Annotated in this window: 48 protein-coding genes and 1 pseudogene (2 of these 49 cut by a window edge); 15 read left to right on the top strand and 34 right to left on the bottom strand. The window is 59.8% G+C overall.

Annotated elements, in window-relative coordinates; all coding sequences use genetic code 11:
* From hflC to ACL2XJ_RS17740, 3 genes are all read right to left on the bottom strand, one after another.
* Nucleotides 1–643, bottom strand: the 5' portion of a protein-coding gene (gene hflC / locus ACL2XJ_RS17750) for a protease modulator HflC (RefSeq protein WP_413723966.1). It extends 383 nt beyond the left edge of the window; 643 of the gene's 1026 nt are visible here — the first part of the coding sequence; it begins with the start codon at nucleotides 641–643; its stop codon lies beyond the left edge, outside the window.
* Between the two features lie 23 nt (nucleotides 644–666).
* Nucleotides 667–2784 carry an SPFH domain-containing protein gene (locus ACL2XJ_RS17745; RefSeq protein WP_413723965.1) on the bottom strand — a complete coding sequence of 706 codons (2118 nt, stop codon included), beginning with the start codon at nucleotides 2782–2784 and terminating at the stop codon, nucleotides 667–669.
* Nucleotides 2785–3128: 344 nt separating this feature from the next.
* Entirely contained in the window at nucleotides 3129–3545 is a 417-nt protein-coding gene (locus tag ACL2XJ_RS17740; protein ID WP_413723964.1) for a hypothetical protein, read from the bottom strand.
* A 164-nt stretch (nucleotides 3546–3709) separates the two neighbouring features.
* On the opposite strand from ACL2XJ_RS17740, the gene ACL2XJ_RS17735 reads away from it, so the two are divergent.
* Nucleotides 3710–3877: a helix-turn-helix domain-containing protein gene (locus ACL2XJ_RS17735; RefSeq protein WP_413723963.1), complete on the top strand. Its 168-nt coding sequence runs from the start codon at nucleotides 3710–3712 to the stop codon at nucleotides 3875–3877.
* Here the strand turns inward: ACL2XJ_RS17735 and ACL2XJ_RS17730 are convergent.
* The 5 genes from ACL2XJ_RS17730 to ACL2XJ_RS17710 are packed head-to-tail and all read right to left on the bottom strand — an operon-like array spanning nucleotide 3872 to nucleotide 9270.
* Nucleotides 3872–4777, bottom strand: a complete 906-nt coding sequence (locus ACL2XJ_RS17730) for an NAD(P)-dependent oxidoreductase (RefSeq protein WP_413723962.1) — start codon at nucleotides 4775–4777, stop codon at nucleotides 3872–3874. The genes ACL2XJ_RS17735 and ACL2XJ_RS17730 overlap by 6 nt on opposite strands.
* A gap of 24 nt (nucleotides 4778–4801) precedes the next feature.
* The gene (locus ACL2XJ_RS17725; protein WP_413723961.1) at nucleotides 4802–5575 is read right to left on the bottom strand and encodes an SDR family NAD(P)-dependent oxidoreductase; all 774 of its coding nucleotides are present in this window, start codon (nucleotides 5573–5575) and stop codon (nucleotides 4802–4804) included.
* Nucleotides 5576–5605: 30 nt separating this feature from the next.
* Nucleotides 5606–6799 (bottom strand): four-carbon acid sugar kinase family protein, encoded by a 1194-nt coding sequence (locus tag ACL2XJ_RS17720; protein ID WP_413723960.1) that lies wholly within the window; start codon nucleotides 6797–6799, stop codon nucleotides 5606–5608.
* A gap of 18 nt (nucleotides 6800–6817) precedes the next feature.
* Nucleotides 6818–7822, bottom strand: a complete 1005-nt coding sequence (pdxA, locus tag ACL2XJ_RS17715; RefSeq protein WP_413723959.1) for a 4-hydroxythreonine-4-phosphate dehydrogenase PdxA — start codon at nucleotides 7820–7822, stop codon at nucleotides 6818–6820.
* Nucleotides 7819–9270 carry an FAD-binding oxidoreductase gene (locus ACL2XJ_RS17710; protein WP_413723958.1) on the bottom strand — a complete coding sequence of 484 codons (1452 nt, stop codon included), beginning with the start codon at nucleotides 9268–9270 and terminating at the stop codon, nucleotides 7819–7821. The genes pdxA and ACL2XJ_RS17710 overlap by 4 nt, the downstream gene beginning before the upstream one ends.
* Before the next feature lie 131 nt (nucleotides 9271–9401).
* Here ACL2XJ_RS17710 and ACL2XJ_RS17705 point away from each other — a divergent pair, with 131 nt between their 5' ends.
* Nucleotides 9402–10736, top strand: coding sequence for an MFS transporter (locus tag ACL2XJ_RS17705; protein ID WP_413723957.1), 1335 nt, complete (start codon nucleotides 9402–9404; stop codon nucleotides 10734–10736).
* Nucleotides 10720–11685, top strand: coding sequence for a YhfZ family protein (locus ACL2XJ_RS17700; RefSeq protein ID WP_413723956.1), 966 nt, complete (start codon nucleotides 10720–10722; stop codon nucleotides 11683–11685). The genes ACL2XJ_RS17705 and ACL2XJ_RS17700 overlap by 17 nt, the downstream gene beginning before the upstream one ends.
* Nucleotides 11686–11776: 91 nt before the next feature.
* On the opposite strand, the gene ACL2XJ_RS17695 is transcribed toward ACL2XJ_RS17700, so the two are convergent.
* Nucleotides 11777–13189 carry an MFS transporter gene (locus ACL2XJ_RS17695; RefSeq protein WP_413723955.1) on the bottom strand — a complete coding sequence of 471 codons (1413 nt, stop codon included), beginning with the start codon at nucleotides 13187–13189 and terminating at the stop codon, nucleotides 11777–11779.
* 301 nt (nucleotides 13190–13490) lie between these two features.
* Here ACL2XJ_RS17695 and ACL2XJ_RS17690 point away from each other — a divergent pair, with 301 nt between their 5' ends.
* Nucleotides 13491–14507: a zinc-dependent alcohol dehydrogenase family protein gene (locus ACL2XJ_RS17690; protein ID WP_413723954.1), complete on the top strand. Its 1017-nt coding sequence runs from the start codon at nucleotides 13491–13493 to the stop codon at nucleotides 14505–14507.
* A gap of 120 nt (nucleotides 14508–14627) precedes the next feature.
* Here the strand turns inward: ACL2XJ_RS17690 and ACL2XJ_RS17685 are convergent, their stop codons facing one another.
* Nucleotides 14628–15323 carry an alpha/beta fold hydrolase gene (locus ACL2XJ_RS17685; RefSeq protein WP_132922322.1) on the bottom strand — a complete coding sequence of 232 codons (696 nt, stop codon included), beginning with the start codon at nucleotides 15321–15323 and terminating at the stop codon, nucleotides 14628–14630.
* A gap of 532 nt (nucleotides 15324–15855) precedes the next feature.
* On the opposite strand from ACL2XJ_RS17685, the gene ACL2XJ_RS17680 reads away from it, so the two are divergent.
* Nucleotides 15856–17850, top strand: coding sequence for an LTA synthase family protein (locus ACL2XJ_RS17680; protein ID WP_413723953.1), 1995 nt, complete (start codon nucleotides 15856–15858; stop codon nucleotides 17848–17850).
* A gap of 10 nt (nucleotides 17851–17860) precedes the next feature.
* Here ACL2XJ_RS17680 and ACL2XJ_RS17675 read toward each other — a convergent pair whose 3' ends face one another.
* The 5 genes from ACL2XJ_RS17675 to ACL2XJ_RS17655 form a co-directional block, all read right to left on the bottom strand.
* The gene (locus ACL2XJ_RS17675; protein ID WP_132922324.1) at nucleotides 17861–18973 is read right to left on the bottom strand and encodes a GGDEF domain-containing protein; all 1113 of its coding nucleotides are present in this window, start codon (nucleotides 18971–18973) and stop codon (nucleotides 17861–17863) included.
* Nucleotides 18974–19611: 638 nt separating this feature from the next.
* Nucleotides 19612–20904 (bottom strand): rhodanese-like domain-containing protein, encoded by a 1293-nt coding sequence (locus ACL2XJ_RS17670; protein WP_413723952.1) that lies wholly within the window; start codon nucleotides 20902–20904, stop codon nucleotides 19612–19614.
* Between the two features lie 58 nt (nucleotides 20905–20962).
* Nucleotides 20963–22735, bottom strand: a complete 1773-nt coding sequence (locus ACL2XJ_RS17665) for a class I adenylate-forming enzyme family protein (RefSeq protein WP_413723951.1) — start codon at nucleotides 22733–22735, stop codon at nucleotides 20963–20965.
* On the bottom strand, nucleotides 22732–24186 hold the full coding sequence (gene sauS / locus ACL2XJ_RS17660) for an acylating sulfoacetaldehyde dehydrogenase (protein ID WP_413723950.1): 1455 nt from the start codon (nucleotides 24184–24186) through the stop codon (nucleotides 22732–22734). The genes ACL2XJ_RS17665 and sauS overlap by 4 nt, the downstream gene beginning before the upstream one ends.
* On the bottom strand, nucleotides 24183–25154 hold the full coding sequence (locus ACL2XJ_RS17655) for an aliphatic sulfonate ABC transporter substrate-binding protein (RefSeq protein WP_413723949.1): 972 nt from the start codon (nucleotides 25152–25154) through the stop codon (nucleotides 24183–24185). The genes sauS and ACL2XJ_RS17655 overlap by 4 nt, the downstream gene beginning before the upstream one ends.
* 389 nt (nucleotides 25155–25543) lie before the next feature.
* Here ACL2XJ_RS17655 and ACL2XJ_RS17650 point away from each other — a divergent pair, with 389 nt between their 5' ends.
* From ACL2XJ_RS17650 to ACL2XJ_RS17620, 7 genes are all read left to right on the top strand, one after another.
* Nucleotides 25544–26482 (top strand): sulfonate ABC transporter substrate-binding protein, encoded by a 939-nt coding sequence (locus tag ACL2XJ_RS17650; RefSeq protein ID WP_132922328.1) that lies wholly within the window; start codon nucleotides 25544–25546, stop codon nucleotides 26480–26482.
* A 38-nt stretch (nucleotides 26483–26520) separates the two neighbouring features.
* The gene (gene ssuC, locus ACL2XJ_RS17645) at nucleotides 26521–27312 is read left to right on the top strand and encodes an aliphatic sulfonate ABC transporter permease SsuC (protein WP_207917805.1); all 792 of its coding nucleotides are present in this window, start codon (nucleotides 26521–26523) and stop codon (nucleotides 27310–27312) included.
* On the top strand, nucleotides 27309–28103 hold the full coding sequence (ssuB, locus tag ACL2XJ_RS17640) for an aliphatic sulfonates ABC transporter ATP-binding protein (RefSeq protein WP_413723948.1): 795 nt from the start codon (nucleotides 27309–27311) through the stop codon (nucleotides 28101–28103). The genes ssuC and ssuB overlap by 4 nt, the downstream gene beginning before the upstream one ends.
* Nucleotides 28104–28197: 94 nt before the next feature.
* Nucleotides 28198–30669 (top strand): glycyl radical protein, encoded by a 2472-nt coding sequence (locus ACL2XJ_RS17635; RefSeq protein ID WP_413723947.1) that lies wholly within the window; start codon nucleotides 28198–28200, stop codon nucleotides 30667–30669.
* Nucleotides 30656–31699 (top strand): glycyl-radical enzyme activating protein, encoded by a 1044-nt coding sequence (locus ACL2XJ_RS17630; RefSeq protein WP_413723946.1) that lies wholly within the window; start codon nucleotides 30656–30658, stop codon nucleotides 31697–31699. The genes ACL2XJ_RS17635 and ACL2XJ_RS17630 overlap by 14 nt, the downstream gene beginning before the upstream one ends.
* A 116-nt stretch (nucleotides 31700–31815) precedes the next feature.
* Nucleotides 31816–32958 carry an FMNH2-dependent alkanesulfonate monooxygenase gene (ssuD, locus tag ACL2XJ_RS17625; RefSeq protein WP_132922333.1) on the top strand — a complete coding sequence of 381 codons (1143 nt, stop codon included), beginning with the start codon at nucleotides 31816–31818 and terminating at the stop codon, nucleotides 32956–32958.
* Between the two features lie 58 nt (nucleotides 32959–33016).
* Nucleotides 33017–34357: an aminotransferase class III-fold pyridoxal phosphate-dependent enzyme gene (locus ACL2XJ_RS17620; RefSeq protein WP_413723945.1), complete on the top strand. Its 1341-nt coding sequence runs from the start codon at nucleotides 33017–33019 to the stop codon at nucleotides 34355–34357.
* Nucleotides 34358–34445: 88 nt separating this feature from the next.
* On the opposite strand, the gene tauC is transcribed toward ACL2XJ_RS17620, so the two are convergent.
* From tauC to ACL2XJ_RS17565, 11 genes and pseudogenes are all read right to left on the bottom strand, one after another.
* The gene (tauC, locus tag ACL2XJ_RS17615; protein WP_413723944.1) at nucleotides 34446–35291 is read right to left on the bottom strand and encodes a taurine ABC transporter permease TauC; all 846 of its coding nucleotides are present in this window, start codon (nucleotides 35289–35291) and stop codon (nucleotides 34446–34448) included.
* 160 nt (nucleotides 35292–35451) lie between these two features.
* Nucleotides 35452–36222 (bottom strand): annotated as a pseudogene (gene tauB / locus ACL2XJ_RS17610) (taurine ABC transporter ATP-binding subunit); the annotation flags it as partial.
* A gap of 52 nt (nucleotides 36223–36274) precedes the next feature.
* A complete protein-coding gene (gene tauA, locus ACL2XJ_RS17605; RefSeq protein WP_413723943.1) occupies nucleotides 36275–37255 on the bottom strand; it encodes a taurine ABC transporter substrate-binding protein in 981 nt (326 codons plus the stop codon).
* Nucleotides 37256–37485: 230 nt separating this feature from the next.
* Complete coding sequence (locus ACL2XJ_RS17600; protein ID WP_413723942.1) at nucleotides 37486–39327, bottom strand: AMP-binding protein; 1842 nt, start codon at nucleotides 39325–39327, stop codon at nucleotides 37486–37488.
* A complete protein-coding gene (locus ACL2XJ_RS17595; RefSeq protein WP_413723941.1) occupies nucleotides 39314–40582 on the bottom strand; it encodes an MSMEG_0569 family flavin-dependent oxidoreductase in 1269 nt (422 codons plus the stop codon). Before ACL2XJ_RS17595 ends, ACL2XJ_RS17600 begins: the two co-directional genes overlap by 14 nt.
* A 15-nt stretch (nucleotides 40583–40597) precedes the next feature.
* Complete coding sequence (locus ACL2XJ_RS17590) at nucleotides 40598–40897, bottom strand: MSMEG_0570 family nitrogen starvation response protein (protein WP_203522024.1); 300 nt, start codon at nucleotides 40895–40897, stop codon at nucleotides 40598–40600.
* A gap of 21 nt (nucleotides 40898–40918) precedes the next feature.
* Nucleotides 40919–41878, bottom strand: a complete 960-nt coding sequence (locus tag ACL2XJ_RS17585; protein ID WP_413723940.1) for a sll0787 family AIR synthase-like protein — start codon at nucleotides 41876–41878, stop codon at nucleotides 40919–40921.
* Entirely contained in the window at nucleotides 41878–42441 is a 564-nt protein-coding gene (locus ACL2XJ_RS17580; protein WP_413723939.1) for an MSMEG_0567/Sll0786 family nitrogen starvation N-acetyltransferase, read from the bottom strand. The genes ACL2XJ_RS17585 and ACL2XJ_RS17580 overlap by 1 nt, the downstream gene beginning before the upstream one ends.
* 13 nt (nucleotides 42442–42454) lie before the next feature.
* Complete coding sequence (locus ACL2XJ_RS17575) at nucleotides 42455–43549, bottom strand: MSMEG_0568 family radical SAM protein (protein ID WP_207918045.1); 1095 nt, start codon at nucleotides 43547–43549, stop codon at nucleotides 42455–42457.
* Nucleotides 43524–44609 (bottom strand): Nit6803 family nitrilase, encoded by a 1086-nt coding sequence (locus ACL2XJ_RS17570; RefSeq protein ID WP_413723938.1) that lies wholly within the window; start codon nucleotides 44607–44609, stop codon nucleotides 43524–43526. Before ACL2XJ_RS17570 ends, ACL2XJ_RS17575 begins: the two co-directional genes overlap by 26 nt.
* Nucleotides 44610–44621: 12 nt before the next feature.
* Nucleotides 44622–45104, bottom strand: coding sequence for an MSMEG_0572/Sll0783 family nitrogen starvation response protein (locus tag ACL2XJ_RS17565; RefSeq protein ID WP_132922344.1), 483 nt, complete (start codon nucleotides 45102–45104; stop codon nucleotides 44622–44624).
* A 383-nt stretch (nucleotides 45105–45487) separates the two neighbouring features.
* On the opposite strand from ACL2XJ_RS17565, the gene ACL2XJ_RS17560 reads away from it, so the two are divergent.
* On the top strand, nucleotides 45488–46885 hold the full coding sequence (locus tag ACL2XJ_RS17560) for a PLP-dependent aminotransferase family protein (RefSeq protein ID WP_413723937.1): 1398 nt from the start codon (nucleotides 45488–45490) through the stop codon (nucleotides 46883–46885).
* Nucleotides 46886–46888: 3 nt separating this feature from the next.
* Here ACL2XJ_RS17560 and lpxO read toward each other — a convergent pair whose 3' ends face one another.
* Together lpxO and ACL2XJ_RS17550 are read right to left on the bottom strand one after the other, a co-directional pair.
* Nucleotides 46889–47791, bottom strand: a complete 903-nt coding sequence (gene lpxO, locus ACL2XJ_RS17555; RefSeq protein ID WP_413723936.1) for a lipid A hydroxylase LpxO — start codon at nucleotides 47789–47791, stop codon at nucleotides 46889–46891.
* Between the two features lie 158 nt (nucleotides 47792–47949).
* Entirely contained in the window at nucleotides 47950–48723 is a 774-nt protein-coding gene (locus ACL2XJ_RS17550; RefSeq protein ID WP_132922347.1) for an SDR family oxidoreductase, read from the bottom strand.
* A 129-nt stretch (nucleotides 48724–48852) separates the two neighbouring features.
* On the opposite strand from ACL2XJ_RS17550, the gene ACL2XJ_RS17545 reads away from it, so the two are divergent.
* Nucleotides 48853–49785 carry a LysR family transcriptional regulator gene (locus ACL2XJ_RS17545; RefSeq protein WP_132922348.1) on the top strand — a complete coding sequence of 311 codons (933 nt, stop codon included), beginning with the start codon at nucleotides 48853–48855 and terminating at the stop codon, nucleotides 49783–49785.
* A gap of 101 nt (nucleotides 49786–49886) precedes the next feature.
* Here the strand turns inward: ACL2XJ_RS17545 and leuD are convergent, their stop codons facing one another.
* From leuD to ACL2XJ_RS17515, 6 genes are read right to left on the bottom strand one after another with little or no spacing between them, the layout of a single operon-like run.
* Nucleotides 49887–50492 (bottom strand): 3-isopropylmalate dehydratase small subunit, encoded by a 606-nt coding sequence (leuD, locus tag ACL2XJ_RS17540; RefSeq protein ID WP_413723935.1) that lies wholly within the window; start codon nucleotides 50490–50492, stop codon nucleotides 49887–49889.
* Nucleotides 50489–51919 carry a 3-isopropylmalate dehydratase large subunit gene (leuC, locus tag ACL2XJ_RS17535; protein ID WP_413723934.1) on the bottom strand — a complete coding sequence of 477 codons (1431 nt, stop codon included), beginning with the start codon at nucleotides 51917–51919 and terminating at the stop codon, nucleotides 50489–50491. Before leuC ends, leuD begins: the two co-directional genes overlap by 4 nt.
* Complete coding sequence (locus ACL2XJ_RS17530) at nucleotides 51906–53702, bottom strand: ABC transporter permease (RefSeq protein WP_132922350.1); 1797 nt, start codon at nucleotides 53700–53702, stop codon at nucleotides 51906–51908. Before ACL2XJ_RS17530 ends, leuC begins: the two co-directional genes overlap by 14 nt.
* Nucleotides 53699–54808 (bottom strand): ABC transporter ATP-binding protein, encoded by a 1110-nt coding sequence (locus ACL2XJ_RS17525; RefSeq protein WP_413723933.1) that lies wholly within the window; start codon nucleotides 54806–54808, stop codon nucleotides 53699–53701. Before ACL2XJ_RS17525 ends, ACL2XJ_RS17530 begins: the two co-directional genes overlap by 4 nt.
* 1 nt (nucleotide 54809) lies before the next feature.
* Nucleotides 54810–55889 (bottom strand): ABC transporter substrate-binding protein, encoded by a 1080-nt coding sequence (locus ACL2XJ_RS17520; protein WP_165934138.1) that lies wholly within the window; start codon nucleotides 55887–55889, stop codon nucleotides 54810–54812.
* A gap of 54 nt (nucleotides 55890–55943) precedes the next feature.
* Nucleotides 55944–56330, bottom strand: coding sequence for a VOC family protein (locus ACL2XJ_RS17515; protein WP_132922353.1), 387 nt, complete (start codon nucleotides 56328–56330; stop codon nucleotides 55944–55946).
* A 594-nt stretch (nucleotides 56331–56924) separates the two neighbouring features.
* Between ACL2XJ_RS17515 and ACL2XJ_RS17510 the strand changes: the two genes are divergently transcribed.
* On the top strand, nucleotides 56925–57671 hold the start of the coding sequence (locus tag ACL2XJ_RS17510) for an ABC transporter substrate-binding protein (RefSeq protein ID WP_413723932.1). The gene runs 855 nt beyond the window's last position; the window shows 747 of its 1602 coding nt (coding positions 1–747); it begins with the start codon at nucleotides 56925–56927; its stop codon lies off the right edge, out of view.

Genomic DNA, 57671 nt, shown 5'->3' with positions numbered 1-57671 from the left:
TGGTTTCCCGCTCGGCGCGCATGCGGTCCACCGTTGCCCCCAGGGTCACCGACGGCAGCGTCAAGCGTTCAATGCCCACCTGCACCAGGCGCACGCCGTAGGTCTGTCCCAGGGATTGCTCAATCTGTCCGCGCAGCCGCTGTTCAAAGTCCGCCAGCTGCACCTTGGATCCATCGGTGTTCACCAGGTCCGCCAACGGATAACCGCTGGCGGTGGTTTCCAGCGCGGAACCGACGAAAGTGCGTATTTGACGCGCGGCTTCGTCCGGCTGATTCTGCACCGCCCGCATAAACCGCTGCACATGGTCAGGATCGGACTGCACCTGCCAAACGGCATACGCCTGCACGATGATCCGCAGGCCGTCCCGGGTGCCCACGTCCTGCAATCCGCTGGAGGTGGTGCGTAGCCGCAAATCCACCGGGATCGCCGATTCAAACGGCAGCGGCAGCCGCCAGGCCAGGCCGGGCTTTAGCAACACCCTCACCGGATTGCCAAAGCGGGTAATCACCGTCGCTTCGCCGGAGCGCACCTGCACCAGGCAGGCGGCGGCGATAACGAATATCAGCAGCAGGGCGGACAGGCCGAGACGGCGCCAAAGCCTGGCGCGGGAAGCACGGACGTCATGATCGGGTGGCGGTGACATACTCAAAGAAGATTCTCCGGCATTTATTGCGGCTTGGCTTTGCCGGCGCCCGGATCGATAGGGGCGACAAAGCTTCTGAGATCAAGTGTGGGCGGCTCGCCGGCGCCGATGCGATGATCGAGGATCAATGCCGGCGTATTTCCCAACGCCAGGGCGAGCTGGCTGAAATAGGTTTCGGTGAGGAAGGCTTGCCCCGCGTTCTGCCACGCCTGGCGCTCGGCGGCGAAACGCAGATCGGCGGCCTGCGCCCGGGACAGGCTCTCATGGGCGGCTCCGGCGGCCCCATCGGCCACCAGGCTGGCATCCAGCCGGGCGGCGTCAAGACGTGCCGCCGCCTGGCCGCGCTCGCGGGCAATCAGCGCCTGGGCGGCGATTTGCGCGGCCTGTACGCCATGGTAGGCATTAGCGGCGCCGGCCGGCGGATGAATGGCCTCTATCACGATAGCCAGGATTTCCACTCCGCTGTTCATCTGGTCGAGCCGCCCCTGCACCACTTTGCCGATGTCGGCGGCCAAATCCGCCCGCTGGTGGCCGAGCACATCGTCCAGGGTGCGGGAGGCGAAATCATCCACCAATACCCGGTTGGCGGTGCTCTGAATCAACGCCGGGATATCGGCGGTATTATAGGTGGCCGCCAGGGCCGCCTTATCGCTTAGCCCGATGCGGTAGATAAAGCGCACGTCCATGTTCACAATCTGGAAGCTCTGCTTGTCCCCCGCCGCGCTGGCGATCACCTGGGACCGTTCGCTGGGGTGATAGGCATCCCACAGGCGATTGGCGCTGTCCGGGGCCGGACCTTCCGCCGGCGCCGGCCCGCCGCCGGCCGGGGTATCCGCCGAACCGGTGGTAAGTTCATGAACCACGCCATTCTCCACCGACAGTACGCGGCCGAACGGCCAGGGCAGCCCGATATTCAGACCGGGGGCAATCACCTTGACCGGCTTGCCGAAGCGCTCATAAATGCCGCGGCCGTTAAAGGGGACCTCGGTGACGCCGGTCAGCAGCCAGCCCGCCAGCAGCAGAAACGCCAAAATCGGCAGGGAGGCCCTGCGCATAAAGGTGAAGGCCCAAATCTGCCGTAAATCGATACCGAAGCGCTGCTGGAGCTCATGCTGAAAAAACTGCAGCGGGCGGGGCGGCCAGCGCAGCTGCGCCGCCAGCATGCTTTCGCCAACCAGGCGCGGCTCCTGACGCTCTCGGCGGGGAGTGAATAATGAGAGCACCGCCCGCGCCATCAGCTCCAGCGCCACCAGCGCCGGCAGTAAGCCCGTCAGGCTCGCCAGATATCCCGGCCAGGAAGAGGTTGCATTGGCAAAAAGCAGACAGGGCACGGCGAGCAGTTGCACCGCGATAACCATCCGCACCACGGGCATCAGTCCCGCTGCTTCCGGCCATTGTTCCGGCGGACTGGCCGCCAGGTGCCGTTCCAGCACCAGCAGTCCGAAGGCGGCCAGAATCAACAGGCCCACCACCACATAGGCGGTTTGATCCACCAGCCCGATACGGGCGCCGACGTTCCAGCCGCCGCGTATCAGCAGCATCGCCAGTAGCGACAAACCAATCAACCACAGGGGGTCGCTACCGATCCGACGGAGCCGGGCGGAGAGAAAAAGCGCGATACGGCCCGGCGGCGGCGCTTCCGCTGAGCCCGCCGTGTCAGCCGGATGCGGGCCTAGCGCGGCTATTGGGATTGGGGACGGAGATTCGGCCGAAAGCATCCCGACCGCGTTGGTTGAGGCCGACGTTACAGCCGACGGCGCCCCGGCAGCGCTGTGTGAAGCCGAAATTTCAGCCGGCGGCGGCGCGGTAGCGTTGATTGAAGCCGAAGTTTCAGCCGGGAGCGGCGCAGCGGGGGAAGCGTTAATTTGCGCCAGGGCCGCGGCGCGCCAGGCCGCCACCTGACGGACGGAGAGCAGCGCGGCGGTAAATACCAGCAGCGCCGCGATATTATTGCAAACCAGCGGCAGCCAAATCGACCCCGGCGCAATCCAATGAATAAGGAGCGCCGCCAGCAATAAAATGGCGCACAGCACGGCCAGCGCCTGGGCGAAACGATATAAGCCGCGCGCCTGGAAAGCGGCCCGCTGGAAGCGTGGAAGCGCCTTGATATCGGCGGTGTCATCATCCAGATCAACGCGCATGATTACTCAAACATTGGCTGCATGGGAAAGAGGGTCCTTTTATGCTCCACGGCCCGGCACATAAAATATTCTCATTCCGAGAACGGAAACGCACTATGGCGGGAGGAGAAACGGCATGCTCCGATTAAGCACGACTATATAACATTACGCTGGCAGAAAGGCTAATGACTTTGTATTACAACGGTAACAATTGGCCTGAAGAATACGGCGTGCCCTACCCCCCGCCAGGCCGGGTTATCGGTTTGCCGCCGGCACGCACGGCCTTCGCCAAATGAGGTTTCGGTCACTCAGACAGGGAAGCTTGCCGTTGGTCATAGCAATGGCTCTCATGGAGCCATTAATCTTCAGACCGTTTTGTTATTTTTCAATTGGTAATATTCATCGAGATGCAGTTTCACAACATTTATCGTTGCATCATCTCTGTTTTTGAATTCGGATAACATCAATTTCCTGACGCAATGCTCAATATTTTCCATCTTGTTGCTTTCAAGAATCGCTTCTTTTTCTTTAATTCTCGCCTCAATATTTTTATGGAAAGCGCAAGGATCATTTATTGCCTGTTCAGACACCGTGCTGTTGAAGGACACTATTTTCCCATTATTCCGATCAGGCGGATTGCCCGCCGCGATGAAGGAATGCCTGAATTTTGTGAATGTAGAGTTAGTGTCGGACCTAGCTAACTCCCAAAGCTCGGCATATGACATTTCATCTATTGACTTTATTGAGAAGATAAGACTAGAGGCGTTCACGTTAGGCAACATATTCCCCAGGTTTCCTTTTTATGGTTATGATTTTCGTGTTAATCACATTCTTTCATTAATGCCTTTTTCCTGAAAAAATCCATTAAAAACAGAGCATTAATTCCAAAGTTAATAATATATTAACCTGTACAACCTCAACGTAACGCAAACGCCTTACGAACTTGGTGCGCTGGATTTGGGATTCCAGCAGCGACGTGCTGGAGATGTCTAAAAGTACTACTCACCGGCTGCTTGCGGTGCTGGTGCATGAAAGAATAGGTTTTACCGCCTGCCCGAGCGCCCCATGGCTCGGCAGGCCCGCAATCACCGACCCTGCAACGACCGTGTTATAGGGAGACCGCCCCAGAACGGGACTTGATATAAAAATCGCTTAACTGTTCGATAATCTCCACCATCAGCGGATCGTCCCCCTCCCCCTGATGCCGCGCCATGCCGATATCCACCAGCCTTCGCACCTCGCGGGCAATAGTTGCCGATGTGCCCAGGGAATCCGCCAGTTCCGTCGCTGAACGCATATCCTTCGCCGCGATGGCAAGGGTAGCCCCGCTGACATAGTCGGTTTGCCACGCCAGAGGCACCCGGTGTTCCAGCGCCCAGCTACCGCCGCTGCTGATACTGATCACCTTGATAATGGTATCCGGATCTAGCCCCGCCTTGACGCCGGCCACCACCATTTCCGAGGCGGACGCGAGGGCGGCGAACAGCATGGCCTGATTGATGGTCTTCATCGTCGCCCCCAGTCCCGCCTCGTGGCCGACGTTAATCACGTTTTTACCCATCGCCCGCAGCACCGGCATCATGGCCTGCTGCAAATCCGCCGGACCGGATGCCATAATGGTCAGCGTGGCGGCCCGCGCGCCTTCCACTCCGCCGCTCACCGGCGCGTCCAGCACCCGAAACCTGCCCTCGGCACGCGCGGCCAGCGCCCTGACAAATACCGGTGAAAGGCTGCTCATGATAATCAGCGTCTTGTCTATGGCCGCCCCGGCGGCAAAACCATTCACCCCCCAGACCGCCGACTCGGCCTGTTCGCTATTAAGGACCATCAGCACCGCGGCGTCGGTGCCGGCGGCCAGGCTCGCCGGCGAGTCCGCCGCCTGGACATTAATCTGCGCCATTCGCTGCCGGCTATCCGGTCGCGGATCAAAGCCCGCCACGGAGTAGCCGGCGACGGACAAATTTTTCGCCAGGTTCCAGCCCATCTGCCCCAAACCAATCATGCCGATATTCATCGTGTTTTCTCCGTCATGCCGTCACTATTGCGCCGTCCAGCCGCCGTCCACCAATAAATGATGGCCGGTAACCAGATCGGCGCCTTCCGAGGCCAGATACACCACCGCCGTCGCGACTTCCGATGCGAGGCCCAGGCGCTTTATAGGGATACGCCGCATCACTTCATCCGCTATCTCCCGGTCCTGAAAGGCTATCTTCAGCAAAGGCGTATCCACAAAGGTCGGTCCGACGCAGTTGACCCTGATGCCCTGCTCCGCCCACTCAATGGCCATGACCTTGGACATATGCACCAGCCCGCCTTTACTGGCGGCGTAGGCGGAACGCTTGTAAAAACCCACCTCGCCGATTTGCGAGGCGATATTAATGATCCGGCCAGGACGCCTGGCGTCCAGCATCCGCCTGCCCACCGCCTGGCTTAAAAAAAACACCGATTTCAAATTCAGGTCGAGCAGGTAATCCCAGGTCTGCTCGTCAACGTCGGTGGCGGATTGCTGGATATTGGTCCCGGCGTTGTTCACCAGGATATCGATGGCGCCCACCTCGTCTTCGATGCGGGAAACCAACCGGTCAAAGCCGTGCGTATCGATAAGATCGGCCTGAAACGGGAACATCCTGCCGCCATACTCCTCTTTGGCGGTGCGGGCAACCTGCTCCAGCAGCGCTTTGTCGCGGGCGACAATGGCCACCGTCGCGCCGGATTCCGCCAGCGAATGGGCGATGGTCTCCCCCAGTCCTTTGCTGGCGCCGGTGACGACGGCGATTTTATTATCAAGACGAAACCCCGGAAAATACCGCATCGGTCCTCCTAAATATGATTTTGCCGAGACTCATTGCCGGCCACAGCGGGCTCCCAGCATCTTTTGCGCCGCGTCCTGCAGCACCGAGACGGTACCGAACGCGCCGGGTTTGGTTAAAATAAAAGGATACGCAGCGTCCGGCGGCGCGGCGATGGGCACCGAATCGGCAAATTCGCCGGTCACCAGCAAACCGCGCCATGCCAGCATGTCGAATAACGCCCCGGTGGTTTCACCGCCGACTATCATGATGCCCGCCCCCGGCAAGCCACGCACCGCTTCGGCAAAGGGCGCCGCCAGGGCTTGCGCCAGATCCCGGTCGCTCCAGCCCCGATCCTGGCAAAACCGGCTCACACTATCCGCAGTGCTTTTTGCGTCGGTATGCACCAATACGACAGGCGCGGTGGCGCTGGCGATTTCCCTGCGTATCCGGCTCAGTTCCCGTTCGCCGTCGTCGCCGATGAGAGAAGATACCCGTACCGCGATATTGACGGCCCCTTGCTCAATAAGATAATCCACCTGCGCCACCGTGGCGGAGGCGGTGGACCCCACCAAGACCACCAGCCGGGACGCCTCGCCGGGAGGCTGCATATCCGGCTTGCCCGCCAGCCCGACCAGCGCCCGGCCCAAGCCGTAGACGCCGGCATAGGCGTTGATACCGGCGCTCCCGGCGCCGCCGACTATCTGCCGGATATCATTTTGCGTCTCGGTATCGGCGATAATCACCGGACAGTCATTAGCGCGCAGCCAGGCGCTGACGGCCGCCGCGCCGCCGCGCACCACATCCAGCGGCAGGGATAAAGGGGCCCAGCCCAGCGCTTGCCCCACCAAGGCGACGATATCGATACCCTGTCGGCCGGATTTCCACTGATAGCCGGCCCGAACGTGGATATGCATGGCCGGACAGGCCGGTACGATCATCAGCCGTTCGCCGACGGCTTTGGCGAATGCCGCCAGCTCAGCGGCGACGTTGCCCTTCAGGGTGCTGTCGATCTTTTTCATCAGCAAGGTAAAACCCGCCTGCCTCAGCTGCTGAACCGCCGACACGACGCGCTGCTCCGCCTGCGCCACCGGCATATAGCGGCTGCCGGTTTCCAGCACCAGCGTCCGTAATTCGACGCGTCCGTCAGTTTGCAGGCGCAGTACGGGCACCGGTTTGCCGGGGCGGGCGATTTCCCCCGCGATAGCGGCGCCGCCGGTGAGATCGTCGGCCACGATACCTAGCATATTCTCTCCCTTACCGGCTCATCCGTGCTGAAGCCGGGCTTTGGTCATGGCCAGTTCTTCGGCCTGTCTCACCGCCCGGGACAGCAGTTCCGGTTTGGCGATGCCCTGCCAGGCGATATCAAAGGCCGTGCCGTGGCCGGCGGTGGTGCGGATAATCGGCAGCCCGACGGCATAGGTCACATAGCCGAACCGCTTCAGGGGGATAGTGCCCTGATCGTGATACATGGCCAGGATGGCGTCGTAAGCGCCCTGCTCCGCCGCGTAAAACAGGCTGTCGGCCGCCAGCGGATCGCTGACGTTCATGCCTTTGCGTCGGCAGGCGTCCAGGGCGGGTTTGATGTGCTCGATTTCTTCCATACCCAGCACGCCGTTTTCTCCGGCATGGGGATTAAGGCCCGCCACGCCGATGCGCGGATTGGGTAAGCCGAATTCCTGCCGCAATGAGGTGTGCAGTTCCCCCATGATACGTTCGATACGCGGCTGCTTGACCCGCGCCACCGCTTCCAGCAGCGAGCAATGGGCGCTCACCAGGCTGACGCGCAGCGGACCGCCGATCATAATGGTATGAAAGGCGGTCGTGTTGGTGAGGTGGGCGAAAATTTCGGTTTGCCCCTCGAATTTGTGCCCCGCCAGATGAAAGGCCTCTTTATTGGCCGGCGCGGAACAGATGGCGCTCACCTCCCCCGCCAGCGCCAGCCCGGTGCTCAGCCGAATGGCATCCACCGATGCCTGGCCGCAGATTTTGCTGATGCGGCAGGGGACCACGTCCTGGTAGTCGAGGGGGACATCCATTACCCAGACCACGCCGGGCTGGCGTTTGGCCTCCTCAGCCCGTTCGACGGTAAGGATTTCCACCTCCAGTCCGATATGATCCGCCACCCGCCGCAGCAGTCCTGCTGAACCGATAAGCACGACGGGAGTCCGGGGCATCAGCAGTTCGGTAGAGGCCACCTTGAGGCTTAACTCGGGACCGGTGCCCGCCGGATCGCCGACGGTAATGGCAATGGGCTTGATGGTCTTCATTTTCCCGCCTCCGGTTGTTCATCGAATCCCATTTTGCCCGGGGAGAGTATTGCCCGGGGATCCAGTGCCTGTTTAAGCTTAGCCAGTACCCGCAGGCTGTCGCCATGTTCGCGCACCATCCAATGCTTACGCGCTTCCCCCACGCCATGGTGATGGCTGATGGAGCCGCCATGCTCCAGCACCGTGCGCATGGTGATGTCCCAGACCTGGTTGAAGCGGCTCTCCGCGTCCTGTTTGTTTTTACCGACAATGAAAAAGATAAAGTAGATGGCGCCGCCGTTGCTGTAGAAATGGGAATAATGGGCAAACGCGTTGTCGGCGTAAGGGGATATGGCATTCAGCACCTTATCGTGCAGGGCTTCCAGCGTATGCCAGCCGGCGGCGATTTCGATGGCGTCGGCAAAATCAAACTCCCCGGCGTTGCCGCGATCCAGCCAGCCGGCGTCATAGCGGGTTTTTTCCCAGATTTCTCCTGGCGTCGATCCCAGATCTTCACCGCCGAGGGCGGCGGTGATTTTCAATGACTCGGCCTGCTCGGCGGCGGCCACCGCCGGATTACCGTCGAAGGCCAGCACCAATAATGTCCGGTGAGCGGGCTCGATACCGCTTTTTTCAAATATATGCACCGCTTCCTTTTCATCATAAAGCCGGATAACCGCCGGCATCAAACCGCTGTCCAGCACTTGACGCACCGCGTTCAGCCCGTGGCCGACGCCCTCGAAAGCCACGCCGCGGAACAGTTGGGACGTTGCCAGCGGCAGGGTACGCAGGGTGACGGCGGTAATAATGCCCAGCGTTCCTTCACTGCCGACGAACATCTGGGCGACGGAAGGACCGGTGGAGGAGCGCGGCGAGCGCTGGGTATGAATAATGGCGCCGTCGGGCAGCACCACTTCCAGCGACGTGACAAAATTCTCGATGTTGCCGTATTTACTGCTGAAAGTGCCTGAAGAACGAGTGGCCACCAGGCCGCCGATGCTTGCCAGCGCCAGGGACTGCGGATAATGGGGCAGACGCCGGCCCGCCTCGTTGAGTATCTTTTCCAGGTCACCGCCCAAAACTCCCGAAGGCACGGTGACTTCGCCGTTTTCCGCGTCCAGTTCGGGCTTGCCGTTGAGGCCGGACAGATCGATACAGAGATAACCGCGCTGATTTACCACGCCCCCCACTACCCCGGAACCGGCGCCGAAAGGCACCACCGGGATATGATGCGCGCCGGCGAACGTCAGCACCTGCGAGACATCCCGGGCAGAGCCGACCCGCACCACCGCCAGCGGAATATGGTTATTCATTTCTTCTTCGGACCACTTTGCCGCAATGGGCCAGCGGTCATGCGCCCGGGCTTTTCGGGTTTCAAGGCTGCTATCGATAACGCACCGGGGGGCATGCTTGCGCAGCGCGTTAATAAGGGAGTCCGTATCGGTTTTGACGGCGGCTTGACTGTTCATAAGCGTCCTTAATTTGTGGGTGGCTTCAAACAATTGACATAAGTTAGGCGGAGCGTGTTTTGTATTTACAGATTACTGTATATTGTTTATATCAGATCGTCAAACGTGAAATCAACCAAGGTGACAATGCTATGTCAATCGAGACCGCAGATAATAAAGTCAAGCCGCCATCGCAAAACAAAGCCACGCTACGCTGGATCATTTTAGGTATGACCGCGCTGGTGCTGGTGCTTAACTATGCCGATCGCGCCGCTCTCGGCGTGGCCGGTCCCCATATCATCAAGGATCTGGGCCTCAGCGGTACCCAGTTCGGCTTGATTGCCAGCGCCTTCTTTTTCAGCTACTCCCCGTTCTGCTTTATCGGCGGCTGGCTGTCGGATAAATATGGCCCCCGCACGGTCATGGGCATCGCGGTGGCCTGGTGGTCGCTGTTCACCGGTCTGACCGCTCTGGGCGGCAGCTTTGTCCTCATGTTTATCATTCGTTTCCTGTTTGGTTTCGGTGAAGGGCCACAAGGGGCGGTTTCCACCAAAACCATGCACAACTGGTTTCCCCAGCGGCAAATGTCCACCGCCATGGGTCTGGCCCAGGGCGCAACGCCCCTTGGCGGCGCTATCGGCACGCCGCTGGTGGTGGCGCTGATCGGTATCGCCGACTGGCGCTGGTCATTTGTCGTCCTGGGGATTATCGGTATTTTTATCGCCATCGCCTGGTTTGCCGTGGTGCGGGATCGTCCCGATCTGCATCCCTGGGCCACGCAGAGGGATATCGATCTGCAGCGGGAAAAGCTGACCCAGCCCATCCTCTCTGCGGACGACAAGGGAGAACCTTCCCTCGGATTTTATTGCCGCATGCCGGTGCTGCTTGCCACCTCCGTCGCGTTTTTCGGTTACGGCTGGGTGCTGTTCACCTTTTTAACCTGGTTTCCCGTCTATTTGTCCGAGGTGCGCGGCGTCGATCTGAAGGGCCTGGCGTTCGCCGGCTCTCTGCCCTGGGTGTTCGGCGTGATTGGTTTCGCCAGCGGCGGATTTGTCTCCGACATACTGGCGCGCCGTACCGGCAAGCCCATCGGGGCCAGATCGGCGGTCATCGTCATAGGCCTGGTGGCAACCGCCATACAGTTCGCATTCATCACCTACGTTGCCACCACGCTGAGCGCGGTACTGTTGATGTCGGGGGTGGTCTTCTCCCTTTACATTACCGGGGCACAATATTTTGCTATCATAGGCGACATTGTGCCCAGTCGGCGTCTGGGAGGGGTCATGGGATATGTCCACGCCATCGCCAACCTGTCGGGGATCATTTCACCGGTGGTGGCGGGTGAAATCATCGATCGCACGGGAAACTGGACGCTGGTTTTCTTTACCGCAGCCGGGATCTGCCTGTTGGGCTGTATCCTGGTGTCGTTTTTCGGTCGAGAACGAAAAATAGAGGTGTATCTAAAAAGAAATGAATCTAAAAGCTGAACCTCTGACATCGCCCCGGATTAAAGGCGATGTGGAATCCCCGCAACAACGGGCGACTGAAATGGTCGCCCGGACCATTCTGGAAAGAAAAATCGGCGAGCGTTTGCCCAATGTAGGAGAATTGCGCGTGTCCATCGGCGTGGGAGCCGGCACCATCCAGAAAGCGCTGCAGGAATTGCAAAGCGACAATCTGGTGGTCCTGACATCCAAACAGCGGCAGGGCACATTTATCGTGGAGAAAAACCTGGGCGGCTTGTGGTCCAGGGCGGGATTCCATCCGCTGTCGGTTATCATGCCGCTGCCCCTGAGCTGGGAGTTCCAGGGTTTGGCCACCGGCCTGCGCGTGGCCCTGGACCATTACAATATTCCCTCTTCCTTTATTTTCGGCCATGGTTCCACCCAGCGATCAAAAGCCCTGAGCGACTCGTTATCCAATGTAGCGGTAATGTCCACCCATGCGGCCAAAAAGATTATCGCCGCCAAACCCTCGTTTTTCATCCATACCACCTACTCCGCCGGCAGCTATTACGCCGCCGGCTCGGTCATCGTCGTGGCGCGCGCCCCCCGCAGTCAATTGCCCAAAGCCTTGCGGGTCGGCATCGATCGCCTGTCCATCGATCATGCCATGCTGACGCAGCTGGAATTTCCGGACAGCAAATACGTGGATGTCACCTACGCCCATATCCCCTCCGCCCTGATAAGCGGTGCCTGCGATGTGGCCGTTTGGCATCACTCGGCGTTCGGCCTCTCCCTTCATCACCAGGAACTGGTGACCTGGCCGTTGTCCCCTTCGGCCATGGCGCTATTGACCAACGAGATGTTTTCCGCCTCGCTGGTGATTGATAAGGGCAATACGGCGACCCGCGCGGTGCTGGATGAAATCAACATCGGCCAGGTGGAGATAATCCAGCGGGAGGTTATCGACGGGAAAAGGCTGCCCACCTATTAGCGGGCAGCGAGGCCTGTTGACAAAGCGCATGGCGGGGACGGGATGTCAGTCTGCAAACGCGAAAAACACATCCCGGCAGGCCCGATGCGCCTCAGATATCTTCCAAATCCAGGCCGCGGGTTTTCGGGCCGAAGATGGCGATAACCCCCATGACAATCAGCATGCTGATAACGATAAAGATGATAACCCCCGTTACCCCGGTATGCTGCAGCAGCAGTCCGATAATGATACTGCTGAACACCGTCGACAGCCGGCTGAAGGAGTAGCAGAACCCCACGGCGCGGGCGCGGATAAAGGTGGGAAAAACCTCCGACTGGTAGGAGTGGTAGCTGTAGGTCAGCCAGGCGTTGGACCAGGTAACCAGAAAGCCGCACAGAATAAGCAGCAGCGGATTATTCTGCACCGCGAACAGCGAACCGAAAATCACCGTCACCAGGCAGGATAAAACGATTTGCCATTTGTTCTCCATTTTGTCGGCATACCGGCTGCACAGCAGGGAACCCAGGGGATACGCCAGGGTAATGAAAAAGGCATACAGCAAACTGTGGGTAATGGTGGTTCCCCGGCCCGCCAGCAAGGCCGGCAGCCAGTTGCCGAAACCAAAAAAGCCGATGGCCTGGAAAAAATTCATCACCGACAGCATCAGGGTGCGGCTGCGATAGGGAGCCGCCCAGATATCCCTGAAGGTGCCGACCTTCGCCGTTGCCGGTTCCCGATCCCGCAACGGAAAATCAGCGGCGGCGGTAATGCCGCAGCGCCTTTCCATGTCCATCATCACCTGGCGCGCTTCCCGGTAGCGCCGCTGTTGAATAAGCCAGCGCGGCGATTCCGGCAGCTTCTTGCGCACCAGCCAGATAATCAGCGACGCCACGGCGCCGGCGATAACCACATAACGCCAGCCGGTAAGGCCGAGAATGGTTTGCGGCACCAGCCACCAGGACATTAACGCCACCGCCGGTACCGAGAGAAACTGAATGAAAAACGAGAAGGCGAACGCCTTGGTGCGAAGACCGGCGGGCGTCCATTCCGCCAGGTAGGTATCGATGGTCACCAGCTCGATGCCCAGGCCCACCCCCACCAGAAAGCGCAGGAAAATGATCCACTCAGCCTGATGCTGAAAGGCCAGGCATAATGAGAACAGGCCGTACCAGGCCAGGGCGAACATAAACGTCAGCCGGCGGCCGAATCTGTCGGCATAGGGGCTGAGCAGGCTGGCGCCGATAAACAGACCGAGAAAGGTGGCCGAGGCAAAGGCCGCCTGATCGGATACGCCGAATACCCCCTGCCCGCCGACGTGAAAAATGCCTTCGGCCACCAGCCCGCCGCTGATATAGCCGGTTTGAAACAGATCGTAGAGCTCAAAAAAGCCGCCCAGGGCCAGCAGTATGATAAAGCGCCACAGACCGGCCGACGCGGGCAACGCATCGATGCGGACCGATAAATCCTCTTCATATATCGTTAATGGGGCCGCTATCCCGGCATGGGGGGCGTACGCGTCACTCATTATTAACCCTGCCACAACATTAAAAATAATGTTTCATAATAATGGCTCTTCACTGGAATTATCTCTCTATATTTGTTTGTTATAGAAAAAATTCAGCATAAAATACTGTGCAAATAAATTTACTCATATAATCCTTCAGTCCAGCCTTAACGGCCGTGTCATCACAAGCCATGAATCTTTTCAATATGATACAAAACACCTTTTGCCAAGATAATAATTTTCCATCATGTCTATCTTGTTTGATGGCCCAGCGCCTTCAGCCAAAAGGCACCATCCACCACCATCAAGGGAGAGGATGAACATGAAACTGTACCGTTTGAAAACATTGACCAGCTTCGACGGGCTGGAAATGTGTGAAGAAGAAGCGCCGACCGCCGGCGCCCATGAGGTATCGATTCGTATCCGCGCCACATCGCTCAACTACCGGGATATCGCCATTGCCCGCAATCAATATGGCGTCGGGCAGATCCAGCCCGGCATCATTCCCCTCTCCGACGGCGCCGGCGATATCATCGCCGTCGGCCACCAGGTGCGGGGCTTTGCCGTCGGCGATCGGGTAGCCGGCATTTTCCGCCAGAATTGGCAGGGCGGACCGATGCCGCTGCGCGCCGTGCCGGCCGATCTCGGCGGCAACCGGGACGGGGTGCTGGCGCAGCAGGTGGTGCTGTATGAAGAGGGCATCGTAAAACTGCCGGCACACCTCTCCTACGAGGAGGGTGCTACCCTGCCCTGCGCCGCCGTCACCGCCTGGCGCGCATTGCATGACGGAACCCCTCTGCTGCCGGGCCAGACGATACTGATCCTGGGGTCGGGCGGGGTGTCCGTTTTTGCGTTGCAAATGGCCAAACGCCTGGGGGCCAACGTTATCGCCACCACCTCAAGCGAAGAAAAAGCCGCCAAATTGCGCGCCCTGGGGGCCGATACGGTAATTAACTATGCCGCCCATGGCGAATGGCAGCATGAGGTGCTGGCCGCCACCGGGGGAATCGGGGTTGACCGTGTTATCGAGACCGGCGGCCCCGGTACGCTGGAACGCTCCCTCCAGGCCACCGCCATGCACGGCCGGGTGGTGGTTATCGGGGTGCTGGCGGGACCGGGTACCATCAATCCCGCCCCGATCCTGCAAAAGCGCTTGACGCTGACGGGGATTTCAACCGGCAGCCGGGATATGTTCGAACAAATGAACCGAGCCCTGGAGCAATGGGCCCTGCATCCGATCATTGATACGGTATTCCCGTTTGAAGAGGCCCGTGCCGCCTATGATTATCTGTTAAGCGGCAAACATCTGGGCAAAGTGGTCATATCGGGCCCGGCCTGATGGGTTAAGCGTCATTGCCGGGCAATACCGCTTTCAGGATCGTCGGTATTCCCGGCTCGGTTCGGGGAGCATTGAGGGCGGCGGAGAATAGCCGTTTTCAAGCCCGCCGGAGGTATGAAGTCAAAACACCATCGAGCTTGCCGCCTCGGCGATAAAATCGGCGACGGCGTCAGGCCGGGACAGCATCGGCACGTGGCTGGTGGGCAGGCTGAGGGTCTTTGCCCCCAGCTTTTGCGCCGAGTCGCGCTGAACCTTGGGGGGAATGGTTTGATCGTTCTCGCCGATGACATACCATGAGGGTTTGGCACGCCAGGCGGCGGTAGTGATGAGATCGTCAAAGCACCGGACGGCAAGGGGTCCCTGGGTGGCGTAAACGACGTCGGCTTCCTGCTCGGGAAGATCGCCGGCAAAATATTTCCGCACTCCTTCCCGCGTCATCGCAACATAGTCCTCGCCATAAGGCTCGATTTCGGCGGCGCCGGGCATCGGCGGATAGTCATCCCACCAGTCATTGAAGCTTTTGCCGCTATCAGGAGTGCCGGCGGCAATATACACCAGTCCCGCCACCTGGGGGTGATTGCCCGCTTCGGTAATCACCCCGCCGCCCCAGGAATGGCCGGCGAGCAGAACCGGACCCTCCTGCATTTCTATCACCCGCACCGTGGCTTCCACGTCATCCACCAGCGAACTCAGGGGGTTTTGCACCGCGACGGCCTTGATTCCCCGTGCGGTCAGCCGGGGAATGACCTTGGCCCAGCTCGATCCGTCGGCAAAGGCGCCATGAACCAGAACAACATTTTTTATGAATGTAGCCATTTGCGGTCTCCTCAATCAGCAGCGTGATGAAAGTGATTACTGCCACGCCCGATAAATGTCGAGTTGCGGGAAGGCGTCAGGCGCTGCCCCGGCGAATAACCTAAAGCTGGCGTACTGCCTTTTTTCTGTCAAGAACGCCCTGGAGCCCGCGCCGCTATCGGCACTCGCCCGGCCCGGACCGAATTGCGATCACTGCCTTGTTGATAATCCCCTGTTTCAACACAAGAAACAAACCGGTGCCGGCCGCCCGCTCTTCCCCGCCGCAGGGGAAGTCAAATTCCCCGTTGGCAAAGACTCTATAGCCATGGAAAGGTTTTTGCGCCGAACCCGGCGGCGCCCAAAAGCAACGCGGCGCCGTTGTCACATCCCGCCGCGGGCTATGGACCGGATGTGCCTATGGCACATTTTGGCAAAAAACCCCGTCTCTATCCCCACCCCGTTGACGTTCGGTGGAAGTTCCATTTGAAAAAATGTAGCAAGCAAATAATTACAAATATTCATTAATCAATAAGTATTAATAATAGAGAAGTAAATGTATCAACTGAGAATCCGCGCCCTGTTAAGCGCCCTGTGGTGCCAGATTGGCGTACTCACCTTTTTGCTGGCGGGTGCGCGTTATTTTATGTTCCACATTTTTATCGATCCGCGGCAAATCAGCGGACATGCCGCGGCCATTGAACATATGTGGCTGACAGGCATACGTTTTGATCTGCGGGTGACGGCCATTCTGCTCTCTCCGTGCCTGGTGCTGGGTCTGCTGATTGCCGCCCGGGAAAAGGGCTGGCGGTGGCTGGCGCGCTGCGCGCGAATCTATTTAGGCCTGGTGGCGTTCGTGGTCATCATGGTATCCATCGTTAATTATTACTATTACCAGACCTATCATGACTTTATTGATATTTTTGCCTTCGGCCTGGTGGATGACGAATCCAGCGCCGTATTGAAAAGTATCTGGCAGGACTACCCCATCCTCTCGGCGCTGTTTGCGGCCGCGGCGATCACCGCTTTTGATACCGTCCTGACCCGGCATTTTTTAACGCCGCGCCGCCGGCGGGACGCCTCCCGCTGGCCGGTGGGCCTGTTTGCCCTTTATCTGTTCCTGACCTTGCTGCTGTTCGCCGCCATGGCGCGCGGCAGTCTGGCGACGTTCCCGCTGCGCCGCAATGACTCCCAGATCTCCACCATTACCGCCCTGAATAAGATGACACCCAACGGTTTAATCGCCCTGTCCTGGGCCGTGGGGGATCATAACCTGGATGTGAAGTTCACGCCGGTTTCCCGCCGGTCCGGCGCGGTTTTATTACGGCAGTCCGGCTTGAATTCCCTGGATGCCCGTACCCCAGCCAATCCCTGGCTGAGGGATCACAGACCCAATGTGGTAATGGCCCTGATGGAGAGCATGGGCAGTAATATGCTCGTTTTTGACCATATGCCGGACAATGATTTACTCGGCGCGCTGCGCAAGCCCTTCTCCGACGATTTCGTCTTTCGCCGTTTTGTTTCGGAAGGCAACGGCACCGCCCCCTCTTTAGCGGCGCTGTTTTTTCACAGTCCGGTACAGAATATCAGCCACTCTTCGGCCCAGCGGGTACCGTTGGCAGATACGCCGTTCGCCGTTTACAAAAAAGCCGGCTATAACGTGATTTTTATTACCTCGGGCAGTTTGATGTGGCGCAATCTGGGCAATTATCTGCCTTTCCAGGGAGTGGATCGGGTTTTCGGCCAGGAAACCCTGGAATCGCTGTATCCCGAATCCAGGCAAGAGGTCACGGACTGGGGCGTACCGGATGATTATGCCTTCCGCCTGGCGGCCAAATTATTGGCCCAGGCCACGCAGCCGACATTTATCGCTATATTGACCGTGACCAATCATCCGCCGTATATCGTTCCCCCGCACTATCATCCCAAGCCGGTGTACGCATCGGCCCAAATGATGGCCCATGCCGAAGTTCCCCGGCAGGCGCAGGAAAATATTCTGCGGGCCTATCAGTACGGCACCGACTCACTGGGCGAGTTTATCGCGACGATAAAAGACTCCCCCCTCGGGGATAATACCCTCATTGCCGCCGCCGGCGATCATCAAATGCGGCGGCTGAAAGCGTTTAATCCGCGGGAACAGTTCCTGGATCGCGCCGTGCCGTTTTATCTCTACATACCCAAAATCATCCTGGACAACAGCCCCTGGCGCTACGACCCGTCCCGCATCGGTTCCCACAAAGACATTATGCCGACCCTCTATGCCTATTCCCTGTCGGACACCCCTTACCAGGCGCTGGGGGGCAGGAATATGCTGGCGCCGGTGGACGACGGCAGCCGGGCCTTCGGTTATAACGTTGACCTGTGGGTTGACGATCGGGGCGTCTATCCCCTCACCGGACGGCCGGCGTTTTATCCCTGGACCCCGGACGGCGGCCTGACGTTACAGCCCGCCGCCGGGTCGGTGGATACATCGCGGATGCAGCGTTTTACCGCCTATCCCGCGCTGCTCCGCTGGCAGCTGAATGCCAGGATAAAAGGATTTTCCGGCTGAACCGGCTTCGTTAATCCTCCCAGAACTGGACAGTGTTAAAACGATGGGCGCCATTGGCCATCACCACGGTATTTTTACCCCGCCGCTTGGCCTGATATAGGGCGATATCGGCCTGATGGATGCAGGTCATCAGGTCATCGCCGGCATGATACATACCGACCCCGATAGAGACGGTGAGCTTGAACGGCTGCGGCGAATTGGCCAGAAACAGCGTATTGGCGACGGCCGCGCGAATTCGCTGGCAAACCTGATACACCGTCAACGGATCCGCATTGCGGACAAATATGAGGAATTCCTCGCCGCCATAGCGGCCGATAAAATCCCTGCTGCGGGTGGTACTGCGGAAAATTTCGGCTGTTTCAAACAGCAACCGATCGCCAATCAGGTGGCCGTAGCGATCGTTCACCTGTTTAAAATCGTCCAGATCGATAAGCCCGACGCCGAATGACTGGGTTTCAGACGACAGCTTGATAATTTCCTGGTCGATTCTCTTACGGTTATTGAGGCTGGTGACGCTGTCTATCATGGCAAAGTCTTTCATGGAAATACTGGCTTCCACATACTCTTTTTTTACCACCAGGGCGAAATAGGTGATGAAAAAGCACAGGCACTCCATTAACGGATAGACCATCTGCGGATAGACCAGGCGGATATTGGTGTAAAATCGCGTGGGATCAAGCAGGAGCATTGAACCTAACCGACAGGCAAGAATAACAAATACAATGGCCAAGGCGATGATGATGGGTCTTTTACGCCATATTTTACCGGCAAAAAGGATAAGGAACACCAGCCCGATGGCAAACTTATCGGATAACGCGACGCCGTGGCTTGCCAAGGTAATGATCAAGGCGATGAGCCCGCTGAGCCAGCCGCCGAGAATCGTGGTGAGAATAACGGGCAGCGCGGCGAATCCCCCCAGCGCCGTCTGGGGCAAGATAGCGTTCCCAAGCAAAAAGCAAAGGGAAATGCCGCCCCCCGCCAAACCGAAAAAAACGCGTTTTTGACAAGAGGAATCACAAGAAAAAGCTTTATGCTGGCTGAGAAAAAAATAGGCTAAAGATAACGTGGCATAAATAATACAGGCGGTAACATAGACAGAAACACCCAGTGTCAAAATTCCCATTCCTGCGCACCTTAATTAAATAATAACAATTCAGCAATATTCTATTATCGATTTTGATCGGTTATTATTTAATACTCACCTGCCATGAATAACATTTTAATAAGGTTGATTCTCATTAAGCACATGCTGGAGGTAGGGGAAAAGTGATATATATTTTTATGAAGTAAACACTACAGATATTGATTAAGCTAATCGTTTATTTCACTTATAAAAGCCCAACTGATTGATAAAATCTATCAGTTTTAACCTAACTATGGTTCTAAACGATCATAAAAGACAATGGGCGGCTTTTTAACCGGTTTTGTCAGCCATTTTGTCCCTAAATAGCATTAAATGCGTATTTATCACAAATAAATCGGACAATAAAATGGGTCAATTTTTTGTGAAAATCTTTATAGCCGATGAGGGAAAAAGCGATAATTCGAGAGAAGGGTCAGAGAATTTTCATTGCTGGTTTCCTTTATTCAGCAGAAATACGAGACCGCCGATCCGTTTTAGCTAAAATAACATCATTCCAATAGAGTATGGATTAAATGATTTAACCATTTGGCAGCGATTTTTCTTTCCAGATGAATATCCTTATTTATCCGGAAAGATAATATCGCCCACTAAAAGAAATAAGCAAAATTTTATTCTTTTTATTTCAGCACAAAAAATCCATGGCTACCGTCCCGCTCCAGCTGCGCCACCAGTCCCAGTTCCCAGGTGATATAGTCCTGCATGGCCCGGGGGGAATTACCGGTGCCCTCATAGGGACGGCGATAGCGCCGGGGCAAAGGACGCTGCGATTGGAATGCCGCGTCGTCCGGCGACGGTTCCGCCACCGGCGCGGCCCAGGAGCCGGACACGGCAACAACGGCGTGCTCTTTGTCAAGCACCCAAACCTGCCAACCCATTTGCGCCAGCCAGGAGGCGGTCATATCGGCACGCGTCCCGCCCTCGCCGTCCGTCAGGACAATACGCGCCCCGCGTACGCTGGCGTAGTGATCGGTCTCCTGCACCAGCTGTCCGCCGGGGACCGGACGGGCCGCCGGGAAATGACCGGCGGCATACTCTTCCGGCTGCCTGACGTCAAAGACATAGGTGGTGCGATCCGGCTCTGTCAGCCAGCGCTGCAGTTCGCCGGCGTCCAGGCGTTTCACGCCGGCCCGATCCGCCACCTCCCTTGCGGCGACGGCCGCCGCCCGGCGCGCCGTTTCGCTCGCGGCGGGGTAGCGGCGCCGCTGCGAGCGCTCCAGCGGCAGCCCGGCCAGCATCCAGCCGATGGTGCCGTTGCGCAATGCCGCCACCGGGTTGGGAATACCGGCGTTAATCAGCGACTGGGCGCCGATAATACCGCGGGTACGTCCGGCGCAGTTGACGATAATGCGGGTGGCGGGCGACGGCACCAGATCCCGGACCCGCAATACCAGCTCCGCCCCCGGTACGCTGATGCCGCCGGGGATGTTCATGGTCTGGTATTCATCAAAACGCCGGACGTCCAGCACCGCTATATCCCCGGCGGCGTCCAGCAGCCGCTTTAGCTCTTCCGCCGCCAAAAACGGCGTCTGGCGGCAGTGGGCCACCAGTTCGCCAAACGCTTTGCTGGGCGAATTGACGTCGATAAACAGTTCGCCGCCCGCCGCCGTCCAGCCGGCCAGTCCGTCCGCCAGCAAAGCCACATCCCGGTAACCCAGCGCCAGCAGCCGGCGCGCGGCGATAGCCGCCAGCCCCTCGCCGTTATCATACAGGGTCACGGGGACGGTGCGCCGGGGAATCCGCGCCAGGACCTCATCCTCCAGCCGTGACAAGGGGATATTGGCGGCAAACAAGGGATGCCCTTCGGCGTAAGACGCTTCCTCGCGTACGTCCACCAGCGCCACTTCATGCCGGTTCAGCAAGGCCAGGCGGATATCGTCCGCCTGCCGGCGGGGGAAAAACGAGTCGGTCATAGGCTATACTCCCAAATCAGTCCCAAATCAGATCAATACCAGTAGCGACCGGGCTCCGTCAGCCCTCGGCGAACCTGGCGCAGAGCGCTAATCGCTGCACTTTGCCCGAACCGCCCCGGGGCAATGCCGTAACGAGATAAAAACGCACCGGCGCTTTGAAACTCCCCAGCCGCTCCAGGCACCATGCCCGCAACGCGGCCTCATCCAAAGCCATACCGGTCTGCAATACCAGCGCCGCGGCGATATTTTGGCCGTAATCGGCATCGGGTATCGCAAAAGCAGCCGCTTCACGCAGACCGGGGAAATCCGCCAGCGCCTCGTCGATTTCCCGCGGAGCGATATTTTCTCCGCCCTTGATGATGATCTCTTTCATCCGCCCGGTAATAAAATAGAATCCGCGCTCGTCGCGATAGCCCAGATCGCCGGTATGCAGCCAGCCGCCGGCATCAATGGCCGCCGCGGTTTGTGCGCTGTCCAGATGATAGCCGGCCATGATGTTGGGGCCCCGCAGGATAATTTCGCCACCGCAATTATCCGCCAGCCGCTCTCCGCCGGCACCGGCAATGGCGGTCTCGATGCCGCAGGGCAAGCCGACGCTGCCATAGACCCGGCCGGTATGGGGATTGCAGAACGCCAGCGACCCCGACTCCGTCATACCCATGCCTTCGATGACCGCTATGCCGAAGCGCTGCTCGAATTGCCGGTGCCGGGCGGGCGGCAGCGGCGCGGAGGCGGATCGGGCGAATTTGACCCAGGGATAGCGGGCGTCGCCGTCGGAAGCGTCGTGCAAAAGAAAGGCTATCATGGTGGGCACCAGGTTGAGCCAGGTGCAGCGATAACGTTCCACCATGCCCCACCAGCGGGAGACGGAAAAACGCCGCGGCGCCACCAGACTGCCGCCGCTGACAAAGGGAACCAGCGTCCCGATGACCTGGCCGTTGATGTGATAAAGGGGCAACGCGCACAGCAGGCGATCCTGCGGCGTAAGCCGATGCCAGCGAGCAATGCGTTCCGCCGCGGCCAGCATATTGCCGTGGGTCATGACGACCCCTTTGGGCAGGCCGGTGGTGCCCGAGGTATAAATCAGCAGTGCCGGACTTCGGGCGGACAGCGGCTGCCCGCAGGCGGCCGGTTCGTCGGCGGGGTGCGGTGTGTAGATAGCCGCTTCGTCCGTCGCGGACGGTATAGGTATGAACGGGTTATCCCCCGTCCGGGACGGAAAATCCTCCGGCTTAGGACTATCCGCGCCGCCCGTCGGCAAATCCCGTTTGCGGATCGCCATCAAGGGACGTCCCGCCGGCGGCAGGCTGTCCAGCACCCCCCGCAGGCGGGGAGCGTACTCCCGGCTGGTGATGACGGTTTTAGCGCCGCAATGGGTGATAATCCACGCCAGTGCCGTGTCGGCAGCCAGCAAGCTCAGGGGCACCGGCACGTAGCCCGTCAGCATGCATGACAGGCAAAGCGCCACGGTGTCAAAGCCGCCGGGCAGCAGCAGAGCGATATGATCACCGGGCCTATGGCCGGCGGCCAGTAACCACTGGCCCTGGCGCCGGGCGGCCAGGGCCAGCTGGGCGAAGGTGAGGGTGCGCCCGGTCTCCGGACAAATCAGGAAAACCCGATCGGCGCCCTCGCGCAGATGCCGGGCCAGCACCGCCGGCAGCGAGTCGGCGGCGTCTACCGCTGCTTGGGCGCCTGTATCGTCCGGCGCTGCGTACTCCGCCTGGGCGCCGGTGTCGTCCCGCGCTGCTCCCTTTGCTTGGGCGCCGGTGTCGTCCGGCGCTGCGTACTCCGCCTGGGTGCCGTTCAGCGTTGCTTCGCCGCTGCCCTTCACGATCCCTTCCTGCGCAGATAATCGCCGAACAGCATATCCAGCGAGGGAATATCTTCCTCTATAGGGCGCGAGATACGGACCTTATTATAAAAATGCCGGTAATTCAGATTGTCGGAGAAATGATTTTTACCCCAGGTGCCGCAGCCCAGGGTCAGGGTAAAGGGCAATCCGTTATCAAAATTGCCGCCGGCGGCAAAACTGTGGGCTTGATTGACGATAACGCGGCTCACCGGCAGGGTGAGTCCCGCCGTCAGCGCCTCCGCCGGATCGGTGCCGTGCAGGCCGACGGAGTGCCCGGCCCCTTGCCAGGCATAAAGCGCCCTGACCCGGTCGCATGCCTGATGAAAATCATCCGCCCGGTAGGCGGTTAAAACCGGCGAGAGCTTTTCACCGGAAAAGGGAAAGCGTTCGCCCACCCCCTCTTCCTCGACGATGAAAAAACGGGCGCTTTGGCAGGCCGCTCGCGATAATCCGGCCGCTTCAGCCAGGAACTGCGCGGAATGGCCCACCCGATCCCGCGCCAGCTTGCCGCCGCCGTCTGGCCAAAGGACGCGCTGCAGCCGGGCTTTTTCCTCCGCCGTCAATACCACGCCGCCCTGCTCCACCAGAGCGTCCAGCATCGGCCGGTAGCGGCCGGACGGGATGATAACGCTGTTTTCCGCGGAACAGCTGGTGGCGTTATCAAAGGTTTTCGAATCCGCTATCTTGCGGGCGGCCGCGGTTAAATCCGCCGATTCGCTGATAATGGCGGCTACGTTGCCGACGCCGACGCCGAAGGTGGGCGTACCGCTCTGCGTCGCGGCCCGGACATTGGCCTGGGAACCGGTAACGATAACCAGATCCGCCGCACCCATCAGTAACTGCGTTTGCTCGCGGCGGACAGGGGCAGGCAGCATTTGCACCAGGTCGCGGGGAACCCGCAGGACATCCAGCTCGGGATAGATCAACTCCAGCAACCGGGCGCAGCTGGCCGCCCCTTTCGGCGATGGCGCCACGATAACGGCGTTGCGGCATTTGACGGCGTTGATGATGTTATTGATGACCGTAGCCACCGGGTTGGTGGAGGGCGTCACGGCGGCCACCACCCCCACCGGCCGCGCAATGTCGACGATCCCGCGCCGCGGATCCCCACCTATTACGCCGACGGTTTTTTTACCGTGCAGATCCCGCAGCAGACCCAGCGTCTTGCGATGATTTTTGCTGACCTTATCCTCGACATTGCCCAGGCCGGTATCCTCTACCGCCAGGGTCGCCAAGGCCCGATTATTCGCGGGATTGATCACCGCCCAGCCCAGGGCGCTCACCACCAAATCGATTTGCTCCTGGCTGTAACCGTCTATCTGCCGCTGCGCCTCCCGCGCCCGCGCCACCAGGGCGTGAACAAGCCGGGCCGGCGCCGTTTCCTCCCCGTCCGGTGCGAGGGGGGCCGGCGAAGGCGTCGCCGGACTCATTTCGCGGCGGCCGGCTGCCAGACCGGCACCGCCTGGGCATTAATATGTTTAGGCAATAATCCCGCGGCAAAAAACGCGTCGGCGATGCGCTGCTGCTCGCCGAGGCTCTCAAGGGTCACCGGCTTGACCTGATAGGTGCGATGGGCATTGGCCTGTTCCACGGTGGCTACATCCAGATTGCCCCACAATGGTCCCAGCAATTTCGCCGCGTCGGTGGGATGGGACTTGACCCAGGCGCCGGTTTGTTCCAGCTGCCGGTAAATCAGATCCAGGATTTCGGGATGCTGCCGCGCAAAGGAAGCGGACGCTAGATAATAGCGCTGATAGCTGGCCAGTCCCTGCCCCGGCGCCAGAACGCGGGCATGCTGCCGGCGCTCGGCGGCGGCGACAAAGGGTTCCCAGGTTACCCAGGCGTCCACCTGGCCGGTTTCAAACGCCGCCAGGCCGTCCGCCGGGGTCAGGTAAGCCGGGGTGATATCATGGAACGTCAGGTGGGCTTTCGTCAGGGCAACGATGAGCAGGTAATGACTACCCGCCGCTTTGGTTACCGCGATGCGTTTGCCTTTCAAATCCTCCAGGGTTTTCAGCGGTGAATTTTGCGGCACCAGGATTGCCTGGGCATCCGGCGAGGGCTCTTCGCGGGCAAAATAAGTCAAATCGGCGCCGGCCGCCTGGGCAAAGACCGGCACGGTATCCGCCACATCGGCGGAGACATCCACATTACCGATATTCAGGGCCTCCAGCAGCGGCAGTCCGCTGGAAAACTCATACCAGCTGACCTTTATTCCCCGGGGAGCCAGCTCTTTTTCCAGCGTGCCCTGCAATTTTACCAGGGTCAGCAAGGTGGAGGATTTTTGATAACCGATACGCAGAGCGGTTTCCGCCCGTGCATTGAATTGAATTAATAAAGCCAATAAAGGAACGGCGATAAAAATAAGACGGCGCATGGTAAACGAAAAGCGAGACATAACGGTATCCGACAAGAATAGGTAATAGTAAGCTCCAAGACTTGCCTGGCACTGTCAAAGTATATAATCAGCTTTAGATAGTCTATTTTATCCCTTAATCCCAGGTCCGGTCGCCGGCCTTGCCGGCAGGCTTTCGTCATGGGGAAAAACGCTCCCCGCCGCCGAAAATCCGGCCTTTCATCAACACAAAAGTCCTTTAAGATAAACATCCATATAACAACATTTCTTTATTGGAATATTTTCATACCGGTTATTAACAGCGGTTCGGCATTTATTAATGTGATTTTTCTTTTAGCAAAATAATATCTATTCAAAGCTGAAAATAACATTTACCGAACAATTTCCCGCGCTGTTAGGATTTTCTTTTCAGTAATTGAAGATGGAAAGAAATGATGAATCTGCGCGGCGGTATTGCATTATTGCTTTCATTGGCCGTTTCGGCCGGTGCCTGCGCCGCCGATACCCTGCGTATCGGCTATCAGAAATCCGGCACCACCCTGGTATTGCTGAAGGGGGAAGGAACGCTGGAAAAAAGCCTGGCCTCGCAGGGCGTGAAGGTGAAATGGACGGAGTTTCCCGGCGGCCCGCAATTGCTGGAAGGATTGAACGTCGGCTCCATCGATTTTGGTTTCACCGGCGAAACGCCGCCGGTATTCGCGCAGGCCGCCGGGGCCAATCTGGTATATATCGCCAATGAACCGGCCTCGCCGACCGCGGAAGCCATTTTGGTGCCGAAAGAGTCCGCCCTGCGCAAGGTGGGGGATTTGAAAGGTAAAAAAGTCGCGCTGAATAAAGGCTCGAACGTGCATTACCTGCTGGTGCGGGCGCTGCAGGAAGCCGGCCTGAGCTACGGCGATATTACCCCGGTCTATCTCTCCCCCGCCGACGCGCGCGCGGCCTTTATCCAGGGCAGCGTGGATGCCTGGGTGATTTGGGATCCGTTCGCCGCCGCCGCCGAGCAACAGCTGCAGGCGCGTACCCTGCGAAACGGCCAGGGCATCGTGAATAACTATCAGTTCTACCTCGCCACCCGGGATTTCGCCACGGCCCATCCCCGGGTGATTACCGAGCTTGTCGGGCAAATCCGGCTGGTGGATAAAAAGGCCGCCGAAGACCCCGCGGCGGTGACCCGCCAGGTGGCGCCCCTGCTGGGGCTGCCGGAGGACATCACCCGCATCGCGGTGGAGCGGCAGCATTATCAGGCGGCATTTATCACCCCGGAGGTGACCGCCGGCCAGCAGCGTATTGCGGATACGTTCACCCGGTTGAAATTGATTCCGCAAAGCCTGAATGTCTCACAGGCCGTCTGGACGCCGCCGGCACAGTAGCGGCGGACCATCCGATGCGCACTTTACAGGAGCACGGGATGAAACGCATTTCCCTCGAGCTTTCCGAACGTCTGGCGCCCTGGCTGTTGCCGGTGCTGTTGATGGCATCCTGGCAGTTGGCGGTGAGCGCCGGCTGGCTGTCCAGCCGGATCCTGCCGGCGCCGAGCGCGGTTATCACCGCGGCCTGGCGGTTAATCTACAGCGGCGAGCTATGGCAGCATCTGGCCATCAGCAGCTGGCGCGCCGCGGTGGGATTCGCCATCGGCGGCTCCATCGGACTGCTGCTGGGCTTTATCACCGGCCTGTCCCGCTGGGGGGCGCTGCTGCTGGACAGCACGGTTCAGATGATCCGCAACGTACCGCATCTGGCGCTGATACCGCTGGTGATTTTGTGGTTTGGCATTGATGAATCGGCAAAGATTTTCCTGGTGGCCCTCGGCACGCTGTTCCCCATTTACCTCAATACCTACCACGGCGTGCGCAACGTGGACGCCGGCCTGGTGGAAATGGCCCGAAATTACGGGCTGTCGGGATTTTCGCTGTTTTATCAGGTTATTTTGCCCGGGGCCCTCCCTTCCATACTCGTGGGAGTCCGTTTCGCGCTGGGATTCATGTGGCTGACGCTGATTGTGGCGGAAACCATCTCCGCCAATTCGGGCATCGGCTATCTGGCCATGAATGCCCGTGAATTTCTGCAAACCGACGTGGTGGTAGTGGCCATTATTTTATACGCCATCCTCGGCAAGGCGGCGGACAGCGCCGCCCGGGCGCTGGAGCGCGTCTGGCTGCGCTGGCATCCGGCTTACCAGAAGACGAGGGCAACGGCATGAGCGTCAATGTCTACCCGGTTAACCGCGGCATCCCCCTGGCATTGCGCCAATTGGAGAAGTCTTTCCATGGCCACCGGGTGCTGGGGAATGTGGATCTCTCCATCCCCGCCGGACAGTGCGTGGCCATCGTCGGGCGCAGCGGCTGCGGCAAAAGCACTCTGTTGCGCCTGCTGGCCGGTCTTGACAGGCCGGACCGCGGCTCTCTCTCGTCCGGCAATACCCCTCTGCGCGCCAGACAAAACGATATACGGCTGATGTTCCAGGACGACAGGCTACTACCCTGGAAAAAGGTGGTGGATAACGTGGGCCTCGGCCTGGGCAAGGACGCACGCGAGCGCGCCCTGGCCGCTCTTGACACCGTCGGATTGGCCGGGCGGGCCGGCGACTGGCCTTCCACCCTGTCCGGCGGGCAGAAGCAGCGGGTGGCGCTGGCGCGGGCGTTGATTCACCGTCCGCGCCTGCTGCTGCTGGATGAACCCCTGGGGGCGCTTGATGCGTTAACCCGTATCGAGATGCAGCGCCTGATTGAGACCCTGTGGCAAGAACAGGGTTTTACCCTGTTGCTGGTGACCCACGATGTGCATGAAGCGGTGACCCTGGCGGATCGGGTCATCCTGCTGGAGCAGGGGCATATCGGCCTGGATATCGCCATCGATTTGCCGCGTCCCCGCAGCCACGGGCAGGCCCGGCAGGCGGCATTGGAAAGTGAAATCCTGGAACGCATCTTTTCCAGCGGCGTCCAGGGCGCGCAAGGCGACGGCACGCTGCGCTCCGGGAGTTCCAATCAATAGACCCGTCATCTTTCAAGCTGCAAGCAACGTTACTGCAACGCGGATTATCTAGAGAATACACTTTTATTATTAACGACTTAAGGCAGGCAATAACGTGAAGCAAGCCCTGGTACTTTCGCCGCAGGAAGCGCGGCTGCTGCATCCCGACAGCAAGCCCGTCGCCACGGACAGGACCCATCGCCTGCTGGCCCGTATCCAGCATGCCAAACCGGCTATCGATGTGGAACGGGCGCGCTATTTCACCGAGTCCATGGCGCAAACGGAAGGGGAATTACTGATCCTGCGCTGGGCGAAGGCGATGTATCACATCGCCGGACATATCCAGGTGTATATCGATGAAGATCAGCTGATAGTCGGCCGGGCCGGCAAACCCGGCCGCTACGGCATTCTTTATCCTGAACTGGACGGCGATTTTCTGGAGCGGGCGCTGGAGCAGTTGCCCCGGCGGGTGGAATCGCCGTTTACCGTCGAACCGGCGGAGGTGGATATCATCAAACGGGTGGTATCCCCCTACTGGCAGGGCAAAACCTACCATGAAGATCTGGCCCGCGCCCTGCCCGAGGAGACGCTGCGCCTCACCTACGATCCCGCCGACGCCCTGACCTCCCGTTTTATCGTCAACGAAACCTCGTCGTTCCGGTCCTCCATTCAGTGGGTACATGATTACGATAAGGTGCTGCGGCTGGGATTTAAGGGGATAAAGGAGGATGCACAGCGCCGGCTGGCGGCGCTGGATCCCTTCGATCCGTCGGACAATGTTGAAAAGGCACCGTTCCTGCAGGCCATTATCCTCAGCGCCGAGGCGGTGATCCTATGGGCCGGACGCCATGCCGCGCTGGCGCGGGATCTGGCGGCTCGGGAGCCCGATCCCGTTCGGCGCCAGGAGCTGGAGGCCATCGCCGAGCGCTGCGCCTGGGTGCCGGAACATCCGGCGCGGGATTTCCGCGATGCGCTGCAGGCGCAGTGGTTCACCCAGATGTTTTCCCGCCTGGAGCAGAAAACCGGCACCATTATCTCCAACGGCCGCATGGATCAGTATCTTTACCCCTATTACCGGCGGGATCTGGAGCGCGGCCTGCTCACCGAAGAGCAGGCCCTTGAATGGCTGGCCTGCATGTGGGTCGCCATGGCGCAGTTCGTGGATTTGTACATCTCCCCCACCGGCGGCGCCTTCAACGAAGGCTACGCCCATTGGGAAGCGGTCACTATCGGCGGCCAGACGCCGGAAGGCCTGGATGCGGTCAATGCCTTATCCTATCTGTTCCTGCGTTCGAAGCGGGAATTCCCGTTGCACTATCCGGACCTGGCGGCCCGCATCCATAGCCGCACCCCGCCGCGTTTTCTCTATGAAGTGGCGCAAACCATTAAAGACGGCGCCGGATTTCCGAAACTCATCAACGATGAAGAGGTGGTGCCGCTGCTGCTGGCGAAGGGAGCCGCGTTCAGCGAGGCCTATGATTTCGCGGTGTCCGGCTGCGCCGAGTGCCGGATGCCGAACCGCGATACCTATACCAGCCCCTGCGCCTATATCAACTTCCCGGCGGCGCTGGAGATGACGTTGTACAACGGCCGGATGAAACGCTACGGCGGGGAATTGCTGGGTATCGAAACCGGCGATCCGGGGGAATTCGCGGACTGGGAGGCATTCTGGCAGGCCTATGTAAAACAGCATCTGAATTTCCTTCGCCACGCGTTTATCCAGCAAAAAATCATCATTGATTTGCGCGCCCGGCATTTTGCCTGGCCGCTGGGTTCCGCCCTGCACGATCTGGCGATGGACGCCGGTAAGGATATCCACCAGCCGGACATCGACGGCGGTATCGATTTGGGTTATTTCGAGTTTATGGGCTACGGCACGGTCATTGATTCCCTGGCGGCAATAAAAAAATGGGTCTATGACGAAAAACGTCTTTCCATGGGGCAATTGCTGGCGGCGCTGGCGGACGATTTCAACGGCCATCCCGTGGTCCGCGCCCTGCTGCGGGACGCGCCCAAATACGGCAACAACGATCCCTACGCCGATGATATCGGCAAGGCCCTGGATAAAATCTGTCTGGAATACACCCAGCGCTACTCCCGCTCCCTGGGCGTGCATATGGATCTGCGGCTGGTGCCGTTTACCTCGCATGTGCCGTTCGGCAAGGTGGTGCACGCCACCCCCAACGGCCGCAGGGCCTACAGTCCGCTATCGGACGGTTCGTCGGCCTCACAGGGCTGCGACAGCCAAGGCCCCACCGCGGTTTTGCTGTCCAATTACCACACCAAGAATTACCGGTTTCGCGAGCGCGCCGCCCGCTTGCTCAACGTCAAGTTCACCCCCTCGGTACTGGCCGGCGAGGCGGGCACCCGCAAGCTGTGCGATTTCATCAAGGTCTGGTGCGACCTGAAGCTGTGGCATATCCAGTTCAACGTCATCAACCGGGAAACCCTGCTGGCGGCCAAGGCCGACCCGGAACGCTTTCGCGGCTTGATTGTCAGGATTGCCGGCTATAGCGCCTATTTCACTGACCTCTCCCCGGACCTGCAGGATGATTTGATTGCCAGGACCGGCCATGAAATCTTCTGATCCGCAGGCATTGCCGCTGCGAATCCCCGCCACGGCTTTGCCGGCTCCGGCGAGCCGGACCGACGGGGCTGATGCGGGCTGGATTTTCAATATACAGCGCTATTCGCTGCATGACGGCGACGGCATCCGCACGCTGGTTTTTCTGAAAGGCTGTCCGCTGCGCTGCGCCTGGTGCAGCAATCCGGAATCCCAGGGTCTATTGCCGGAAATCACGCTGGATGAAAAAAAATGCCTCGGCCGGGACTGCGGCCTGTGCCTTGGCCAATGCCCTGCCCACAGCCTGGCGTATGGGGCCGACGGAATTGTCCGGCTGAACACGGATACCTGCCGGCAGTGCCTGCAATGCCTGCCCGCCTGTTCCAGCCATGCCCTGCATGCGTTCGGCCAGCGGATAACGGCGGCGCGGGTGATGGATATTGCCGAGGCGGACAGCCTGTTTTATGCGCGCTCACGGGGCGGGATTACCCTCAGCGGCGGCGAACCCCTGATGCAGGCGGATTTTGCCCTGGCCCTGCTGCGGGAAGCCAAAAAACGGCATATCGATACCCTGCTGGAAACCTGCGGTTACGGCCCCTGGCCGGCGTTACAGGCGCTGGCGGGCTATTGCGACGGCGTCTATTTTGATATCAAAAACCTGAACGACACCGCGCACCGCCGGTTTACCGGGCGTTCCAACCGCCGGATTCTGGCTAATCTGATGGCTTTGCGCAGGCATTTCCCCCATTTGCCGATACATGTCCGCACGCCGCTGATTCCGGCGTTTAACGATAGCTGGGACGATATCGCCCGCATCATTGATTTTATTCTGCCCCTGGTGGACGTCAGCTATGAAATCCTGCCCTATCACCGGCTGGGCAGCGACAAATACCGGCTGCTGGGACGGCCATACCTGCCGGGGGACATCCGACTGCCGGTGGAAACCGTCGAGGAAATCATTACCCGCACCCGCCGGCGTCTCGGCCGCCGCTACGGCCCCGAAGGGACGAGGCCCGTGGATGAGCCGAGTATCGCCAACGCACCTGCAGCGTGAATTATGACGGGTATAGATGTTTTACGCATTTGGAATGCTATATATATCAGTTGGAGCACCGGCTCCGGCTGTCCATCATAACGTTTACACGTAGTTTTATTCAGCAGGAGCCGTCCATGAGCCTCAATCTATTCTGGTTTCTCCCCACCCATGGCGACGGACGCTATCTCGGCACGCCGCGCGGCGCGCGCACGGTGGATCACGCTTATCTGCAGCAGATTGCCCAGGCGGCGGAACGGGTGGGTTTCGGCGGCGTACTGATCCCCACCGGCCGCTCCTGTGAAGACTCCTGGCTGGTGGCGGCGTCGCTGATTCCCGTCACCCAGCGGCTAAAGTTCCTGGTGGCGCTGCGGCCGGGGGTTATCTCTCCTACCCTGGCGGCCCGTCAGGCGGCGACGCTGGATCGGCTGTCCCAAGGCCGGGCGCTGTTCAACCTGGTGACCGGCGGCGATCCCGACGAACTGGCGGCGGAAGGGGTATTTCTCGATCACGCCGAACGTTATGAAGCCGCGGCGGAGTTTACCCGCGTCTGGCGGCGGGTGCTGGAAGGCGAGACGGTGAATTTCCAGGGCAAGCATGTGCAGGTGGAAGGGGCGCGCCTGATGTTTCCGCCGGTGCAACAGCCCCGGCCGCCGCTCTATTTCGGCGGTTCGTCCGATGCGGCGCAGGATCTGGCGGCGGAACAGGTGGAGCTTTATCTGACCTGGGGCGAACCGCCGGCGCAGGTGGCGGAAAAAATCGCCCAGGTACGGGAAAAGGCCGCCGCGCTGGGACGGCAAGTCCGCTTCGGCATCCGCCTGCACGTGATTGTGCGGGAAACCACGGAAGAGGCCTGGCAGGATGCCCGGCGGCTGATTGCCCATGTGGACGATGAAACCATTGCCCGCGCCCGGGCGTCGTTCGCCCGGTTTGATTCGGTGGGGCAACAGCGCATGGCGGCACTGCACGACGGCAGCCGGGACCATTTGGAAATAAGCCCCAATCTGTGGGCCGGGGTCGGGCTGGTGCGGGCCGGCGCCGGCACCGCCCTGGTGGGGGACGGTCCCACCGTCGCCCGGCGCATCGCCGAGTATGCGGATTTAGGCATCGATACCTTTATCCTGTCCGGTTACCCGCATCTGGAGGAAGCCTATCGGGTGTCGGAACTGGTCTTCCCCCATCTGGACGTGGCGACGAACAGTCCCGCCGCCGCAAGCGACGCCATCCGGCCGCAGGGGGAAGTGATCGCCAACGATTTCGCGCCGGATAAAATCCATTAAAAGCTGACTAAAGTTCCCATCGGGCCTATTTTCAGTCCGACATGGGGCGAGTCTGCAGATGACTTTGGTGACAATGATGACGGCCCATTACCAGGATATTCTCAACGATAATTTTTGGCTGCCGTTTACGCCAAATAAAGATTTCCGCAACGATCCCAAGTTATTCGTCCGGGCGGAAGGGGATTATTATTACGATCCGGACGGACGGGCGATATTGGACGGGGTGTCGGGTTTATTCGCCTCGGCCTTGGGCCACGGGCGTAAGGAGCTTGCCGAGGCGGTTCACCGGCAAATGCTGACCCTGGATTTTACCGCTAGCTTTTATCGCGGCCATCCGGGAGCCTTCGCCGCCGCCAAGGCCTTATCGGCGCTGCTGCCCCCCGGACTTGACAGGATTTTCTTTGTCGGTTCCGGCTCGGAGGCAGTGGATACCGCGCTGAAAATCGCCTTGGCATATCACCGCGCCAAGGGCCGGGGTGGCCGGAATATTTTCGTGTCGCGGGAGCGTGCTTATCATGGCGTCAATTTCGGCGGCGTCTCCCTATCGGGGCTGCCCAACAACCGGCGGAATTTCGACGGCGTCGGGCCGCGGGTGGTGCATATGCGCCATACCTGGCTGGCGGAGAACCGCTACAGCCGCGGTCAGCCCGGGCACGGCGACTTCCTGGCGGACGATCTTTTACGCCTGATAACGCTGCACGGGGCGGAAAATATTGCCGCCTGCGTGGTGGAACCCATCGCCGGGTCCACCGGCGTGCTGGTGCCGCCGGTGGGCTATCTGGAGCGGCTGCGCCAGATCTGCGACCGGCATGACATTCTGCTGATCATGGACGAGGTGATCTGCGGCTTCGGCCGGACCGGCCGGGCTTTCGCCAGCCAGTCCTTTAATATCCGGCCGGATATCATCACCCTGGCCAAGGCCATCACCAACGGCGCATTGCCTATGGGCGCGGTGGCGGTGAGCCGGGATATTCATGACAGCATTATCAACGCCGGCGGCGAGCGGGAGATCGAGTTCTTCCATGGCTATACCTGGAGCGCGCATCCGGTGGCCTGCGCTGCGGCGTTGGCCACGCTGGCGATTTATCAGGAGGAAAACGTGTTTGCCGCCGCCGACGCGCTGAGCGGCCATTTTCTGCAACGGTTGTTTGCATTGCAGGGGCAGCCGCTGGTGACGGATATCCGCGGTTACGGTTTGCTGGGAGGTATCGATCTGGCGCCGGCGACGAATGCGGGCCAGCGGGGTTATGAGGTGCAAAAAAAGCTGTTTGATGCCGGGCTGCATTTGAAATCCACCGGCGACGCGCTGATTATCGCGCCGATACTGGTGACCGGTCCCGAACGCATCGACCGGCTGTTCGAGATTCTGACCAGGGTCTTATCGACTATTAAGCCCTAGCGTTTAGATGGCGTCGGCCCCAGTCAGCATGGTCTCCCTTTAACATGTTCGTTGCGAGCTCGGCGATCGCGGGCTTATCGGCGCCGGTTTAGTGGAAGCGTCCGTGCCAGGGTACCCATTTGCGCTGAATATAGCGCAGGCCGGTTTCCATGATGCAGGCCACCACGGCAATGACCAAGATGCCCATGATAACCACGTCCGTCACCAGGAACTGCGCCGCCGACTGCACCATGAAACCCAGGCCCCGGGTGGCGGCAATCAGCTCCGCCGCCACCAGCGTTGACCAGCCTACCCCCAGCCCGATGCGAATACCGGTCAGGATATCCGGCAAGGCGGCGGGGATGATGACATAGCGGGTGAGTTGTCCGGTGGTGGCCCCGAGGGATTGGGCCGCCCTGATCTTGGCCGGATCAACGCTGCGCACGCCGTTGGCGGTGGCAATCACCACCGGCGCGAAGATCGCCAGGTAAATCAGCAAAATTTTCGACAGCTCGCCGATGCCGCACCAGATGACGATCAGCGGCAGATAGGCTAACGGGGGGATCGGCCGGTAGAATTCAATCAGCGGGTCGAAGAGTCCCTGCACCAGCCGGTAGCGGCCGATGGCGATCCCCAGGGGAATGGCGGTGAACAGGGCGGCGATCAGAGCGATGCCGATTCGCTGCAGGCTGGCCCATGCATGTTGCCACAGGGTGGCATCCAGATAGCCGTTCACCGCTACCTGCCAGAATTTGCCCATGACCGCCCAGGGGGATGGCAGAAACAGCGGATCGATGAATTTCAGCCAGGTCACCAGCCACCAAATCGCCAAAAGGCTGCCGATGCTGATGATTCCCAGCACGCTGAGAGGCAAGCCTTTTTTTACGGCCCTGGCCCGTAGCGACGGCAGGGGGTTGCCGGATGCTTCATTATGGACGTGGCGGGTATCGGTCATCGCTTAACACCATGGGTCAGGAATTTCGTATGAGGGCGGCGCGGATGCTTTTGGTCTACGCTGCGGACAGGGATCATCTGCCGGCGCCATAAGCCTGACGTTCATCGCCGGCGGAAGGGACGGGCGTCAGCGGCCCGGAGGCCTGTTTATCGCGACGATCGGCATCGCGGGTGGCGAACACCCGCGCCAGGATATGTTCGCGGGTCTCGATAAACAGCGGATCAGATTTTAGCGACCGGGCGCTTTCTCCCTGGGCATAGCGGCGGCTGAAGTCCAGCGGCAGGCGTTCGATGATGCGCCCCGGATTCGGCGACAGCAACACCAGCTCGGTGGCTAAAAAGATGGCCTCTTCGATATCATGGGTGATCAAAAACACCGGTGTATCCGTGCGCCGCCAAACCTGGAGCAGCAATTCCTGCATCTGTTCGCGGGTAAAGGCGTCCAGGGCGCCGAAGGGCTCATCCAGCAGCAAGACCCTGGGCTCGGCGGCCAGGGCGCGGGCAATGCCCACCCGCTGTTTTTGTCCGCCGGACAATTGCCAGATGCTGCGCGGGGCGAAACCCTCCAAATCCACCAGGGCCAGCAGTTCCCGAGCGCGTTCTTCCCGCTGCCGGCGGGCTACGCCCGCCAGCTTCAGGCCGAAGGCGACATTCTCCAGAACATTTTGCCAGGGCAGCAAGACATCGTCCTGGAATACCACTCCGCGCTCGGCCCCTGGTCCGGTGACCGGCTTGCCGTCTAAAGTAATGGAACCGCCGCTGGGGGCGATAAAGCCGGCGATAAGATTAAGCAAGGTGGTTTTGCCGCTGCCGGAGGGCCCCACCGCCACGCAAAGCTCACGGGGGCCCAGGCTGAACGAAATATCCTGCAAAACCGGCTGCGGCGATTCCGGATAATGGGCGGCGACGTGTTCCAGGATTAATTGAGTCATAGCGGTCCTGTGGAAAGTGCCTTATCTACCGGCAGTTTATCGCGAAAACGGTTTATTGGGGAATAAAAGCCGCCGTGACGAAAGGCGAATAATCCGGCAGCACCGAATCGATACGCCCCTGCTCTTTGAGGAACAGCGCGGTATCGGAGATACCCTTGACGATGGGCGCGCCCAGGGCGGTTTTCTGTTCAGCCGCCAGGGGATAGGTATTGCCCTCCAGCAAACCGGGAATGTCCTCCGGCTTCGCGCCGGTTATCTTCACCAGTTGGTCGATGTGCTGCTTATCCCCCAGCCAGGCTTTGGGATCCTGGTGAAACGTCTGATAGCTGTCGAGAGTAACTTTGGCAAAGGCCTTGACCACATCCGGATGGGCCTTGGCGTAATCCTTTCTCACCAGCCAGAGATCAAAGGTCGGTGCTCCCAGTTTGGCCAGCTCGCCAGAGGTAATCAGCACCTTGCCGGTGGCTTTGGCGACGCCCAGCGCAGGATCCCACGTATAGGCGGCGTCGATATCGCCCCGCTGCCAGGCGGCGCTGATGGCGGGAGGCGTAAGATTGACGATGGTCACCTGATGGGGATCGATATGCCAATGCTTCAGTGCGGCCAGCAGGCTGTAATGGCTGGTGGAAGAGAACGGCGTGGCGATTTTTTTACCGATAAGATCCGCCGGGCTGTTGATGCCCGATCCATTGCGCGCCACCAGCGCCTCGCTGGTGCCCAGATTAGACGCAATCAGTATGGTCTCGATGGGCAGATTGCGGCTGGCGGCGACGGTAAAGGGGCTGGACCCCAGATAGGCGATTTGGACATCGCCGGAGGCCACCGCGGTGATGACTTCAGCGCCGGCGTCGAATTTGCGCCAGTCGATCTTGGCATGGGTGGCCCGTTCGTATTCGCCGCCGGCCTGCGCGGCCTGGGACGGATTGGGGACGGTTTGGTAGCCGATGGTCACATCTGCGGCATGGGCCGTGCAGGCGAGTATACTTAACATCACCGCCGCGGAGAAGCGCCGGGAAAATATCGAAACGTTCATAAATATCCTTTTTTTTTCGTCAACACCCCGCCTGCCGGCAGAGAGAAACCACTACGCCGGAAAGCCGCTCTTTACATTAATCGGCGGCCCGCGCCGGATAGGTATCGGCAAGGGGGAGCCGAACATCCAGGGGGCAGCCGGTATTTGTTTACTCTAAGGAGTTATCTCAAAGCGGGGCAACGATTTTTTTCCGCTATGCTTTGCCGGAAAATTCACTAAAACCGAAAGGGTTACGGGCGCCGCAGGAAGCGCCGGATGATTTTTCCGGAGAAGGTTTTGGGCAGGCTGTCCAGGAAAATCACGCTACGGGGCCGGCCATGGCGGCCGCAGCGGGCCACGATAACCGCCGCCAGGCACCGGCGCATGTCGGCATGCCGCGCTGCCGGCACCTCCGGCGTCGTGACGATGAACAGCCGCACCATCTGGCCCAACAGCGGATGCGCTATGCCCACCGCCGCCGCTTCGGCGACGCCGGGCACCGTCAGCGCCGCATGCTCTACTTCCGCCGTGGACAGCCGCTTGCCGCCGATATTCATGGTGTCGTCCATGCGTCCCTGAATGGTTATGCCGCCGTGTTCATCACGGCGGGCGCGATCCTGCGTCAGATAGCGCCAGCCCTCGCCGTTATGATGCCAATAGCGCGCCACGAACTCATCGTCATGGCCCCACAGGGTTTGCATACCCCCCGGCCCCAGATGGTCATGCAGCACCAGCATGCCCGTTGCCACCGGGCGGCCGGTTTGCTCATCCACAATGCTTACCCGGCGATCCATCACCGGACGCAGGGCGCCGCCCTGCCCGGCCAGGATCGGCCAGCCGCTTTCGGTTTGCCAATAGTGATCATACACCGGCACTCCGGCGCCCTGCTCCAGCCATTGACGGGTTTTGGCGTCCAGCGGCTCGCCGGCCAGATAGACGGCGCGCAGGGAGGGCAGCGGCGGGTCAAGGGTTTCACTTTGCATGCGGGCCAGACGCATGGCGCCGGGTACGGTAAGCAGGCGCGTGACGCCGTGGCGGGCAATCAGCTGCCACCAGCGCCGCCCCGGGGTATTCGTGCCGCCGCCGGTGACCACCAGGGTGGTGAAACCGGCCAGCAGGGGCGCCCACACCAGATAGCTGTGTCCGGTCACCCAGCCGATATCGGCGGTGGTGAAAAAAACCTCATTCTCGCCGGTATGGAAAATATGCGGTAGCGAAGCGCACAGCGCCACGGCGTAGCCGCCGGTATCCCGCACGACGCCTTTGGGCGTGCCGGTGGTGCCGGAGGTGAACAGCAGCTGTGACGGCGCCTCGGCGGGCAGCCAGCGACAAGGTATCGGCTCATTGTTATAAGCCGCCCGCAGCCGCCGGTAACTGAGTTCACCGTCGCCGGGGAGTTCACCCGCCTCCCTATCGCCGGCGCCGTCAGCATAGCGCATGGCTTCCAATCCGCCGTCGCCGACAATGATCCGGCGAACGGCGGGCGGCGCAAGTCCCTCCTGCAGCAATGCGCGGTTGATTTTATCCTCCAGGATCAGCAAACGGGGTTGGCTTAGGTCAATGCGTTCCGCCAGCGCCGCCGCGCTCAGCTGCGCCGAAACCACCACATGGATAGCCCCCAGCCGGGCGCAGGCCAGCATGGCGAACAGGGCCGGCGGCATTACCGGCAGGCAGAGCAGCACGCGATCTCCCGCCAGCACCCCTTGCCGTTGCAGGATCCAGGCCATGGCTACCACTTCCCGGTGCAGTTCGGCATAGCTGATTCGCCGTTCCGCGCCCTGCCGGTCACAGCAAATGAGTGCCGTTTGACCGCCGCGCAAGGGCAGATGCCGGTCCACGGCGTTATAACACAGGTTGGTGGCGCCGCCCTCAAACCATCGGCAGTGCGGTCCGCCCTGCTCTAAAGCCATCACCTGGCGAAACGGCCGCTGCCAGTGGATGCGCTGCGCCTCACGCCGCCAGAAAACCTCATCCACCGGGGAAGAGGCCGGTGGATCCAGCAATAAATCCGACGGGGAAGACACTGGCGAATCCGCTGGGAAGTCTGCCGACCAATCCAGCGGGAAACAGTCAGTCCGGTTAGCGAACGGCATAACGGGCCTCCTGCGGCGCCGGCACCGTCAGGCGGGCGGCGATGTGTTCCGCCAGGTATTCCGCATCTTCCCCCACCCCCTCGAACCGTCCCGAGCCCCAGGTCCACAGCCAGGGCAGACCGAGAAAATGGAGTCCCTCTTCCACTGACACGCCGCGCCGGTGGCGGGGGTATCCCTTGTCATCAAACGCCGGCAGGTCAATCCAGCTGAAATCGGTATGGAAACCCACCGCCCATATAATGGCCGCGAGATTGTCCAAAGGGATAGCGCCCTGGCCCGGCGGCGGGAACCACATCGGCTGATAAGGGGGTTCCCGGGGGGCGTCGATGCCCCGGGCGGCAATCCACTCATCGATACTCTCCCTGATGCGCCGGGCGGTATCGTCGGCATTATCGAGATTGGCCGCCAGATCGTCGGCGGTGACCAGCACCCTCCGCGCCTCATCAATGTCCAGCAACCGCCCGTGCAGCTGCATGCCCTGCCCGGCGAACAGCCGCAAATCGATATCCCTACCGCCGTCGCGGCCGGTGACGTAATGGTTGGTTTTACGGCGGGCATCTTCGCCCTGGGGATGATGGTCCACCGTCAGCCGGTAATGCCCCATGTCCTCCAGCCAGGCCACCACGTCGCGGCCGCGGTAAAAACGATTCACCCGCGGCGCGCTACCGACGCACAGATGCACCCGGCGTCCGGCGAGATGCAGATCTTCGGCGATTTGCGCCCCGGACTGGGCCGACCCCACCACCAGTACCTCGCCCTCGGGCAAGGCGGCGGGGCAACGGTAATCCGCCGAATGCAGCTGGTGGATCGCCCCCGGCAAACGGGCCGCCAGGGCGGGGAAACGCCGCCGGTGATAATTGCCCACCGCTGCGACCACGTTATCGGCAGTGAAAATTCCCCGGCTGGTACGCAGAACAAAGCCCCCGCCGCCGTGGCGGCCGACCCGTTCCACGTTGATGCCGGTGAGCAGCGGCGGCCCGAAACGCTCGGCGTAGCGCTCCAGGTAATGGATGATCTGGTCATTGACCATAAAACCGTCCGGGTCATCGCCGTCATAGGGGAAACCGGGCAATTTGCACTGCCAGTTTGGGGTCACCAGGCAAAAACTGTCCCAGCGCTGCGCCCGCCAGGCCCAGCCAAGCTGGTGGCGCTCAAATATCACATGCCCGATGCCCCGCTGAGTCAGGCAGTAGCTCATAGACAGTCCCGCCTGCCCGCCGCCGATGATAATCACCGGATAGTGTGTTTGTTCCATGGTGCCGTTCCTGAATTAGTGATTGACGGGCAGCGCTTCGATTTTCTCGACGCGCACCGGACGGGCATCGGGCAAAAAACCCTCGGCCTTGAGTGCGATGGCGCCGGACTGATCCTGCGCGCTTGAACAGGCATAGCCGAACTTCAGCGCTACCCGGTCGCTGGCTTCCTGCAGCGCCCGGCGCGCCAGTCCGGTAAACTCCTCCACGCTGTACTCTTTGCCCACCTCCAGATGCTGTTCAATCACGGTGGATGGTGAATAGCACACGTCCACGGAGCTGTCCGGCCAGCGGACGGTAAAATGCATTGCGGGCATAAGCGCCTCCAGAATAAAAAGTCAGGGGTTGATGCCGGTAAGCGGCGTCGTATCGAGATCCCAGAAACAGTGGCGGTGTGAATCGTGGCCTACCCAAAGCCTCGGGTCGGCGGTAATGCCGCCGATGGCCGCCGCACCGATACCGATCCGGTGAAAATGCGCCAGCACCTCGTCTGCCTGATGGGGATGGACCGTCAACAGGTACCCGTAGCTGGGAAACATGCACAGCCACTCTTGCCAGCGGATCTCCGCCGGACGGGGTATGGCCGTTAAATCAATGTCCGCGCCGGCCCGGGCGCTCTCCAGCAGCATGACCAGGGTGCCGAGCAGGCCGGCCTGGCTGATATCCTTGGCCGCCTGGACCAGCCCCTGCTCCGCCAGCATCGGCAGCAGCGCCATGGCGTCGCGCAGCGCCGCCGGGTCGGCGCGGGTCGCGGCGTCCCAGTTCAGCCAGGGCCCGCGTCGGGCGCCGCGTAAATCTATGGCGGCGATTAAGGTATGTCCCGGCTTGGCCCCGGAGGCCCGCAGCACCCGTTTCGCTTTTCCCAGCACCGCCACCGCCAGCTGCGGCGACTCGCTGCGTAAATTGGTATGGCCGCCGACGATGGGCACCCGATAGGCGCGCGACGCGGCGGCCATGCCCTGCATTAACCGGCGCGCCTGTTCCGGACCGGCGCTCCACAGGGCATTTACCACCGCCACCGCCGTGCCGCCCATGGCGGCGATATCGCTCAGGTTAACCATCAGTCCGCACCAGCCGGCGAACCAGGGATCGTCCGCCACAAACCGGTTGATAAACCCCTCCATGGCCAGCAGGCTATAGCCTTCTTCCTGCGGAATGGCGGCGCAGTCATCGCCGTTGTCGCAGCCGGCGAGAGGCCAGGCCTCGCGCAGTTCTCCGGCAATCTCCCGGATGTCCCGCTTTTGGTCGATGCCGCCGTACCGGCGCACCTCCGCCAGCATCAGGTGCAAATCATCCATCAGCCGCCCTCCAGGCTCATCAGCAGCGGCGCCAGTTCCCGCGCCGGCCGCAGCGGACGCCCGCTCAGCACCATGCCGCTGTTGGGGTCGAAACAGGGCGGATAAAACGCCAGATCCGCCTGCATAACCTCATGATCGATACCCCGCAGCCGTTCGGTGGACAGGGATGACCAGTGCATGCGCCGGAACAGCGGCACGTTTTGCTGCTGCACCCGGGCGTAAAACGCCTGGCAGCCCAGGGCACAGGCGCTGGACACCGCCAGGCGGATAAGGGTCGGCCCCAGTTGGCCCTGGCGGCGAAAGTGCCGGTCTACCGCCAGCCGCGAACCGTACCAGATATCCCCCTCTTCCCGGTGGATGCGCACCGTGCCGACGATTTGCTCCGGCCAGCCCGCCGTGCTGCCGATAGCCACCAGCAGCCGGGCGCGTTCGTCGATAGCATCCCGGTCATGCTCTTCGAACAGCCCCTGCTCCTGGCAAAACACCCGCTGGCGCAGCAGATAGGCCTGTTCGCGTTCCCAGGGCAAGGTCACCCATTTGATGCGGTATTCGGGATAGAACATGCTGTCACTCCCCTCAGGCCGAAGCCCGCTCGTAGCTGGACAACGGCGAACAGGCGCCGCAACGGCCGCAGCCGGCCTTGATATCGGCGGAACGCAGGCCGCCGCCGCGGAGCATGCTGCCCAGGGGCTGCAAAATGGACTCCATGAAATCCGCTGCCGGCGGCGCATGATCCTCAAGCGGCGTGCCGCGGATGGGCACGAACGGCACCACAAAGGGATACACGCCGATATCAATCAGCTCCCGCGCCGTAGACAATATCGCCTCACGGGTATCCCCCAGTCCCGCCAGGATATAGGTGCTCACCTGGCCGTGGCCGAACACCCGCACCGCGTCCTTGAACGCCGCCATGTATTGCTCCACGGTAACGGCGGCCTTGCCGGGCATAATGCGCGCCCGCACCGCCGGGGTAACCGCTTCGAGATGCATGCCCAGCGCGTCGATGCCCGCCTCCTTCATGCGGCTAAACCACAGCGCATCCCCCGGCGGCTCGCATTGCCCCTGTAACGGCAGATCCACCGCCGCCCGAATGGCCTCGGCGCTTTCGCACAGAACCCGCGCCCCGCGATCGCTGCCGGACGGGGTGCCGGTGGTCATCACCATATGCCGCACGCCATCCAGTTCCACCGCGGCCTTGGCCACTTCCGCCAGCTGCTGCGGCGTTTTACGGGCGATGGTTTTGCCCGCCGCCAGGGACTGGCCGATGGCGCAAAATTGGCAGGCCTTGCGCCGGTTTTCATAACGGATGCAGGTTTGCAGTACGGTAGTGGCCAGCACATCGGCGCCGTGCAGGGTGGCGATATGAGAGTACGGGACGCCGTCGGCGGTGCTCAGCCGGTAGAAGTTCGGCTGGGAGACAAAGCTGATATCCCGCACCGGAATGGCGTCTCTCAACAAATGGCTGCCGCCGGCCCCGTCGTGGGTCACGCTCCAGGGGGATTGGTGCGCCTGCTGGGTATACACCGGCACCATGACCGTCATGCCGTCGATGGTCACCGCCTGGTGATCCGACGGACCGGCTCCGCCCTGGCGATTGACATGGGTGGTCTGGGGATTGACCACCTTCAGGCCGTGGGTTTGCAGTTCAGTAATCAGTCGCTGGTTGCTCAGGCTCATGGCGCCCTCCTGTGGGGTCGGAAGTAAAGGACTGCCCGCTGGCTTGCCAAGGCGCGGTAATTTGCTGTGGCAGCGCTTGCCGAGGCGCCGCAGTTTGCCGTTGGCCTGTTTGCCCATAAGGCGCTTGCTGGCGGCAGTACTCCGCGGGCCGGTCATTGATCAGCAGGCTTAACAGTTCCGGCCGGGCATAATGCCCCACGGAATCCATCATGCGTTTGCGCTTGGCGATAAGCTCCATATCCAGATCGGCGATAAGAATGCCTTCTCCCTCGGTGATGGGAGGCGCCAAATGCCGACCTTCCGGCGAAATAATGGCGGTATGGCAGCCGCCGCGCAGTCCGCGCTGCAAATCGGGATCCGCGGTAATGGATTCAATCTGATCTTCCCGCAGCCAGCCGGTGGCGTTAATGACAAAACAGCCGGACTCCAGGGCGTGATGGCGAATGGTGACCTCCATCTGATCGGCGAAGATCTGGCCCACCAGCGAGCCGGGAAACTGGCTGCAATGGATCTCCTCGTGCTGCGCCATCAGCGCATAGCGGGCCAGGGGGTTGTAGTGTTCCCAGCAGGCCAGGGCCGCTACCCGGCCGACGGCGGTATCCACCGCCTTCAGCCCCGAGGCGTCCCCCTGTCCCCAGATCATGCGTTCGTGATAGGTGGGGGTGATCTTGCGCCGCTTCAGCACCAGCTCGCCGTCGGCGTCGAATACCAGCTGGGTGTTGAACAAACTGCCATGGTCCCGTTCGTTCACCCCCAGCACCACCACCATGCCGTGGCGGCGGGCGCTGTCGGCCACCGCGCGGGTAATGGGCCCGGGCACCTCCACCGCCTGCTGGTAAAGCCGCAGGTGCTCGGCGCCGGCGGTCATGGGCGGCGCGATAAAGGAAAAATAGGGATACCAGGGCACCAGGGTTTCGGGAAATACCACAATCTCGGCCCCCTTGCCCGCGGCTTCATCAATGGCATCCAGCACGCGCGACAGCGTTTTTTGCGCCTGGCCGAGGTCAGGCGCAATCTGCACGGCGGCGGCACGGATGATACGGTCCTGTGCCATAACGTCGGCTCCTTACACGGTCCAGGTATCGAGAATCACCGCGTTGTCGCGGATGTGCAGCAGCTTCAGATCCAGCACATCCAGCGGATTGATGGCGCGGATGCCCTCAATGAGCGAGGGCTCGCCGTGGCCGTACAACGCCTGTAGGGCGAAACGGCAGGCAAAAACCTTGCCGCCTTCGGCCATGAATTTTTGCAGTTGGTTATTGAAGTTCATATGGCCGGGGAAGGCTTCGTCTCCCAGCTTGGGAAAGCCGCGCTGCACCCCGAGGGTCACCCCCGGTCCGTATAACAGAATCGAGGTTTCAAAGCCTTTGCGCTGCAGCCGGGTGGCCTGCAGCATATTCACGAAGCCGATGGAGCCTTCGAACGCGACGGTATGGAAGGTCACCAGCGCTTTCTGGCCCGGTTCGGCCTTCACGTCTTCAAACACCTTTTCTTCGTAATCCACCAGGAAATCGCCGGATTGATGTGCGGGCAGGGTTACCGTTGGCATAGTCTTAGTCTCTTCGCAGGTTTACTGGCATCGCCGACAGCCGCGGCGGATGATGTATCGCGCCGGCTAACGGACGCGTCATCATTCATGGAGCAAGGGTTATGCCAGGGGCGGAAAGGGACCATGCAATCATCGGCCAATCAATCGCTCAACTTCTGAGCAAAAAAAATTTTCACCGACCCGCATTTCAGGTCACAGGCAAATAGAAGCGCAACTATTAACCAATACGCTGCACAATGACAACGCATGTATAACCTATGATTGCACCAATCTAACGCACTGCAAACAATCTGATGCAATCATTAAACACAATCATTACATCAATGATTGCATGGGCACGGATGAATCCGCTAGAGTGGAGGTCCGCCACCTGGAGAGAAACAATGAAACGATTCGATCGTTGGACGCACTATATGCATGAACGACCGGAGCGTCCGGCTTATCTGCTGATTGCCGATTTGATCCATGACGCCATTGAAAGCGGTGATTTCCAGCCGCGGGATCGCCTGCCCCCCCTGCGGGACCTGGCGGTGAAACTTTCTTTGAATTACACCACGGTGACCCGCGGCTACGCCGAAGCGCGCAAGCGCGGACTCATTGATTCCCGTCCGGGCACCGGCAGCTTTATCCGCGGCAAAGTGCCGTCGATCCCGCCCCGCAACGGCAGCAGCTACGAGATGACCATGAATCTGCCGGTGGAACCGGATTCGCCGGATCTCGTGGCGCGAATCCGCCAGGGCGCCCTGAATCTGTTTGCCCACAAAGATCTGTTTCCCCTGCTGCGCTATCACGATTTCGGCGGCAACCATGACGACAAAGAGGCGGGATGCCGCTGGCTGGGGCGCCGTTTACCGGCGGTGGCCCCCGAGCGGCTGCTGGTATGTCCCGGCATTCACAGCGTGCTGGTGGGATTGCTGACCCTGCTGGCGCGCCGGGGCGGAGAAATCTGCGTCGGCAGCCTGGTGTATCCGGGGCTCAAAGCCATCGCCGCCCAGTTGGATATCACCCTGCACGCCCTGGAGTGCGACGGGGACGGCCCGATGCCGCGCTCGTTTGAAAACGCCTGCCAGACCGGGCAAATCCGCGCCCTGTATCTCAATCCCACCATCAATAATCCCACCACCCTGACGCTGCCGCTGCGCCGGCGGGAAAAGCTGGCGGATGTGGCCCTGCGCTACAGCGTACCGATTATCGAAGACGACGCCTATGGCATGCTGCCCTCCGCCTCCCTGCCCGCCATGGCGGAGCTGGTGCCGGAACTGACCTGGTATATTACCGGCCTGTCGAAATGTTTCGGCGCCGGTTTGCGCATTGCCTGGGTGCACGCCCCCACGGTGCGCCAGGGGCAGCACCTGGCCGGGGCCATGCGGGCGCTGACGGTGATGTCCAGCCCGTTTACCAATGCGCTGGCGGCCCAGTGGATTAACGACGGTACGGCGGAAAAAATGCTGCTGGCGGTGCGGGAAGAAGCGGTCCTGCGCCAGCGGATGGCCGCCCGACTGCTGCGCAATTACAGCCTGCAGGCGGATGCCGAAGGTTTCCATCTCTGGCTGCGGCTGCCGCACCGCCAGGGCTGGAATCCGTCGGATGTGGCGGTGAAACTGCGCCATCAGGGGGTCAGCGCGGTCTCCAGCGCCGCCTTCTGTACCGACAATAATCCCCCCGACGCGCTGCGCCTGTGCCTGGGAGGCCCCAACAGCCGCGAGCAGTGCGAGGGAATACTGAAAAACGTGGCTGACATGCTGGAGTACCCCGCCTGGCTGTCCACGGTGGCGCTGTAACCATTATAAATTTGTGAAAACCAGCACTGCGATACCGCCGAACAGCAGCCATTTGATCAGGTAATAGCCGGCGCGGTTTTTCTTCTTCAGGTATTTGCCGACCTTGCGCACCGCATAGATATACTTGAACGCCTTGTTGACGCCGCCGGTGCGGTCGCTGTCCCAGTTAGGCGCCGCCCCGGCGCTTAACACATGACGGCCCAGCCAGTGATTCACCGCCTGCGCCCAGCGGTAGCGCATGGGCCGTTCAATATCGCAAAACAGGATCAGGCGCTGCTTACCGCTGGAATTTTCCGCATAGTGGATATAGGTTTCGTCAAACAGCACATCCTCCCCGTCGCGCCAGCTGTAACGCTTACCGTCTACCTCGATAAAGCAGCGGTCGTCCTGGGGCGTCATCAGACCGAGATGATAACGCAGGGAGCCGGCATAGGGATCGCGATGGCGCGGCAGCCGGCTGCCGTCGGGCAGTTCGGCGAACATGGCGGCTTTCACCGAAGGCAACGTCCGCAGCAGCTCGGTGGTGCGGGGGCATAACGCCTTGGCGGAAGGATGGCTGTCCTCGTACCATTTCAGGTAAAACCGCTTCCAGCCGGTTTTGAAAAAAGAATTAAATCCGGCGTCGTTATATTTATCGGACACCTTGATTTCGCGCATTGCCATCAGCGCCAGCCCCTCGTCACGGATCATCCGCCAGTTGTTCCTGAGGATTTCCAGCTCCGGCAGCGTATCCGGCTTGAGATAAGGCGTGAGGGGAATGGCGGAAAACAGATACATAAAGACATTCATCGGCGATACAAAGGAAGAGTGATCCGCCAACTGGCGCCAAAAACCAAAACGCACCCGACCGCGATAATGCACATAGACCGCACAAGCAATCAACAGCAGTAAAATGATGTATTTCATATCCATACCTCATCAGGGATGAGTTAAAAACATCAGGAACACACAGAACTTTTACAGTGGCATTGACTCTGATCCTCACCCCCCGTCCCGGGAGGTGATGCAATATTAGTCGAACGCAGCGAAGCGGTGCTACATAACTTGTTAATCGCCAGCCGAGGTTATTTGGTGGTATAGCCGCCATTCACCAGAATGGTCTGGCCGGTCATCCACCATCCCTCCGTCACCAGAAAACGTATCCAGGGAACGATATCGGCGATATCCGTCAGGCCGGTTTTGCTGAAAGGCGAGAGCGCGGCCGCCGTCTTATGGTAATCCCGCGCCTCGGCGCTTTCAGCCGGATAAAAGAACGGCGTATCCATAGGACCCGGACCGATGGCGGTGACGGAAATCCCCCGCTCGCCAAACTCCTTCGCCGCCGCGCGGGTAAAATGCTCCACCGGCGCCTTGGTGCCGGCGTAAGCGGCATAAAAAGGCGTAAACGCTCCAAGCAGGGAAGTCACCAGGGTACAGATTTTCCCATTGTCATTGAGGTGCTTCCCGGCCTCTTTAAGAAAGAAAAAGGCCGACTTGGCGTTCACCGCGCTCATCTCGTCATACTCCGCTTCCGAGATATCGAACAGGGGCTTTTTCAGCACCTTGCCCACGGTATTGACGGCAATGTCCGGCCTGCCGATGGCCGCCGTCACGTCCGCAAAGAGCTTTTCCACGGCGCCGGCCGTGGTCAGGTCGGCCTGAAAGGCCACAGCCTGCGCCCCGGCGGCCATGATCGCCGCCACGGTGGCTTGGGCGTCATCTTTACTTCCCGCGCTGTTGTAATGTATGGCGATGGCTTTCGCGCCGTGCGCGGCAAAATCACGCGCAATCAGCCCGCCCAGATTTTTCGCGCCGCCGGCAATAATGACGGATTTGCCTTTGATACTGTGCTCTGTCATGACGTCAGTCCTCTTCTCTATGGGTATAACAGCCAAAGATGGTGCCCCCTGAGAATAGCTCCTGCATTTTCTGTATAAAGGCCGCAATTCTGATTATACTGTCCATAAAACACGAACAATGTAATTTTTATGGACAGAATTGACCTCTTTCGCATTTTTATACGGGTGGTGGACTGCGGCAGTTTCACCCGCGCGGCCGACGTAATGAACATGCCCAGATCCACCGTTTCCGCTGCGGTTGCGGAGCTTGAATCCCGGGTAGGAACGCGCCTGCTTCACCGCACCACCCGCAGCGTCTCCCTCACCTCCGATGGCCGGGCTTTTTATGAACGCTGCCTGAGAGTGATACCGGACGTGGAAGAAACGGAAAATCTGTTCAGACAAAACGATAGCCAGCCTGTGGGGAAAATCAGATTTGATGTGCCGGGACGCATTGGCAGGCTGATCATCGCGCCTTCACTGCCTGAATTCTTTACCCGCTATCCGCACATGATGCTGGAAATGGGAGCATCTGACCGCAATGTCAGTCTGGCGGAAGAGGGAATAGACTGTGCCTTGCGTGTGGGAAAACTGACCGACTCAAGTCTGGTGGCCCGCAAACTCGGGTTCCTGGAATTCATCAATGTGGCGGCGCCGGCCTATATCGCCCTGCATGGCAGACCCGATACGCCTTCAGATCTGCCCCGCCATCTGGCGGTAAACTATGCCTCCCCCACCACGGGCCGGGTCGAGAGCTGGGAATGGCCGGAAAACGGCAGCTACCAGTCCGCCGTCCTGCGCGGCCGGATAACGGTCAATAACGCCGAAGCCTACATCGCCTGCTGCCTGGCCGGTATGGGAATGATTCAGATACCCCAATATGACGTACAAACCCACCTGGAATCAGGAGACCTGATTGAAGTCATGCCCGCCTACCGCCCCCGCCCTCTTCCGGTCCAGCTACTCTATCCACACCGCAAACACCTTTCCCGCCCGCTACAGACGTTTATAACCTGGGCTGAGCCTCTCCTCAGGGAGAAACTGCTGCTGAACGAGCCAAATCCAGATCCCGCGAAACGTTAACAGACATACCGGGTCAAGCGCCCCACAGCACGGTAAGCCCGCTATCACCCAGGGCAAAGCGAGCCTGTTAAAGGGAGACCGCGCTGATGGGGCGCCACGAGCTACTTAATCCATGGATAGGCGGCCCGGTACTCTTGTTCGAACGCCACAATGGTCTCGGCATACCCCTGGGTCAGAGCGATATCATCAATACCCTCAATCAAACTCTTCTTCCGCAGGGGATGGATCTCGAAGGCATACCCCTCACCGTTCAGATCCCAAACCACCTGATGTTCAAGATCGATACGCAGGCGCGCGCCAATATCGTCATGCAGCTGATGGCGCAGCGCAATGCAGGTTTCGTTCGGCAGTACCACCGGCAGCAAACGGTTCTTATAGCAGTTATTGGCAAAGATATCCCCGTAGCTGGACGCAATAACCGCGCGGATACCGAATTCCACCAGCGCATACACCGCCGTTTCCCGGGAGGAACCGCAGCCGAAATTGCGATCCGCCACGATAATGCCGCCCTCCCGATAAGGCGGCCGGTTAAGGATAAAATCCTTCTCGTTATCCTGCCCGTCAAAACGCCGATCGTGAAAGGCGATGCGGGCAAAAGCCGGACCGCGTGGTACCTTGTTAAAGCGGGTGGGACAGATCTGATTGGTATCCACATTGGGTTCATCAAAGGGAATGCCGATGCTGTCGATAGCCAGTAATGAGGTCATAAGGTTGTCTCCTCAAAGGAGCGAACATCGGTCAAATAGCCGGTGAGGGCCGCGGCGGCGGCCATAACCGGACTCACCAGGTGGGTACGTCCGTTAACCCCCTGCCGGCCGCGAAAGTTACGGTTGCTGGTAGAGGCGCAGCGTTCCCCCTCCGCCAATACGTCGCCGTTGATGGCGGTACAAAGGGAACAGCCGGCGTCGCGCCATTCGAATCCCGCATTGATAAAAATCTTGTCCAGCCCTTCCCGCTCAGCCTGCCGCTTCACCGACGTCGAACCAGGCACCACCCAGGACGGCACTTTAACCCGGCCCCGAAAAGCGATACCGGCCGCCGCCCGCAGATCCTCGATACGCCCGTTGGTGCAGGAACCGATAAAGACCCGGTCGATTTTTATCGAGGTCAGCGGGGCGCCGGCGGTCAAGCCCATGTAATCCAAAGCCGCCGCAACCTCCTGACGCTGGTCGCCGTCTTCAATGGCGGCCGGGTCGGGCAGATGGCCGCCGATGCCCAGCGCATGCTCGGGGCTGGTGCCCCAGGTGACCGTAGGGGAGACCTCATGTAAATCAAGGGTGACCTCCCTATCGAATACCGCGTTATCGTCGGAAGGCAAGGTCCGCCAGTAGGCCACGGCCTGCCGCCACTCCTTTGCGGCGGGGGCAAAGGGCCGGCCCTTCAGATAGGCATACGTGGTTTCATCCGGCGCGACGATACCGGCCCGTCCTCCCGCCTCTACCGCCATGTTGCACAGCGTCATGCGCTGTTCCATGGACATGCGGGTCACCGCCGGTCCGGCATACTCGATAATATGTCCGAGGGCGCCCCCGGCGCCGAGGAGCGCGATAAGCGCCAGATTGATATCCTTGGCGGATACATAAGGGGCCGCTTCCCCCACCAGCCGTACCCGCATGGTTTTCGGACGGCGCAGCCAGAGGGTCTGGGTCGCCAGCACGTGGCGGGCGTCCGAGGCGCCGATACCAAAGGCCAGGCAACCGAAGGCGCCGTGAGTGGTGGTGTGTGAATCCGCCCCGCCGATAAGCAGGCCGGGCTGGGTTATACCCTGCTCCGGCGCCACCACATGCAAAATGCCCTGGTTGGGATCCTCGGGTCCGAAATAACGGATGCCGTGGCGGCGGACATTCTCGCCGAGCCTGAGGATCATGTTGCGGATGGCCGGATCGGCGATACCCTCCACTCCCCGCTCCCGACCGGCGGTGGGCAGATAGTGATCTGAACAGGCGATAATCTGATCCGGCCGGTAAACGTGCTTGCCGAGGGCGTTAAGCGCTTCAAAGGCGTGACTGGACCCTTCATGCACCAGCAGATTGTCCAAATAGAGCAATTGCTCGCCGTCAATATCCACTATACGGTGGCGATCCCAGATTTTTTCCGCCAGGGTCTTGCCCTGCCCGTTGTCAATCGTGCCCATGCTTTTTGCTCCACGAGGTTACTTTTTTCATATCGATCAAATTTCCGCCGGACACCAGGCGATACAGAACCAGGGAGGCGAGGCTCAGCACCACGATAATCAGCGCCATCGCCGCCGCCTGCTCCACCTCGCCGGTTTCCAGATATTCAATCACTTTGGTGGACATCACCTGGGTGGCCGGCTGCGCCAAAATGGCCGACATGGTCAACTCCCGCAGGCCAAATGCAAACACCAGCAGCGCCCCGGCCCACATGCTCGGCTTCAGCAGCGGCAGGGTCACGGCGGTAAGCGTACGCAGCCAGCCGGCGCCGGCCACCCGGGCGGCCTCCTCCAGTTCCGGGGCAATCTGCTTAAGCACCGACCGGGACAGCACGAAGGAAATGGGCAATTGCTTGGCGACATAGGCAATCAACAAGATGGTGAAGGTGCCGTAGAACCAGTTGAGATAGCCGAGCATGATGGCCACCGCGAAGGTAATGGCCGGAAAGCCGTACGCGATGAAAATCGTCGCGCTCACCAGACCCCGGCCGATAATGGTCGTCCGCTCCACAAACCAGGCGAACAGCACGCCGAGGATAACGCAGATAAACGCCGCCCCGGCGGACAGGAACAGGCTGTGTTTAACGGTATCGAACACGCCGAAGGTGGAATCCACGATCATCGCGAAATGATCCAGCGTCAGGTTGGCAAAGGTCACATCGTCGCCAAACGCCGTTAATAATGACAGCAGCACCAGGGCCGCCAGCGGTAAAAACGCGGTAACAAAAAATACCGTACCGCAAAAGGCCGCCGCCGCCCAGCGTCCCCGGCCGAGGCGCACCGGCAGGGCCTTTGCCCCGGCCTTGCCGGAGAGGGTGCGGTAGCGGATATCCCGAATCAGCAGGCGTTGCAGCAGCAGGCTCGCCAGGGTGAAGACCACAATGGGAAACGCCAGCGCCGCCGCCTGTTCGAAATGGGGCGGGAACGTCAGCAGCTTGTAGATTTTGGTGGTGATAACCGAGAAATTCGCCATGGTGCCGATAGCCGCCGGCGCGCCGAAGGATGACAGGGCGTCCAGTATCACCAGGATGGCGCTGGATAATACCGCCGGCCTCACCAGCGGCAGGGTCACATGCAGGGCGGTACGCACCCGTCCGGCCCCCAGCACGCGGGCGGCCTGTTCATAGCCGGGATCGATGTTCACCAGCGCGGCGCAGACGGTGAAAAACACCAGGGGATACAAATGGGCTATCTCGATAAACACCAGTCCGCTAAAGCTGATGACATTGAAAAACGGCGTGGTGGTGCCCAACAGCCCGTTAAGCAGCTTGTTCAGGTAGCCGGAATTCGGCGCCGCCAGGAAAATCCAGGCGATAACGGTGATAAACGAGGGCACCACAAAAGCAATGGCGGCGCTGATGCGGATCAAGGCTTTGCCCGGCATATCGGTGCGCGACACCAGCCAGGCCATGGGCAGCCCCAGGGCCAGCGATCCGCCGGTAACGCTTATCGCCAGTAATGCTGAATTCCCCACCGCCTTCACCATGCCCGGGTCGGAAAACGCGTTTATCAACGGCCGCAGGGCGCCCGCGCCGCTATCGCCGGCAAGGCCCAGCAGCACCAGCCTCGCCATGGGATAAAGTATCAGCGCGCCCAGCACCAGCAGCGCGGCGGTGAGAATGATGATTTTTCCCGGCTCCGCCGCCACCCGGCGCCACCGGCCGGTGACCTTTTGCGCCAGGGTCGCGGATCCGGCATAGGGGCGCATCTGTTTCGGCGCCGGCGCGGTGCTCGATTTCATCATGGTATTACCCAGGCCTCATCGGGATGGAAGGAAACGGTCACGCCGTTGGCAACCGAGCCGGACCATTGCCGCGGCGTTTGCACCCGCAACGGATGGCCCGCCACGTCAATCACCAGGTCGTAGCGGCTGCCCAGAAACGCGGAATCGATAATCCGGCCGCGCATGCCGCCCGCGGCGTCCGGATCGAAAGAGACATTCTCCGGCCGTACCGATACCGCCACCCCGTCGCCGGTGCGGCAGGTGGCAATGACCTGATCCGACGCGGCGGCCCAGAAAGGCTCCCCGAGGGCGGACTGAACCAGCAGGCGGCGGGTATTGGCATCCAGTCCCGCCACCGTGCCCTCAATAAGATTGGTGGTGCCGACAAAGGAGGCGACAAAGCGCGAGCGGGGCCGTCGGTAAATGGCTTCCGGCACGTCGCACTGTTCGATACGTCCCTTGTTCATGACAGCAATCCGGTCCGCTATCACCAAGGCTTCTTCCTGATCGTGGGTGACATAAAACATGGTGATGCCGTTTTGGCTATGCAGGCGCTTAAGCTCAAAACGCATCTCTTCCCGTAAACCGGCATCCAGGTTGGACAGCGGCTCATCGAATAACAGCAGGCTCGGCTCAGCGATAATGGCCCGCGCCAGCGCCACCCGCTGCTGCTGGCCGCCGCTCAGATCGCCGGGATAACGCTGGGCCAGGCCGTCCAGATGAACAAGTTTCAGCACGTCGTCAACTTTGCGCCGGATGGCGGCCCGGTTGTCGCCGGCGATGGAGAGGCTGAACGCCACGTTGTCATAAACGGTTTTGTGCGGCCAGACGGCATAGTTCTGGAACACCATGCCCAGTTGGCGGCGCTCCACCGGCACAAAGGCGCCGCGCCCGGAAGCAAGCAGACCGGAAAGATGGATCTCCCCGCCGTCGGGCTCGATAAAACCGGCCACCATCCGCAGGGTGGTGGTCTTGCCGCAGCCGCTCGGCCCCAGCAATACCAGGCTCTCCCCTTCGTTTACCCTCAGGTCGACCCCGTCAACCACAGGGGTATCCCCCAGCTGTTTTCTCAGGCCGATAAGCTCCAGACGGGCCGGACGTGGAACGGAATTATCAATAGCCATCATATTACTCGCGACCGAAAATTTTATTAAAACGGGCCAGGAAATCCTGCGTGGTCTTCTCATCGGACAGTTTGGAAAGATCAACGTTATAAGGCTTGAAGTCCGCCAGCTTGGGCAGGCCGTCCACCGAGCCGGCATCGGCATTGGTAGGCCAGAATTTACCGGCTTCGGCACGCAATTCCTGGCCCTGGGCGCTGGTGAGAACTTCCATCAGCAGCTTGGCCGCCGTCGGATGGGGCGGATTGGACATGATGCCGCTTGGCTGCTGTGTCACCAGCGTCCCTTCGTCCAGGTTGTAAAGATCGATGGCCTGACCCTGCTCTTTGGAGGTCATGACATTAAAGGAAGATACCATCGGGGACACGCTGCGCTCGCCGGAAGCCAGTATCCGCGCCGCTTCGGGATTGCCGCGCACGAAAAGCACGTCCTGTTTGGCCAGCTTTTCCATATAAGACCAGTCGATTTTGCCGGTTTGCAGCAGGGCTAAAAAGAAGGTCAGGCTATTGCCGGCGGTGGAAGGATCCGCCAGAACGATTTTTCCTTTCCATTTTGGATCGAGAAAATCCGCCAGCGAATGGGGCAGATTGGCTTTATCCGGCACAGCGCGGCTGTTATAGGCGGCGGGCAGCAAAAACACGCCGATGGAATAATAGGCGCCGTCGGTATCAGCATAATCCGGACTCAGCTTATCGAAGGTGGAGACCTTATAGGGCAGGTAATACCCCTTTTGTTTCCATAAAACAGCGACATAAGGCTGGCTCATGGCGGTCACGTCGGCACGGTATTGCTTCGCCGCGCGTTCCGCTTCTATCTGGGTAATCAGGTCCGGCGCCTTTTTGCCGACGATGGTCAGATGAATCTTGGGAAAATTGGTTTTCCATAACTCGCTGAGCAGCTTTGATTCCTCGCGACTGGCCGGAGAATAAAAAATAACTTCTTTTTCATTATTGGCAATGGCAGAGGTATATAACTGTTCATACACGCCGCCGGTTAATTTCAGATTATCCGCCGCCAACGCCGCGGATGATAATGAAAACAATAGTGCGGTCCCCAGCAGGATATTTTTCACGACTGTAAACGCCATAATAAGAATGCCTTTGCTAAAAATCTGATACACAGATTTATATTTGATCGGAACTCATTCGATGGAATAACGCCCTTCTTTTACTATTTCGGCTATGGTGCCGTCGGGCGCCCGGAACTTCAGCGCCCCGGAACCCGGCGGTGAAAGGATTTCGCCCCCCAGCGCCCTGATCTTTTCCGCTATTTCGTCCTGATCATCCACCGATACGCCGTAATGATGCAGACGCGGCCCCGGCCCGGAGAGCAATGCCTCTTCGTGATCCTCGTTATCGTACTGCACCAGCGTAAAATCAATATGCCCGTCTGTCAGATGCCGGGAGGTATGCTGGCGCTTATGTTCCGTTTTGATTTGTTTAAAACCGAACACCTGTTCATAAAATTTGGTGGCATAATCAAGATCATCAACTTTAAGTGCGAGATGAACGATGCGCGAAGCGGCCATATTATTCTCCTGATCCGTAAGGTGAAAGGCATCATTATTTATCGCGCCTTTTCAGCATTTTCTTTTAGGTGGACAAAACATTTCGGGATTATTTTCAGCCGTTAACGCTTAATTTAAATGCCCGGCAAAAATAGACTAACAGTTGGGGTCATGACTGTTAACGCACAATTTGAGATAACGATAGTTAAATAACACCATAAGCCTGGGTCCGTTCTAAGACGGATCCGGCACGGCATAAACGGCGACTTCTTTGCCGCCGAATCCGCCAACCATACGTTTTTGCTATCACCCATCCCCCTCCGCCGGAGGAAATTACGGTTCGCTAAATGGCCGCCCTTTTGCTCAAAACGCCGCCGAACAACAAAAAACTATTTAATTTCAACAAATTAATACGATTTTAGCCTCTCTTTTTCCCCGTCTTCAACCGGGCGTCCACGATATAAACATCCAATATTTGCCGCTATTTTATCCGTACCCAGCATCTTGTACCGTCTAAAAAAGTACAGTATAAACTATATAGTATTAAAACTATAAGTCGCTGTCCCTGACGGCGGATACCCACAAACTCACACTCCCTTACCATGAGGATTGATTATGTCATTGAAAAAATTGCTGCCTTTTTCATTGATGGGCGCGATGTTGATATGTTCGCAATGGGCCCAGGCCGCCGGGACGCTCAGGATCGCCATGACGCTGGCGGATATCCCGGTAATGGACGGCGCGCCGGATCAGGGCACCGAAGGCGTGTCCTTCGGGGGATACACCGTATTCGATCCGCTGATTGAATGGGATCTGTCCAAAAGCGACGCCGCCTCGGTGCTGCGGCCGGGTTTGGCCACCAAATGGTATATCTCGCCGGAGGATAATTCACACTGGATTTTTGAATTAAGAAAGGGCGTGAAATTTCATGACGGATCGGATTTTAACGCCGATGCGGTAATTTTTAACCTGGAACGGGTGTTCAATAAAGATTTTCCCGCCTATGACGTGTCGATACAAAAGCAGATGGTGCCTTATATCAATGACGTTAAAAGCTGGAAGAAGCTGGATGACTACAAGATTGAAATCGAAACCAAAAAGGTCGATGCGTTTTTCCCTTACCAGATGACCCGGCTGTTGATTGCCTCGCCGGCGCAGTGGGAAAAAATGGGCAAAAGCTGGCCGCAGTTCCGCCAGCACCCGTCGGGCACCGGTCCCTGGAAGCTGGATAAGCTGATACCGCACCAGGAAGCCGATCTGGTGCCGAACAAGGATTACTGGGATAAGGCCCGCGAACCCAAGCTTGACCGGCTGGTCCTGTTGCCGATTCCCGAGCCGTCCGCCCGCACCGCCGCCCTGCTG

The sequence above is a fragment of the Sodalis sp. RH16 genome, from assembly GCF_047324245.1.
Lineage (GTDB): Bacteria > Pseudomonadota > Gammaproteobacteria > Enterobacterales > Enterobacteriaceae > Acerihabitans > Acerihabitans ligni.
Note: the sequence above shows the minus strand (reverse complement) of the source record. Positions and strands in the feature narration are given on the sequence as shown.

Coding starts and splice junctions, on each gene's coding strand:
- ACL2XJ_RS17745 (WP_413723965.1), bottom strand. CDS start 2,784: ATGCGCGTTGATCTGGATGATGACACCGCCGATATCAAGGCGCTTCCA.
- ACL2XJ_RS17740 (WP_413723964.1), bottom strand. CDS start 3,545: ATGTTGCCTAACGTGAACGCCTCTAGTCTTATCTTCTCAATAAAGTCA.
- ACL2XJ_RS17730 (WP_413723962.1), bottom strand. CDS start 4,777: ATGAATATCGGCATGATTGGTTTGGGGCAGATGGGCTGGAACCTGGCG.
- ACL2XJ_RS17725 (WP_413723961.1), bottom strand. CDS start 5,575: ATGCGGTATTTTCCGGGGTTTCGTCTTGATAATAAAATCGCCGTCGTC.
- ACL2XJ_RS17720 (WP_413723960.1), bottom strand. CDS start 6,799: ATGCTAGGTATCGTGGCCGACGATCTCACCGGCGGCGCCGCTATCGCG.
- pdxA (WP_413723959.1), bottom strand. CDS start 7,822: ATGAAGACCATCAAGCCCATTGCCATTACCGTCGGCGATCCGGCGGGC.
- ACL2XJ_RS17710 (WP_413723958.1), bottom strand. CDS start 9,270: ATGAACAGTCAAGCCGCCGTCAAAACCGATACGGACTCCCTTATTAAC.
- ACL2XJ_RS17705 (WP_413723957.1), top strand. CDS start 9,402: ATGTCAATCGAGACCGCAGATAATAAAGTCAAGCCGCCATCGCAAAAC.
- ACL2XJ_RS17700 (WP_413723956.1), top strand. CDS start 10,720: ATGAATCTAAAAGCTGAACCTCTGACATCGCCCCGGATTAAAGGCGAT.
- ACL2XJ_RS17695 (WP_413723955.1), bottom strand. CDS start 13,189: ATGAGTGACGCGTACGCCCCCCATGCCGGGATAGCGGCCCCATTAACG.
- ACL2XJ_RS17690 (WP_413723954.1), top strand. CDS start 13,491: ATGAAACTGTACCGTTTGAAAACATTGACCAGCTTCGACGGGCTGGAA.
- ACL2XJ_RS17685 (WP_132922322.1), bottom strand. CDS start 15,323: ATGGCTACATTCATAAAAAATGTTGTTCTGGTTCATGGCGCCTTTGCC.
- ACL2XJ_RS17680 (WP_413723953.1), top strand. CDS start 15,856: ATGTATCAACTGAGAATCCGCGCCCTGTTAAGCGCCCTGTGGTGCCAG.
- ACL2XJ_RS17675 (WP_132922324.1), bottom strand. CDS start 18,973: ATGGGAATTTTGACACTGGGTGTTTCTGTCTATGTTACCGCCTGTATT.
- ACL2XJ_RS17670 (WP_413723952.1), bottom strand. CDS start 20,904: ATGACCGACTCGTTTTTCCCCCGCCGGCAGGCGGACGATATCCGCCTG.
- sauS (WP_413723950.1), bottom strand. CDS start 24,186: ATGAGTCCGGCGACGCCTTCGCCGGCCCCCCTCGCACCGGACGGGGAG.
- ACL2XJ_RS17655 (WP_413723949.1), bottom strand. CDS start 25,154: ATGTCTCGCTTTTCGTTTACCATGCGCCGTCTTATTTTTATCGCCGTT.
- ACL2XJ_RS17650 (WP_132922328.1), top strand. CDS start 25,544: ATGATGAATCTGCGCGGCGGTATTGCATTATTGCTTTCATTGGCCGTT.
- ssuC (WP_207917805.1), top strand. CDS start 26,521: ATGAAACGCATTTCCCTCGAGCTTTCCGAACGTCTGGCGCCCTGGCTG.
- ssuB (WP_413723948.1), top strand. CDS start 27,309: ATGAGCGTCAATGTCTACCCGGTTAACCGCGGCATCCCCCTGGCATTG.
- ACL2XJ_RS17630 (WP_413723946.1), top strand. CDS start 30,656: ATGAAATCTTCTGATCCGCAGGCATTGCCGCTGCGAATCCCCGCCACG.
- ssuD (WP_132922333.1), top strand. CDS start 31,816: ATGAGCCTCAATCTATTCTGGTTTCTCCCCACCCATGGCGACGGACGC.
- ACL2XJ_RS17620 (WP_413723945.1), top strand. CDS start 33,017: ATGACTTTGGTGACAATGATGACGGCCCATTACCAGGATATTCTCAAC.
- tauC (WP_413723944.1), bottom strand. CDS start 35,291: ATGACCGATACCCGCCACGTCCATAATGAAGCATCCGGCAACCCCCTG.
- tauA (WP_413723943.1), bottom strand. CDS start 37,255: ATGAACGTTTCGATATTTTCCCGGCGCTTCTCCGCGGCGGTGATGTTA.
- ACL2XJ_RS17600 (WP_413723942.1), bottom strand. CDS start 39,327: ATGCCGTTCGCTAACCGGACTGACTGTTTCCCGCTGGATTGGTCGGCA.
- ACL2XJ_RS17595 (WP_413723941.1), bottom strand. CDS start 40,582: ATGGAACAAACACACTATCCGGTGATTATCATCGGCGGCGGGCAGGCG.
- ACL2XJ_RS17590 (WP_203522024.1), bottom strand. CDS start 40,897: ATGCCCGCAATGCATTTTACCGTCCGCTGGCCGGACAGCTCCGTGGAC.
- ACL2XJ_RS17585 (WP_413723940.1), bottom strand. CDS start 41,878: ATGGATGATTTGCACCTGATGCTGGCGGAGGTGCGCCGGTACGGCGGC.
- ACL2XJ_RS17580 (WP_413723939.1), bottom strand. CDS start 42,441: ATGTTCTATCCCGAATACCGCATCAAATGGGTGACCTTGCCCTGGGAA.
- ACL2XJ_RS17570 (WP_413723938.1), bottom strand. CDS start 44,609: ATGGCACAGGACCGTATCATCCGTGCCGCCGCCGTGCAGATTGCGCCT.
- ACL2XJ_RS17565 (WP_132922344.1), bottom strand. CDS start 45,104: ATGCCAACGGTAACCCTGCCCGCACATCAATCCGGCGATTTCCTGGTG.
- ACL2XJ_RS17560 (WP_413723937.1), top strand. CDS start 45,488: ATGAAACGATTCGATCGTTGGACGCACTATATGCATGAACGACCGGAG.
- lpxO (WP_413723936.1), bottom strand. CDS start 47,791: ATGAAATACATCATTTTACTGCTGTTGATTGCTTGTGCGGTCTATGTG.
- ACL2XJ_RS17550 (WP_132922347.1), bottom strand. CDS start 48,723: ATGACAGAGCACAGTATCAAAGGCAAATCCGTCATTATTGCCGGCGGC.
- ACL2XJ_RS17545 (WP_132922348.1), top strand. CDS start 48,853: ATGGACAGAATTGACCTCTTTCGCATTTTTATACGGGTGGTGGACTGC.
- leuD (WP_413723935.1), bottom strand. CDS start 50,492: ATGACCTCATTACTGGCTATCGACAGCATCGGCATTCCCTTTGATGAA.
- leuC (WP_413723934.1), bottom strand. CDS start 51,919: ATGGGCACGATTGACAACGGGCAGGGCAAGACCCTGGCGGAAAAAATC.
- ACL2XJ_RS17530 (WP_132922350.1), bottom strand. CDS start 53,702: ATGATGAAATCGAGCACCGCGCCGGCGCCGAAACAGATGCGCCCCTAT.
- ACL2XJ_RS17525 (WP_413723933.1), bottom strand. CDS start 54,808: ATGATGGCTATTGATAATTCCGTTCCACGTCCGGCCCGTCTGGAGCTT.
- ACL2XJ_RS17520 (WP_165934138.1), bottom strand. CDS start 55,889: ATGGCGTTTACAGTCGTGAAAAATATCCTGCTGGGGACCGCACTATTG.
- ACL2XJ_RS17515 (WP_132922353.1), bottom strand. CDS start 56,330: ATGGCCGCTTCGCGCATCGTTCATCTCGCACTTAAAGTTGATGATCTT.